The sequence below is a fragment of the Mycobacterium marinum genome, from assembly GCF_003391395.1.
Lineage (GTDB): Bacteria > Actinomycetota > Actinomycetes > Mycobacteriales > Mycobacteriaceae > Mycobacterium > Mycobacterium marinum.
In genome coordinates, this window is sequence record NZ_CP024190.1 from 2,474,383 (window position 1) to 2,532,053 (window position 57,671).

Sequence of the window (57,671 nt, forward strand, 5' to 3'; positions counted from 1 at the left end):
AGCTCATCCGCCAGCGCATCGTGGGGATCGCCGGCATCGACACCCGCGCAGTGGTGCGTCATCTACGCAGCCGCGGCTCGATGAAGGCCGGTGTGTTCTCCGGTGCGGCCCTGACCGCCGGCACGCAAGTAGCCGAGCTGGTCGAGCGGGTGGCTGCCCAACCCCCGATGCTGGGCGCCGATCTCGCCGGAGAGGTCAGCACGCCCGAGGCGTACATCGTCGAACCAGAAGGGCCGCAGCGTTTTACCGTGGTGGCCCTGGACCTCGGTATCAAGACCAACACGCCGCGCAACTTCGCCCGGCGCGGCGTTCGCAGCCATGTGCTGCCCTCGTCGGTGACCTTCGATCAGATCGCCGATATCAAGCCAGACGGCGTGTTCTTGTCCAACGGACCCGGCGATCCGGCGACCGCAGACCATGTCGTGTCGCTGACCCGTGAGGTGCTCGGTGCCGGAATCCCGCTGTTCGGTATCTGCTTCGGTAATCAGATCCTGGGCCGAGCGCTGGGATTGTCGACCTACAAGATGGTGTTCGGGCACCGGGGCATCAACATTCCGGTCATCGACCACGCCACCGGGAGAGTCGCGGTAACCGCGCAGAACCACGGTTTCGCGCTGGAAGGGGAGGCCGGGCAGTCTTTCGAGACGCCGTTCGGCCGGGCCGCTGTCAGCCACACCTGCGCCAATGACGGTGTGGTCGAGGGGGTCAGACTGGTTGACGGCCGCGCATTCTCGGTGCAGTACCACCCCGAGGCCGCGGCAGGCCCACACGATGCCGAGTACCTGTTCGATCAGTTTGTTGACCTGATGGCGGGGGACCGCTGATGCTCATCGCCGCGAGCGGGTGCCCCCAGCCGACACGCTGGGTTCGGCGCAAGACCGCGCACCTTCGCGTCCAAACCCTAGGGGGCTGCTAGTGCCGCGCCGCACCGATTTACACCACATTCTGGTCATCGGCTCGGGGCCGATCGTCATCGGCCAGGCTTGCGAGTTCGACTACTCCGGAACCCAGGCGTGCCGGGTACTGCGCGCCGAGGGCCTACAGGTCAGTCTGGTCAACTCCAATCCGGCGACGATCATGACCGACCCCGAGTATGCCGACTTCACCTACGTCGAGCCGATTACCCCAGAGTTCGTCGAGCGGGTCATCGCTCAGCAAGCCGAGCGCGGCAACAAGATTGACGCCGTGCTGGCCACCCTGGGTGGGCAGACCGCCCTGAACACCGCCGTCGCTCTATACGAGAACGGGGCGCTGGAACGCTACGGCGTGGAGCTGATCGGTGCCGATTTCGAAGCGATTCAGCGCGGCGAGGACCGGCAGCGGTTCAAGGACATCGTTGCCAAGGTCGGGGGTGAATCCGCCCGCAGCCGAGTGTGTTTCACCATGGATGAGGTTCGTGAGACCGTTGCCGAGCTGGGTCTTCCAGTGGTGGTGCGGCCCAGCTTCACCATGGGCGGGTTGGGCTCGGGTATGGCTTACTCCGCCGACGAGGTGGATCGGATGGCCGGCGCCGGGCTGGCCGCCTCGCCCAGCGCCAATGTGCTCATCGAGGAATCGATCTACGGCTGGAAAGAGTTCGAACTCGAGCTGATGCGCGATGGCCACGACAACGTGGTGGTGGTGTGCTCGATCGAGAACCTCGACCCGATGGGCGTGCACACCGGCGACTCGGTCACCGTTGCGCCGGCTATGACGCTGACCGATCGGGAATACCAGCGGCTGCGCGACTTGGGGATTGCGATCCTGCGCGAGGTCGGGGTGGACACCGGCGGCTGCAACATTCAGTTCGCGGTCAACCCCCGAGACGGCCGGCTGATCGTCATCGAGATGAACCCGCGAGTATCGCGGTCAAGTGCGTTGGCGTCCAAGGCAACCGGGTTTCCGATCGCCAAGATCGCCGCGAAACTGGCCATCGGATACACGCTCGACGAGATCGTCAACGACATCACCAAGGAAACGCCGGCCTGCTTCGAACCCACCCTGGACTACGTCGTGGTCAAGGCGCCGCGGTTCGCCTTCGAGAAGTTTCCGGGCGCCGATGCCACGCTGACCACCACCATGAAATCGGTGGGCGAGGCGATGTCGTTGGGCCGCAACTTCGTCGAGGCGCTCGGCAAGGTGATGCGTTCGCTGGAAACCAGCCGGGCCGGGTTCTGGACCGCCGCCGATCCCGAAGGCGGCCTCGACGACGTCCTGACCAGGCTGCAAACCCCGACCGAAGGCCGGCTCTACGACCTGGAACTGGCGCTGCGGCTGGGGGCCTCGGTCGATCGGGTGGCCGAGGCCAGCGGCGTGGACCCGTGGTTTGTCGCGCAGATCGACGAGCTGGTCGGTTTGCGTGCCGAATTGGTCGACGCGCCGGTGCTCGACGCGGATCTGCTGCGCCACGCCAAACACAGTGGGCTATCCGATCGGCAGATCGCCTCGCTGCGGCCAGAACTGGCCGGGGAAGATGGTGTGCGCTCACTGCGCGAGCGGCTGGGCATCCACCCGGTGTACAAGACGGTGGACACCTGTGCCGCCGAGTTCGAGGCCAAGACTCCGTACCACTACAGCAGCTATGAGCTGGATCCGGCGGCCGAGACCGAAGTGGCTCCACAGATCGACAAACCGAAGGTTCTGATCCTCGGGTCCGGACCTAACCGCATCGGCCAGGGGATCGAGTTCGACTACAGCTGCGTGCATGCGGCAACCACGCTGAGCCAGGCCGGTTTTGAGACGGTGATGGTCAACTGCAATCCGGAGACGGTGTCCACCGACTATGACACCGCGGATCGGCTGTACTTCGAGCCGCTGACGTTCGAGGACGTGCTCGAGGTATTTCATGCCGAGGAGCAGTCGGCCGCCGGCGGGGCCGGCGTGGTGGGAGTCATCGTGCAACTCGGCGGCCAGACGCCGCTCGGGCTGGCAGAACGGCTGGCCAACGCCGGGGTGCCGATCGTCGGCACCCCGCCCGCCGCCATCGACCTGGCCGAAGACCGCGGCGCGTTCGGCGATGTGCTGACCGCGGCGGGACTGCCCGCGCCACGCTATGGCACCGCGACCACCTTCGCGCAAGCCCGCCGTATCGCCGAAGACATCGGCTATCCGGTGCTGGTGCGGCCGTCGTACGTGCTGGGTGGGCGGGGGATGGAGATCGTCTACGACGAGGAGACGCTGCGCGGCTACATCACCCGCGCGACCGAACTCTCGCCGGCACATCCGGTGCTGGTCGACCGCTTTCTCGAAGACGCTGTCGAGATCGATGTCGACGCGTTGTGCGACGGTACCGAGGTCTACATCGGCGGGGTCATGGAGCACATCGAGGAGGCCGGAATCCACTCCGGTGATTCAGCGTGTGCCCTGCCGCCGGTGACCTTGGGCCGCAGCGACATCGAAAAGGTTCGCAAGGCCACGGAAGCCATCGCGCATGGCATCGGTGTGGTGGGTCTGCTCAATGTGCAGTATGCGCTCAAAGACGACATCTTGTATGTCTTGGAAGCCAATCCGCGCGCCAGCCGCACCGTGCCCTTCGTGTCCAAAGCCACCGCCGTCCCGCTGGCCAAGGCATGTGCCCGGGTCATGTTGGGCGCCAGTATTTCCCAGTTGCGCGCCGAAGGGATGCTGGCGCGTACCGGGGACGGCGCCAACGCCGACCCGCGTGCCCCGATAGCCGTCAAAGAGGCTGTGCTGCCTTTCCACCGCTTCCGGCGCGCGGACGGCGCGGCCATCGATTCGCTGCTTGGCCCGGAGATGAAGTCGACGGGCGAGGTGATGGGGATCGACCGGGACTTCGGCAGCGCCTTTGCCAAGAGCCAGACCGCCGCGTACGGTTCGTTGCCCACGGCGGGGACAGTGTTCGTTTCGGTCGCCAACCGGGACAAGCGCTCACTCGTGTTCCCCGTCAAGCGGCTCGCCGACCTGGGCTTTCGGGTGCTCGCTACCGAGGGCACGGCAGAGATGCTGCGACGCAATGGGATTCCCTGCGACGAGGTTCGCAAGCATTTCGAGGCGCCACAACCCGGACGCCCGGCGATATCTGCCGTCGACGCGATCCGGGCCGGCGAGGTCGACATGGTGATCAATACCCCATACGGGAACTCCGGCCCGCGTGTCGACGGTTACGAAATCCGCTCGGTTGCCGTGTCCGCCAACATCCCGTGCGTCACCACCGTGCAGGGCGCGTCGGCCGCGGTGCAGGGCATCGAAGCCGGGATCCGCGGCGATATCGGGGTCAGGTCGCTGCAGGAGCTGCACCGCGCCATCGAACAACAGAGCGCGGCCGACGGCGGGGCCCGGTGACCGGATTCGGCGCACGCTTGGCAGAGGCCAAGGCACACCGCGGGCCGCTGTGTTTGGGGATCGATCCCCACCCCGAGTTACTTCGGGCCTGGGATCTGCCGGCCACCGCCGACGGATTGGCCGCGTTCTGTGATATCTGCGTGGCGGCCTTCGCGGGATTTGCGGTGGTCAAGCCGCAGGTGGCGTTTTTCGAAGCGTACGGCGCCGCGGGATTTGCGGTGCTGGAAGGCACGATGGCCGCGCTACGGGCCAATGGTGTGCTGGTCCTGGCGGACGCCAAGCGTGGCGACATCGGGTCGACGATGGCGGCCTACGCGGCGGCCTGGGCGGGCGACTCGCCGCTGGCGGCCGATGCCGTGACTGTCTCGCCCTTTCTGGGGTTCGGCTCGCTGCGGCCCCTGCTCGAGGTTGCGACGGCCAATGATCGGGGTGTGTTCGTACTCGCGGCCACCTCCAATCCGGAGGGCGCCACCATTCAACGCGCCGACGCGGATGGCCGCACGGTGGCCCAACTGATCGTCGATCAAGTCGGACTCTTCAATAGTGAAGTTGGCGAAGCGACGGGGCCGGAGCCCGGATCGGTTGGTGTGGTCGTCGGCGCAACGGTGCTGAATCCGCCGGACGTGAGCGGGCTGGGCGGACCCGTATTGGTTCCCGGCGTCGGGGTGCAGGGCGGTCGGCCGGAGGCGCTGGGCGGCCTCGGCGGCGCGGCGCCACAACAGCTGTTGCCCGCGGTGTCGCGCGAGGTCCTGCGCGCCGGCCCCAGCATTTCTGAAGTCCGGGCGGCGGCCGAGCGGATGCTGGACTCCGTCGCGTACCTTTCAGCGGTCTAGGTCTTCGGGTCAAGCACGCTCGGCGCCCGTTGCTGTTGGAGTTTCTGTAGCCGCTGACGCCCGGGGACGATCTGCGTCTGAGCGCCGCCCGAATCCCAGCCCGCTTGCCACCTCACACGTCGGCGCTCGGCAACCGTGCGCGGCAGCCGGGCTCCATGCTTGCCGGAATCCACTCTGAAAAGGCTTGCAATAAAAGGAAAATCGTCAGACTTCCGTGGTCACCGGGGCTTCGTCGCGGCCCGCCAAACTGCCCGAGTCGGCGTCGGCACGTTCGCATTGGTGCCGGCGCGATCAACTGCGTGTGGCCGTTTGAGCGCCCGCGCCGCGCTGTTGCTCGGGAAACCCCGACGTTGCTGGCCGCATTCGGCTGGACATCCGTACCAGATTTGCTGGGCAGTCGAAATGGACCGATGTTCGTCCGTCGGTGAATGCGGCGCGACGCCCGCGTCGTGAGTCGGCCTGGTGGGGTCTCGGGTCCGCCCCGTTCCGGCAACGCGGACGGGCCCACCGCACGGTTCGAGCATGCGCTGGCCTGCTGATTCGCTCCATTTGCCCCGAACCGCCCGACACGCGCGACACGCCACCGAAATGCGTGATCCATGGCACGTTGGTCGCGGGGGGTTGCTCGGGGTGGCCCGGGGCGGCCCAAACCGGCCGGCGGGCGGTGCGATCGTCGTGCGGCGCCGCCCGCAGATTCCAGTCAAATCGCAAATAACCGCAGCTAGACGTCAATATCTGGGGGTGTGGCCGGACCATCCCGCTGGGCGCTCGACCCCGTGGTTTGTGGCCGCTCGGGCGTGGCGGCGGAGCGCTGATTCGTGTCGCGGCCGGGGCCCACGCTGGGGATTTGTCACCCAAACCAGGGGGTCGGGTTAGATTTCGTCAGGAACCGTGAGTACGGTCGTCTCCGCTGGCTGTAGTACCAGCCAAGACAAACAAATGATCGATTGATATCGATGAGAGACGGAGGAATCGTGGCCCTTCCCCAGTTGACCGACGAGCAGCGCGCGGCCGCGTTGGAGAAGGCTGCTGCCGCACGTCGAGCGCGAGCAGAGCTCAAGGACCGGCTGAAGCGCGGCGGCACCAACCTCACCCAGGTGCTCAAGGACGCCGAGACCGACGAAGTCTTGGGCAAGATGAAGGTGTCTGCGCTGCTCGAGGCTTTGCCGAAGGTGGGCAAGGTCAAGGCGCAGGAAATCATGACCGAGCTCGAAATCGCCCCGACCCGGCGGCTGCGTGGTCTTGGTGACCGTCAGCGCAAGGCCCTGCTGGAAAAGTTCGGCTCCGCCTAGCCCGCTGCCGACGATGCAGGCCGCTGGGCCTGAGGTGGGGTATCACCCGCTAGCAGGGGTGGTGCGGGCAATCAGCGCCCAAGGATCCAGGCTGCAGTGCCTGGTGGGGGTGCCGACTCAGGAGCGCCGATGAGCGCCGGCGGAGGACCGGGCACAGGACATGTGGTCGTGCTGTCCGGTCCTTCCGCTGTCGGCAAGTCGACGGTGGTCCGCTGCTTGCGTGAGCGGATCCCAAACCTGCACTTCAGCGTCTCGGCCACCACCCGGGCGCCGCGGCCGGGGGAGGTGGACGGCGTGGACTACCACTTCGTCACCCCGGAGAGCTTCCAGCAGATGATCGACCAGGGCGAGTTGCTGGAGTGGGCCGAGATTCACGGGGGACTGCACCGATCGGGCACCCCGGCTCAACCGGTGCGGGAGGCCACGGCCTCCGGAGTTCCGGTGCTGATCGAGGTCGATCTGGCCGGGGCCAGGGCTGTCAAGAAGGCGATGCCCGAGGCCATCAGCGTGTTTTTGGCGCCGCCCAGTTGGGAGGACCTCAAGGCCAGGCTGGTCGGTCGGGGCACTGAGACGCCGGACGTTATTCGTCGCCGGTTACAGACCGCGCAGACCGAACTGGCAGCCCAACCCGACTTCGACAAGGTCGTGGTAAACGGTCGATTGGAATCCGCATGCGCTGAATTGGTATCCTTGCTGGTGAGAACTGTGCCCGGCTCTGGGTGAGTCATCAGCCAGGCAAAGAGCCAGAATTCAGAATTGAGATCTTTACCGTCTTCGCAACGATTTACGCCGCCAGGAGAAAGTCTTAAGTGAGTATTCCGCAGTCCGATGCGCCGTTGGCCGCCGTTTCCGCCGTGGATCAATTCGATCCTTCCTCTGGCGGGGTCGGTGCCTACGACACCCCGCTGGGCATCACCAATCCGCCCATTGACGAGTTGCTGGATCGCGTCTCGAGCAAATACGCCCTGGTGATTTATGCGGCGAAGCGGGCTCGGCAGATCAACGACTACTACAACCAGCTCGGCGAGGGCATCCTGGAATACGTCGGGCCGTTGGTGGAGCCGGGCCTGCAGGAAAAGCCGCTATCGATCGCGATGCGTGAGATCCACGCCGATCTGCTCGAGCACACTGAGGGCGAGTAACAGGGCAGGCCCCGGATGGACCGTAAGCGGATCGTCGTCGGCGTCTCTGGGGGTATCGCCGCGTACAAGGCGTGCACGGTCGTCCGTCAACTGACTGAGGCCGGTCATCACGTCCGGGTCATCCCCACCGAATCTGCGCTCCGTTTTATCGGGGCGGCCACCTTCGAGGCGCTCTCCGGCCAGCCCGTGCACACCGGGGTGTTCGACGACGTGCCGGCGGTGCCTCATGTTCAAATCGGTCAGCAGGCTGACCTGGTCGTGGTCGCCCCGGCGACGGCTGATCTGCTGGCCCGGGCGGTAGCCGGGCGCGGAGACGACCTGCTGACAGCAACTCTGCTCACGGCCCGGTGTCCGGTGATGTTCGCTCCAGCGATGCACACCGAGATGTGGCTGCATCCGGCCACCGTCGACAATGTGGCCACGCTGCGCCGTCGCGGCGCGGTGGTGCTCGAACCCGCATCCGGGCGGCTGACCGGCAGTGACACCGGCGCCGGACGCTTGCCCGAGGCCGAGGAGATCACCACCCTGGCCCAGCTGCTGCTGGAACGCCATGATGCGTTGCCCTACGACCTGGCCGGCCGCAAGGTGTTGGTGACCGCCGGTGGCACCCGGGAGCCGATCGATCCGGTGCGCTTCGTGGGCAACCGCAGCTCCGGTAAGCAGGGTTACGCCGTCGCGCGCGTCGCTGCCCAGCGGGGCGCCGAGGTGACGTTGATCGCGGGGCACACCACCGGGTTGATCGACCCGGCCGGTGTCGAGGTGGTGCACGTCAGCACCGCGCAGCAACTCGATGACGCCGTCTCCAAGCACGCACCCACCGCGGACGTGCTGGTGATGGCCGCCGCCGTTGCCGACTTTCGGCCGGCGCAAGTTTCTACCGCCAAGATCAAAAAGACTGCCGACAGTCCACCGGTGATCGAACTCCTGCGCAACGACGATGTGTTGGCCGGTGCGGTGCGTGCGCGCGAGGATGGGCAGCTGCCCAAGATGCGTGCCATCGTTGGTTTTGCCGCCGAGACCGGTGACGCCAACGGGGATGTGCTGTTTCACGCCCGACAGAAGCTGCGGCGAAAAAGCTGCGACTTGCTGGTCGTCAACGCCGTGGGCGGTGACAGGGCCTTTGAGGTGGACAACAACGACGGCTGGCTATTGGCCGCCGATGGAACCGAGGCGGCGCTGCAGCACGGGTCGAAGACGCTGATGGCAAGCCGTATCGTTGACGCAATAGTTACGTTCCTGGATAGCTGTCGCGGGTAGTCGATCCACGGGCTCGGTGCTGTACAGCGGCTGGACAGGTCCTGAACGATGCCTTGCTCGAGTGGACGAGCGCAAATTGATGCCTGAGGATATAATTCGGCTAACTAATTATCGGAAGGATGCAGATAGTGAGTGAAAAGGGTCGCCTTTTTACCAGTGAGTCGGTGACGGAAGGACATCCCGACAAGATCTGTGACGCGGTCAGCGACTCGGTCCTCGACGCGCTTCTGGCGGCGGACCCCCGCTCGCGTGTTGCAGTTGAGACCCTGGTGACCACCGGGCAGGTGCACGTGGTGGGTGAGGTCACGACGACCGCCAAGGAGGCGTTCGCTGACATCACCAATATCGTTCGCGAACGCATCCTCGACATCGGCTACGACTCGTCGGACAAGGGCTTCGACGGGGCATCCTGCGGAGTGAACATCGGTATCGGAGCCCAGTCGCCCGACATCGCACAAGGTGTTGATACCGCCCATGAGGCCCGCGTCGAGGGCGCTGCGGATCCGTTGGACGCGCAAGGCGCCGGCGACCAGGGCCTGATGTTCGGTTACGCGATCAACGACACCCCAGAGCTGATGCCGCTGCCGATCGCGCTGGCTCACCGGTTGTCGCGGCGACTGACCGAGGTCCGCAAGAACGGTGTGCTGCCCTACTTGCGCCCGGATGGCAAGACTCAGGTCACCATCGCCTACGAGGACCGGGTGCCGGTGCGGCTGGACACGGTGGTCATTTCGACCCAGCATGCGGACGACATCGACCTGGTGAAGACGCTGGATCCCGACATCCGCGAGCAGGTGCTCAAGACCGTGCTCGACGACCTGGCCCACGACACCCTGGATGCCTCGGCGGTGCGGGTGCTGGTCAACCCGACCGGAAAGTTCGTCCTTGGCGGACCGATGGGCGATGCGGGCCTCACCGGCCGCAAGATCATCGTCGACACCTACGGCGGGTGGGCCCGGCACGGTGGTGGCGCATTCTCCGGCAAGGATCCGTCCAAGGTGGACCGCTCGGCGGCGTACGCGATGCGCTGGGTGGCCAAAAACGTGGTCGCAGCAGGGCTGGCCGAGCGGGTCGAGGTACAGGTGGCCTACGCCATCGGCAAAGCCGCCCCGGTCGGCCTGTTCGTGGAGACATTCGGCTCCGAGGCTGTCGACCCGGTCAAGATCGAGAAGGCCATCGGTGAGGTGTTCGACCTGCGGCCTGGCGCGATCATTCGCGACCTGAACCTGCTGCGGCCCATCTATGCGCCGACCGCCGCTTACGGGCACTTCGGTCGCACCGATGTCGACCTGCCGTGGGAGCGGCTCGACAAGGTCGACGACCTGAAGCGCGCCATCTAGGTTTCCGGCACGAGCAGACGCGGAATCGCGCGCGGGATCCCCGCGCAATGCGATTCCGCGTCTGCTCGCGCGTGTGGTGGCTCAGTTTTGCGCGCTGGGCGGCAGCGGATGGTCGGAGTCCAACGCCGGCAGGCCATCGATGCTGTGCTGGTTGCGATCGATGACACCAGAGAAGGTTTCCTCGGTCGCTTTGCGGAAGTGGGCGTCCAGCACCGGTCGTTCATCGACGAGGTCGTAATAGGGAACCGCGAATCCGCACGCATCCGCGATGCGATCGACGTCGATCACGACGGCGGAGCGCGTGCCCGGATGAAGAGTCTTGAAATGTTCTCTCAGGGTTTGGAATTCGCCGTCATCGGGGCGCACCACTCGTCCGGTCCCATAGAGCCGCAGGATCCGCGAGTTGCGAGTGAACGAGCAGAACATGATCGTGATCCGGCCGTTGTCGCGCAGGTGCGCAATGGTTTCGGCGCCGCTGCCGAATAGGTCGATGTAGGCGACCGTGTGGTCGTCCAGCACCGCGAAAGTGTCGCGATAACCCTTGGGGGAGAGGTTGACTCGGCCTCCATCGGACGGCGCGGTGGCGACGAAGAACATGGCCTGGTTGCCGATGAACTCGCGGATCGACTCATCGATGTGCGAGAACTCTTTGGCCACCGAAATCTCCTTTTGCTCATTCGAAGCCGCACGTTCGAGCCTAACGCTGGCCAGCGAGGTCGGCGACGTGAGTTTTGTCTCGGGGGAGCTCTCAGCGTCCGAAGCGGTAGTCGTCGAGATCGAAATGCCGGCCTCGCCAATAGGCTTCCACGGTAGTGGTGGGACGCAGCGGCACGTCGCCGTTCTTGTCGAAGTAGTAGCTGTTGGCCCGGCGGCAGCTGTCCTGCCAGAACACTTGGCGGTACCGGCGCCGCATCATCTCGGCGAAGTAGCGGGCGTTGGCTTCCTCGGTCACCTCGACCCGGGTGGCGCCGTCGCGTCGGGCCCGCTTCAGGCAGCGCAGGATGTGGTAGGTCTGCGTCTCGATGAGCGCGAAATACGACGAACCCACGTAGCCATACGGGCCGAACACGGCAAAGAAATTGGGGTATCCGGGAACGCTGACGCCTTGGTAGGCCTGCGCGCGATGCTCTTCCCAGAACTGGCTCAGTGATCGACCTGCGCGTCCGATGACCGGATAGGTCAGCACATCGTCGGTGTCGAGCACCTTGAAGCCGGTGGCCAGGATCAGCACGTCTATCTCGTGGTCGGTGCCGTCATCGGTGGCCACCGCTGTGGGGGTGATCTTCTCGATCGGCTCGGTGACCAGCTGCACGTTGTCGCGGTTGAAGGTGGACAGGTAGCCGTTGTGGAATCCGGGCCGCTTGCAGCCGACCGCATAGCGTGGGGTGAGTTGGTCGCGCACCACCGGATCGTTGACCCGCTGTCGCAAATAGCGCCGTCCCAGCACCGCGCTCCAGCGTGCCAACGGAAACACCGTGAAGTAGTGCGCCGAGATTGGGAAGGTCGCCTCCACATAGGCCTGGCTGAGTAGCCGCTGCAGCGCTTTTCCGCCCGGGATGCGCATTGCCCAGCGCAGCGCTGCCGGCAACGGAAAGTCGAATTTCGGAAAACACCAGATCGGAGTTCGCTGAAACACCGTGAGGTGTTTCACGATTGGTGCGATTTCCGGGATGACCTGGACCGCCGACGCGCCGGTGCCGATGATCCCGACGCGCTTGCCGGTCAGCTCCTGGCTGTGATCCCAGCGCGCGGTGTGCATGGTGACGCCGGCGAAGGAGTCGACGCCGGCAATGTCAGGAAGCTTCGGTACGGTCAAAACGCCGCTGGCATTGATGATGAATCGGGCGGTGAGTTCGCCGCCGGGATCCGTCTGCAGACGCCACAGGCTGCGCTCGTCATCGAATTCGGCGCCAAGGACCTTGGTGTTGAACCTGATTCGGGGCCTGATGCCGTACTTGTCGGCGCAGTGCTCGGCGTAGGCCCTGAGCTCGCGGCCGGGTGCGTAGCTGCGCGACCAGTCCGGGCTCTGCTCGAACGAGAACTGGTAGGAGAACGATGGAATATCCACGGCTATGCCGGGATAGGTATTCCAGAACCAGGTTCCGCCGACGCCGTCGCCGGCTTCGATCACGAGATAGTCGCCGAATCCCGCCTTGTCGAGGCTGATCGCGGCACCGATGCCGGAGAATCCGGCACCGACGATCACGATCTGGTAGTCCGGTTCGATGCTCACTAGCGTTCCCCTCCGATGCCGAGAACTCCGTGCTCGGGCCGCAGGATCAGCGCCGCCTCGAGGGCCATGGCACCACTGTATGGCTGACGGCGGTGGCCCGTAAGGGCCGGACTCCCGGGTCTTTCGAGTCCCTGCTAGTTCTTGCTAGTTCTTGTTAGTAATGCAGCACTTTGCGCAGCGCCGCCAAGCCGCGGCTGGTCGCTTCGGCGGCTGAGGGCACCACCACGGCGAAGCTGACGTAGCCATGCACCAGGTTGGGCTCGTTGCACCACTCGGCCGCTATCCCCGCGGCAGTGAGCAGCTCGGCATAACGGGCCCCGTCGTCACGCAGCGGGTCGTGTTCGGCGGTGCCGATGAAGGCCGGAGGTAGCCCGGTCAGGTCGCCGTTGCCCGGCGCGAGCGTGGCAGGCAGCGCCGTGTGGTCGCTGACGTCAAGGCCGGGCACATACCACGACAGGAACGCGTCGATGACCTCGAGATCCAGGATGGGCGCGGTGGCGTTTTCGCTGAAGGACGGCAGGGCCAGGTCGCCGACGCACGACGGGTACCACAGCAACTGGAAGACCAGGTTCGGAGCGCCATTACCGGCATGGTCACGGGCCAGCTGCGCCATGATCGCCGAGATGTTGCCGCCGGCGGAGTCGCCGGCTACGGCGATCCGGTTCGGGTCCCCGCCCAACTCGTGGGCGTGCGCACCGACCCAACGCAACGCCGCCCAGCTGTCTTCGATCCCGGCCGGGTAGGGATGTTCCGGAGCGAGCCGGTAGTCGACGGAGACCACGATGGCCTCCGCGCCCACCGCATGTGCCCGCGCGACGTGGTCGTGGGTATCCAAGCTGCCCAGCGCCCAGCCGCCGCCGTGGTAGTACACGACGACCGGAAGGACCCGGTCGGGCTCCACGGTGGGCCAATAGATTCGGACGGGGATGTCGGTAAGCTCGCCATAGCCGATCTTGCGGTCCTCGGTCCGCAGATCGGGGAGCAGTTCCGGTGGTGCTTTGAGCGCGGCGAGCCGCTCGCGGGCCAATTCGACGCCGTCTGCGGCGCAAAAGGTCATCGGAACCGCGTCGAGCAGCATCTTCAGGATGGGATCGATGCCGGGGCGGGTGCTGATCTGCTCCGTCATGGTCCTACACGGTACGCACTTGTGGCCTATCCGTGCAGCGCAACGCGCAATGCCGCCAGCCCGCGCTCCATGGCAGCGGTGGCCGCGGGCACCACGCCGGCGTAGCCGATGTAGCCGTGTACCAGGGATCCGGCGTTGTGAACTTCAACCGAGACGCCGGCAGCGGCCAGCAATTCGCCGTACCGGATGCCGTCGTCACGTAGCGGGTCGTGGCCGGCCACCGCGATGTAGGCAGCCGGTAGATTCGCCAGGTTCTCGGCGCGGCCCGGAGCCATGCCCGCGGGTGGGTTAGACAGGTCGGTATCGCCTGCATACCAGCGGGAAAAGTCCGCGATGGCCTTGACGTCGAGAACCTCGCCGGTGGCGTTTTCGGTGAACGACGGCAATGTCTGATCCCACATCGTGGACGGATACCACAGCAGTTGAAAGGCGATCGGCGGTATGGGGCCATCGGCATTGTCACGGGCCTGTTGTGCGATCACCGCAGCGATGGTTCCACCTGCTGAATCACCGGCCACGGCTACCCGGTTGAGGTCAGCGCCGATAGTGGATCCGTGGTCGGCGACCCATCGCGTTGCGGCCCAAGCATCTTGGATGGCCGCGGGGTAGGGGTGCTCTGGGGCCAAGCGGTAATCGACTGAAACGACCAGCGCGTCGGCCCCGACGGCATGCTGACGACAGGTTCCGTCGTGAGTGTCCAGGTCGCCCATGACAAAGCCGCCGCCGTGAAAGAACAGCACCACCGGTAGTGGATCGGTGGCATCGGGACTGATTGGTGGCCAATAGATCCGAATGGGGATGGATCCACCCGGTCCGTCGATGGCCCGGTCCTCGACGCGAAGCTCGGGGTGCACGGGCCGGCGTGGCAAGTCCCGCAGCCGCTGACGCACCGCATCGATTCCATCCTCGGTGGATAGCCGAAACGGAACCGCATCCAGTACCTTCTGCATGATGGGGTCGATAGCGGGTTTCTCGTCTGCGGTTTTGTCCAAACTGGGCATGGACGTACCGTACGCACCTCGGTTGGTGACCGGCGGCTGGGTGCTCGCCGGATGGGCCGGCCTCGGCTACGGCGTGTACCTGACCATCATCGCGATGCGCCGCCCGCAGGGTATGGAACTGACCGGGCATTGGATCCTGCAGCCGCCGTTCAAGGCATCGATGGCGGTGCTGCTCGCGCTAGCGGCGGCCGCCCACCCGATCGCGCGCGAGCGACGGTGGCTGATAGCGGCGTTGCTGTTTTCCGCCGCCGGTGACTGGTTGTTGGCAATCCCGTGGTGGACCCAGTCATTTGTGCTGGGGCTTGGTTCGTTCTTGTTGGCCCACTTGTGCTTTCTCGGAGCAATGCTGCCGATGGCCTGGGGGGCGGTTCCATCGCGTCCACGGATCGCTGCGGCGGCGTTGATGTGCGTGGTCTCAGTGGGGCTGTTGATTTGGTTTTGGCCGCACCTCGGTCAGGAAAAGCTGACGATTCCGGTGACGGTCTACATCCTGGTGCTGACCGCCATGGTGTGCACGGCATTCGTCACCCGGCTTCCGACGATATGGACAGCGGTGGGGGCGTTGAGTTTCGCGGTATCGGACTCGATGATCGCGATCAGCCGGTTCATCCTCGGTAACGAGGCCCTGGCGGTGCCGATCTGGTGGGCATATGCCGCCGCGGAGATCTTGATTACCGCCGGGTTCTTCTTCGGCCGGGATATTTCGGATAACGGGCCGGCTGCTGTCGACGGCTGAGGCGCCGCGTCCGCTGTTGCGAAAAAGCAAGAAAAAGATTGTCTAGCAAATCATCTCGAGGCTGCGAGCGCGTACCGATCGAGGTAGAGCCGATCGCGAGGGTACTACCGATGCTTTCGGTGCCCCACCTCGATCGTGAATTCGACTACTTGGTGTCCGCCGAGCAGTCCGACGATGCCCAGCCCGGGGTGCGGGTCCGGGTGCGGTTCCACGGCCGATTGGTCGACGGGTTTGTGCTCGAGCGCCGCAACGACACCGACCACCAGGGCAAGCTGGGCTGGCTGGATCGGGTGGTATCGGCAGAACAGGTGCTCACGCCGGAGATCCGCCGACTGGTCGACGCCGTGGCCGCTCGCTATGCAGGCACCCGGCCGGACGTCTTGCGGCTGGCGGTGCCGGCCCGGCATGCGCGGGTGGAGCGCGAAGTCGCAACGCGGCCGGACCTGCCGGAGGTGGCTCCGGTCGATGGGGCCGGCTGGGCGGGGTACGGCAGGGGCGGCCAGTTCTTGGACGCCCTCGGCGAGGCGCGGGCGGCGCGTGCCGTCTGGCAGGCGCTACCCGGCGAGCCGTGGGCCGATCGATTCGCCGAGGCCGCCGCGCAGACGGTGCGCGCCGGCCGGGCGGTGCTGGCGATCGTTCCCGACCAGCGGGACCTCGACGAGCTGTGGCGAGCGGCGACAACCCGCATCGATGAGCGCAGCGTGGCGGCATTGTCGGCCGGATTGGGTCCGGCCGCCCGCTACCGACGCTGGCTGGCCGCGCTGCGGGGTGGTGCACGACTGGTGATCGGTACCCGCAGCGCCGTGTTCGCGCCGCTGAGCGACCTGGGGTTGGTCATGGTCTGGGCGGACGGCGACGACACCCTGGCCGAGCCGCGGGCGCCCTACCCGCACGCCCGGGAGGTGGCGATGCTGCGGGCACATCAAGCCCGGTGCGCGGCGTTGATCGGCGGCTACGCCCGAACCGCCGAGGCCCACGCCCTGGTGCGAAGCGGGTGGGCGCATGACATCGTCGCGGCCCGGCAGGTGGTTCGGGCGCGCACCCCGCGCGTCATTGCCCTCGATGACAGCGGCTACGCCGACGAACGCGACCCGGCCGCACGGACCGCGCGTCTGCCATCGATCGCCCTGCACGCCGCCCGCTCGTCGTTGCAGGCGGGGGCGCCCGTACTGGTCCAGGTGCCACGGCGCGGGTACGTGCCCTCCCTGGCCTGTGGGCGCTGCCGGGCAATCGCGCGGTGCCGACATTGCACGGGGCCGCTGTCCCTGCCGGAACGCGGCGCGCCCGGCGCGGTCTGTCGATGGTGCGGGCATGGGGAACCGCTGCTGCGCTGCACGCGCTGTGGGTCGGACACCGTGCGGGCCGTCGTCGTTGGAGCCCGGCGCACCGCCGAAGAGCTGGGACGCGCCTTCCCCGGTACGTCGGTGATCACCTCGGCGGGCGATGCGATCGTGCCCGACGTCGATGCTCGCCCGGCGCTGGTGGTGGCCACCCCGGGCGCTGAGCCCCGGGCCGCCGGGGGATACGGGGCCGCCCTGTTGCTGGATACCTGGGCGTTGTTGGGCCGTCAGGATCTGCGCGCGGCCGAGGAAGCGCTCTGCCGTTGGATGACTGCCGCCGCCCTGGTGCGCTCGCGTGCCGACGGAGGCGTGGTGGCGGTGGTCGCCGAATCGGCTATCCCGACGGTGCAATCGCTGATCCGCTGGGACCCGGTGGGGCACGCCGAAGCCGAACTGGAGGCCCGTAGCGAAGTCGGGCTGCCGCCGAGCGTGCACATCGCCGCCATCGATGGCACCGCTGAGGCGGTCATGGCCTTGCTGGATCAAGCCCGGTTGCCCGAAGACGCAGACATGCTCGGCCCGGTCGACCTGCCGTCGGGGGTACGCCGCCCGGCAGGCACCCCCGACGGCGTGCCCGTGACCAGGATGCTGGTGCGGGTACGCCGGGAACAGGGTCTGGAGCTAGCCGGGTGTCTGCGCCGCGGAGTCGGCGTGCTCAGCGCACGCCAGACTCATGAACCGGTCCGGGTACAGATCGACCCGCTGCACATCGGCTAACCCGCATTGATCCGTCGTCAGCGCTTGCGCGCGGTGAAAATCAGGTACTCCCACTCCATCACGCCGTTGGTGAGGTATTCGCGGCTGAGTTCGATGAATTCGGCGTCGAGCTGGGCAACTCGTTGGGGGTCGTCGCTGATGTTGCGGTAGGCGTTGATCGTCGGTCCGTAGTAATCCTTGAAGTAATCGACGCATTCTTCGGGTTGCCCGAACCGCTCTACCCGCAACGAGCCCCGCTGCGTCCGGACATCGCACACGTGGTCGCTGAACAGGTCGCCGATGTAGTCTTCGCGCCCCCACCACACCTCATGGGGGGCTCCCATCGGCAGCATCGGCCGGTACGGCCGGAGGGTGGAGAGCAACTGGCCGTAGAACCCCTCCGGCGTCCAACTCAGCACACTGATCTTGCCGCCCCTGCGACACACCCGGGCCAGCTCGTCGGCCGTGCGCTGATGACGCGGAGCGAACATCGCCCCGATCGTCGAAAGCACCGCGTCGAACTCGTTGAACCCGAAGGGCAGGGTCTCGGCATTGGCTTCCCGCCAGCTGAGGTGTACTCCCGCTGCCGCGGCGCGTCGCTGAGCGCTGCGCAGCAGTTCCGGCGTGAGGTCACAGGCGACGACATGAGCACCCGCAACCGCCGCGGCGATCGACGCATTCCCCGAACCCGCGGCAACGTCGAGGACGCGATCGCCGGGGCGAATGCCGCTGGTGGAGACCAGGATTGGCCCCAGCGGGGCCAGTACTTCATCGGCCAGTACCGCATAGTCGCCCAACGCCCACATGGCCCGATGCGTGGTTGCCGGGGCCCGCCGATCGCTGATTGGTGTGTCAAGAGCCATTGCCCCTCCTGACCGAATTCGGGAAATTTGCTGCGACACCATCGTCGGCGTAAGGCAGGCGCAGGGAAACCAATTCCGATCGTTGCCCGGCGGCAATTGTATACGTGATCAATAATCGCTGTCTACGAATGTAGGGCGCTGCTAGACTCTTCCCTTGCTGCAGCCTGTTTTGTGCGACAACGAACTTGAAAAGCCCAGCGAAATCTGGGGAAGGGGGCCATTAATGTCCACCGAGAACGCGACGGCAGCTGAAGAGTCACTGGACATGATTACCGATGCGCTGCTAACGGCGTCTCGGCTGTTGGTAGGCATCTCGGCGCATTCGATCGCGCAGGTCGATGAGAACATCACCATCCCGCAATTTAGGACCCTGGTCATTCTGTCCAATCGGGGACCGGTCAATCTGGCCACGCTGGCGAACCTGCTTGGGGTGCAGCCGTCGGCGACCGGCCGGATGGTCGACCGTCTCGTCAGCGCCGGGATGATCGACCGACAGCCGCACCCGACCTCGCGTCGTGAACTACTCGCGGTGTTGACCAAGCGTGGTCGTGATCTCGTCCGCCGGGTCACCGCGCACCGGCGCGACGAAATCGCTCGTATCGTCGAGCAGATGCCGCCGGCCGAACGGCAGGGGTTGGTTCGCGCGCTGACCGCGTTCACCGCGGCCGGCGGTGAGCCGGACGCAAATGTCGAGATAGATCTATAGGCTCAGCCTTTTGGCGCCCATTTGGGCTTTGGGTCTCTGGGGTCCTCTCGAAGACGTCGGGATTCAGCCGTTCCGGGCCGCCCGCCGAATTGGCGGGCGGCCCGGCCCGGTTGCGGAGCGGCTTACTTCTTGGTGCCGGTCAGAACCAGGTACTCCCATTCCATGACGCCGTCGGTCAGGTATTGGTCGGCGAGTTCAACCAGCTGGGCGTCGAGTTCGGCCGCCAGCACCGCGTTGTCGCCGATGTTCGCGTAGGCCTCGATCGTCGGGCCGTAGTGATTCTTGAAGTAGTCGTGCACGGCCTGCGCCGTTTGGAAGCGCGTGACCTCCAACTGTCCGCGCTGCGTTTGGATGTCGGAGACGTGGTTCCCAAACAGGCCGCGGGCGTAGGCTTCCCGTCCCCACAGCGCAGACGGGGGCAGGGCCGCCGACAGGCTCGGGCGGTAGGGCCGGATGGTGGCCAGCATGCGGCCGAAGAAACCTTCTGGCGTCCAGCTGATCACGCCGATGGTTCCGCCGGTCTTGCAGACGCGGGCCAGTTCGTTGGCTGAGCACTGGTGATCCGGGGCGAACATCACGCCGATCGCCGAGATCACGGTGTCGAACTCGCTGTCGCCGAACGGCAGTGCCTGTGCGTTGGCCTCCTGGTAGTCAAGGGTCAATCCCTGGGCTGCGGCGCGGGCCTTGGACCGTTGCAGCAGTTCGGGTGTCAGGTCCGTCGATACCACCGTGGCGCCCGACTTGGCCGCCGGAAGCGAGATGTTGCCGGAGCCGGCCGCAACGTCGAGCACGCGCACGCCGGGCCCAATGCCGGCGGCAGCGACCAGGATCGGGCCGAGCGGAGCCATCACCTCTTCGGCCATCAATGCGTAGTCGCCCAGTGCCCACATCGCCCGGTGTGTAGCCGCGAGCGATACGTCCTCGCGGATGGGTGTGTCGATAGTCATTCAGAGCTCCTCAAAAGGAAAGGGAAAGGGCTGCGTTACTTCGACATCGTCGTCGCAGGCGCGGCGGGAAAACTTGACTGCATGCTCGCAGAACGTTTCCGCCGGACACAGTATGCAATAGCAAGTTTATAAACGGCTGAGAATCTGGCCATTGAAGATTGTGGTCCACGCCACTTCACAGGCACTTCCTAGACTGTCCCGGTGCGTCTCGTTTTTGCCGGTACCCCCGAAACTGCGCTGCCAGCGCTCCATCAGCTCATCGATTCGCCGCGACACGACGTGATCGCGGTGTTGACCAGGCCCGATGCCGCTTCGGGTCGGCGCGGTAAGCCAGAGCCGTCGCCCGTGGCGCGTGCGGCGCTGGAACGGGGCATCCCGGTGCTGCGGCCGTCACGGCCGAACTCGGCGGAGTTTGTCGCTGAACTATCCGAATTGGCGCCACAGTGCTGTGCGGTGGTCGCCTACGGCGCGCTCCTGGGTGACGCGCTGCTCGGGGTGCCGCCACAGGGCTGGGTCAACCTGCACTTTTCGCTGCTGCCGGCATGGCGTGGTGCGGCGCCGGTGCAAGCCGCCATTGCCGCGGGTGACGCGGTCACTGGGGCCACGACCTTCCAGATCGAGCCCAGTCTGGACTCCGGACCGGTGTACGGGGTGGTCACCGAGACCATCCGGCCCACCGATACCGCTGGCGATCTGCTTGGGCGACTTGCGGTTTCGGGTGCCGAGCTGCTCTCGGCCACCCTGGACGGGATCGCCGAGGGGGCTTTGACAGCGCGCCCGCAACCTGCGGACGGCGTCACGCTGGCGCCGAAAATCTCCGTCGAGCAGGCCAGGGTGCGGTGGGAGTTGCCGGCGCCCATCATCGAGCGTCGGATCCGGGCCGTTACTCCCAATCCGGGCGCCTGGACGCTCATCGGTGACCTGCGGGTCAAGTTGGGGCCGGTGTATCGCGATGCCGCGGTCGAACCTCCCGGCCCCTTGCCCCCAGGTGCGATTCAGGTGGATCGCAAGCACGTGTGGGTCGGCACTGGCTCGGAACCTTTGCGATTGGGCCAGGTCCAGCCGCCGGGCAAGAAGCTGATGAACGCCGCCGACTGGGCACGCGGTGCCCGCCTGGACCCCAGCGTGCGTGCATCATGAGCCCCGGCCAGGACAAACGACAGCGAAACCGACCGGACCGAAAGCCGCGACGCTCGGAGGGCACGGGCGTGCCGAACCAGCGCAGGGGCCCGCGCCGGCGGCCGCTGGACCCGGCGCGCGGCGCCGCGTTCAACGCCTTGCGGGCGGTGAGTGAGCGCAACGCCTACGCCAACCTGGTGCTGCCCGCGCTGCTGAGGGAGCGCGGCATCACCGGCCGCGACGCCGCCTTCGCCACCGAGTTGACCTATGGCGCCTGCCGGGCCAGAGGACTGCTCGACGCCATCATCGGAGCGGCGGCCGGACGTTCGCCCGAGGCGATCGACCCCGTCCTGCTGGACTTGTTGCGGCTAGGTGCCTATCAGCTGTTGCGCACCCGGGTGGACGCCCACGCCGCGGTGTCCACCACGGTCGAACAAGCCGGCATCGAATTCGATTCGGCGCGGGCGGGTTTTGTCAACGCAGTGCTGCGCACGATCGCTGATCGCGATGAGCAATCGTGGGTCCAGGAGCTGGCGCCAGACCCGCGCCGCGACCCCGTCGGGCACGCGGCCTTCGTCCATGCTCACCCACGCTGGATCGCGCAGGCCTTCGCTGACGCGCTGGGCCCGTCGGCGGCGGAACTCGATGCGGTGCTGGCCAGCGATGACGAGCGTCCACAAGTGCACCTGGCGGCTCGTCCGGGGGTGCTGACGGCCGCCGCATTGGCCGATGAGGTGCGCGGCACCGTGGGCAGGTACTCGCCGTACGCCGTGTACCTGCTCGGTGGTGACCCGGGGCTGCTGGCGCCCGTGCGCGACGGTCAGGCGCTGGTGCAGGACGAGGGCAGTCAGTTGGTGGCGCGGGCGTTGACGCTGGCCCCGGTTGAGGGCGACTCGGGCCGGTGGCTGGACCTGTGCGCGGGGCCGGGCGGCAAGACGGCGCTGCTGGCCGCGCTGGGCGTGGCAACGGGGGCCCGGGTGACCGCCGTGGAGCCGTCGTCGCATCGCGCCGACCTGGTGGCGGACAACACCGGCGGGCTGCCGGTGGATCTCGTCCGTGGTGACGGGCGCTACACCGACCTGGAACCGGTTTTCGACCGGGTACTCGTCGATGCGCCCTGCACCGGCCTGGGCGCCTTGCGCCGGCGGCCGGAAGCCCGCTGGCGCCGGCAACCGTCGGACGTGCCCACCCTGGTCAAGCTGCAGCGTGAGCTGCTGGCCGCGGCGATCAACCTGACTCGTCCGGGCGGGGTGGTGCTCTATGCCACCTGTTCGCCGCACCTGGCCGAAACCGTCGGGGTCGTCGCCGACGCGCTGCGCCGGCACCCGGTGGATGCGCTGGATACCCGAGTACTCTTCGAGCCCATCACCGAGGGCCTGGGGGAGGGGCCGTACGTGCAGCTGTGGCCGCACCGGCACGGCACCGACGCCATGTTCGCCGCGGCGCTGCGCAGGCGGGCATGAGGCAGCGGGAGCGAATCGCCGACGTGCGTCGCGCGTCGCGCCGCGCGGCTCAGTAATGTGTCGCTCATGCCTAACAGCATCGGGGGTCCCATGATCGCGCCGTCGATCCTGTCAGCTGACTTTGCCCGGCTAGCCGACGAAGCCGCTGCGGTGCGCGGTGCCGATTGGTTGCACGTCGACGTGATGGATGGTCACTTCGTGCCCAATCTGACGCTCGGGCTGCCCGTGGTGGAGAGTCTGCTGGCGGCCAGCGACATTCCAATGGATTGCCATCTCATGATCGACAACCCGGATCGGTGGGCTCCGCCCTACGCCGAGGCCGGGGCTTACAACGTCACGTTTCACGCCGAGGCCACCGACAACCCGATCGCGGTGGCCCGCGACATTCGCGCGGCCGGTGCGAAAGCCGGGTTCAGTGTGAAACCGGGAACCCCGCTGGATCCCTACCTCGAGATCCTGCCGCACTTCGACACCCTGCTGGTGATGTCGGTGGAGCCCGGCTTCGGCGGACAGAGTTTCATTCCCGAGGTGCTCAGCAAGGTGCGGACGGTACGCAAGCTGGTCGATTCGGGTGAGTTGACGATCCTGATCGAGATCGACGGCGGCATCAACGCAGACACCATCGAGCAAGCGGCGGAGGCCGGCGTGGACTGCTTCGTCGCCGGGTCGGCGGTGTATGGAGCCCAGGATCCCGCTGCCGCGGTGGAGGCACTTCGGCGACAGGCCGGGGCCGTTTCCAGCCATCACGGCCGGTGAGCGCCAGATGACAGTCGAACAGGTCAAGAGCCTCGAAGAGGCGATGCGTCTGGCGATCGAGCAGTCGATGCTGGTCAAAGGCACGACGTACCCGAACCCGCCGGTCGGCGCTGTCATTGTCGACCAGGAAGGCCGGGTCGTCGGCATCGGCGGCACCCAGCCCTCCGGTGGTGATCATGCCGAGGTGGTGGCGCTGCGCAAGGCGGGTGGTTTGGCGGCCGGCGCCATAGCGGTGGTCACCATGGAGCCCTGTAACCACTTCGGCAAGACTCCGCCATGTGTGAACGCGTTGATCGAAGCCAGGGTCGGAACGGTGATATACGGCGTCGCCGACCCCAATGGGATCGCAGGTGGGGGCGCGGGGCGGCTGTCGGCCGCCGGCCTGCAGGTGCGATCCGGCGTGCTGGCCGATCATGTGGCGGCCGGACCGTTGCGGGAGTGGCTGCACAAGCAGCGCACCGGGTTGCCGCATGTGACCTGGAAGTACGCCACGAGTATCGATGGCCGTAGCGCTGCCGCCGACGGTTCCAGCCAGTGGATTTCCAGCGAGGCGGCCCGTGCGGATCTGCATCGGCGCCGCGCCATTTCCGATGCGATCGTGGTCGGTACCGGCACCGTGCTGGTTGACGATCCAACCCTGACCGCCCGGCTGTCGGATGGTTCCTTGGCGGCCGAGCAGCCGCTGCGCGTGGTGGTGGGCAAGCGTGACATTCCGCCTGAAGCCAAGGTGCTCAACGACGATGCGCGAACGATGATGATCAAGACCCACGAGCCGGTGGAGGTCCTGCGAGCCCTCTCCGACCGCACCGACGTGTTGCTAGAAGGGGGTCCGACCCTGGCCGGGGCCTTCTTACGGGCCGGAGCCATCAACCGCATCCTGGCCTACGTGGCGCCGATCCTGCTCGGCGGCCCGGTCACCGCCGTTGACGACGTGGGCGTGTCCAGCATCGCGCACGCATTGCGCTGGCAGTTCGACGGCGTCGAGCGGTGCGGCCCCGACCTGTTGCTCAGCCTGGTGTCGCGCTAGCGACTCACGGCCGGGGTGCTACGGCCGGTTCCTCCGAGATCTCCGGTTCTTCCGCGTGCTCCTTGCGTCCGCTGACCAGCAGACCCAGCACCGCACCAAAGACGCACACAAACGCGGTGATCGTGAAGATTTCGCCGTACATCAAGGCGAATGCCTGTTGGTATTGGGCTCCGATCGCGGCCGCGCGCTCGAGCAAGGTCGCGTCGGGCGGTACGGCCGCCGACAATCCCGCCAGGATCTGGTTGAACCGGTACAGACCCCAGGCGCTCAGCGCGGCCACACCGATCAACATGCCGGTCATCCGCGCGACCACCACCGCCGCCGAGGCGATGCCATGTTGGGCGGCCGGTACAACTCGCAGCGTGGCCGACGACAGCGGCCCAATCACCAGGCCAAGCCCTAGGCCGGCCACCAGCAGGTCGGCGTGCATGGCGGGCACGGTGAACAAGCCGAAGATGCTGTGCCGATAATCCGGCAGATCGACGGGCCAATGCGAAATCAGCAAATAGCCGCCGGCGGCGATCAGTAGCCCGACAAACGTCACCGCCCGGTCGCCGACTCTGGTGGCAATCCACCCGCCGGTCACCGCGCCGATCGGAAGGGCGATCAGGAACCACAGCAGCATCCCCGCCGCCTGGGTCTGGTCCATGCTCAGCACGCCCTGGCCGAACAACTCCACGTTCACCAGAGTCACCATCAGCGCGGCACCCGCGGCCACCGATGAACCCAGGGCGGCCAAGAACGGCCGGAAATGCACCCCATTCGGGTCGATCAGCCGGGTTCGAGCGAACCGCTCCCAGGCGAAGAACGCCACCGCGGCCACGATCGCGCCGGTCAGCACCGGTAGTCCGTAGCTCGGCAACACCTCTTTGCCGTCCGGGTTGGGGTTGTACAGCCCGATGACGGCGAGCCCCAACGCGATTGCCAGCAGCGCACCGCCAACCAGGTCGATCTTCTCCGGCTCTGCGTTCTTGTCGTGCGCCGGCAGGCTGAATTGGATCATCAGCATGGCGATCGCGGTCAGGGGGACGTTGATCCAGAAGACGTCTCGCCAGTCATGGAACAACCAGACGATGAAAATCCCGTAGAGCGGCCCCAGCACGCTGCCGAGTTCCTGGGCGGCTCCGATACCGCCGAGGACGCCGGCGCGGTTTCGTTGTGCCCACAGATCCGCACCCAGCGCCAAGGTGATCGGCAGCAGCGCACCGCTGGCCACACCTTGAAGTGCCCGGCCGGCGAGCAGCATATGGAAATCGCCGAAATGCCCCGCCAGCGCGGTGACCACCGAGCCGGCGGCGAATCCGAGCAAGCTGACCTGCAGCATCAGCTTGCGGCCGAACCGGTCGGAAGCCCGTCCCAGCAGCGGCATCGCGGCGATGTAGCCGAGCAGATACCAGGTGACGATCCAGGTGATCCGCTGCAATTGGTTAACCGGGATGCCGACGCTGCCCATGATGTCGCGCATGATGGTGACCACGACGTAGGTGTCGAGGGCGCCCAGCAATACCGCCAGGCTTCCGGCGCTGATGGCGACGCGGCGCCCTGTCTGCGTGCTCATCAGCTCACCGGGGGCTTGCTGACGCTGACCTGCTCGCCCCACTTGGACAAGGTCATCTGGACGGAATTGCCCGACCCGCGGTCCAGTTTGGCTTGCACCAGCTGATGGTCACCGTTCTCCTGAATCCACACGGTGCCCGGCACGGGTTCTGTTGCATTGAACGGGGGCGCGATCTGGTTCACCGCCTCGGCAGTGACCTTTCCGGTGATCCGGATCGTGGTCTGTCCGTCGATGGTGTCGCGACCGTCGGCCTTGGCGTCCTGGAGATTGGCCAGCACATTGGCCAGGCCAACTTGCGGGTTCAGGATCTGCGACGGGTCGTAGATGTCGGCAGCCGGGCCGAAATCACTCCACTTGTTCGGAGTGAGGGTGGCATACAGGGTTCCGTCCACCACCACGAAATCGGCGTCGATCGCAGATCCGCCGAGCGTGAGCTCGACGTTTCCCTTCGCGGCGGTCGGGTTGGTGGTCAGATCGCCGGAGAGCGTCTTCATCGACAGGCCGGGGATCTTGCCGTTCACGGTGAGGACCAAGTGCGCGCTCTTGAGGTTCCTGGTGAGCTCGGTTGCTTGCTTCACCAACGGTGTCGCATCGGGTAGTGGTCCGCCGCTGTCCTTCGTGCCCGACGAGCAGCCGGCAACCAGGGCGGTGGCGGTGCCGAGGGCGGCGAGGACAGCGAATAGACGGCGGCGGGTCTGCATACCCTGCATCGTAGAGGGTGCCGCCGACCGGGTCGGGCAACGCGGGGTGTGCAGCGCGCTACACAACGGCGTTTGTCGCGGCCCGCCGAGGGCCAATTAGCCTGGTGCAATGTTCACCGGAATAGTCGAGGAACTCGGCGAAATCACCGACCGGAGCACCCTCACCGATGCGGCACGCTTGACCATTCGTGGCCCGATCGTTACCGCCGACGCCGGTCATGGTGATTCGATCGCAGTCAACGGTGTCTGCCTGACGGTGGTGGAGGTGCTCGCCGACGGCCAGTTCACCGCCGATGTGATGGCCGAGACGCTGAACCGGTCCAACCTGGGGGAACTACAGGTCGGTAGCCAGGTCAATTTGGAGCGTGCCGCGGCCGTCAACAGCCGCCTCGGTGGGCACATCGTCCAGGGCCATGTCGACGGGACCGGCGAGATCATCGCCCGGAGCCCGTCGGAGCACTGGGAAGTGGTGCGCATTCAGGTCCCAGCGACGGTGGCCCGCTATGTCGTGGAGAAGGGATCGATCACCGTCGACGGAATTTCCCTGACCGTCTCCGATCTAGGTGCGCAGCCTCGGGACTGGTTCGAGGTTTCGCTGATTCCGACCACCAGAGAGCTCACCACGCTGGGACAAGCGCCGGTGGGTACGCAGGTAAACCTGGAGGTGGACGTGATCGCCAAATATGTCGAACGACTGATGCAATCCGGACCGACAGCCGACCCGGCGCACTAGCGCGGTAGGAAACCGGTCAGAATCAGCGGGCAGGGACCTCAAAGCCGCAAGACAGTAACTGTGGCGGTGCGGTAGTCCATACTGATTGCAGCACGTGAAACATCTCGTGTGAGTAGGTCTGACAGCAAGGTAGCAAAGATGACGAGGTTGGACTCCGTCGAGCGAGCGGTTGCCGACATTGGTGCGGGCAAGGCTGTCATCGTCATCGATGACGAGGACCGCGAGAACGAGGGCGACCTGATCTTCGCTGCCGAGAAGGCAACACCGGAGTTGGTGGCGTTCATGGTGCGCTACACCTCTGGGTACCTGTGCGTCCCGCTGGATGGAGCGGTGTGTGACCGGCTGGGACTGCTGCCGATGTACGCGGTCAACCAGGACAAGCACGGTACCGCCTACACCGTTACGGTGGATGCGAAAAATGGCGTGGGAACTGGTATTTCAGCTTCCGACCGAGCGACCACGATGCGGCTGCTTGCCGATCCGGCGAGTGTGGCCGAAGACTTCACCCGTCCCGGTCACGTCGTTCCATTGCGCGCCAAGGACGGCGGGGTGTTACGCCGCCCCGGCCATACCGAGGCAGCGGTGGACCTGGCCAGGATGGCTGGCCTGCAGCCCGCGGGCGCGATCTGTGAGATCGTCAGCCAAAAAGATGAAGGGTCGATGGCCCAGACCGACGAGCTGCGGGTCTTCGCCGACGAACACGGGCTGGCACTGATTACCATCGCCGACCTGATCGAATGGCGGCGTAAGCACGAGAAACACATCGAGCGCGTTGCCGAGGCCCGGATTCCGACCCGGCACGGGGAGTTTCGCGCCATCGGATACACCAGCATCTATGAAGACGTCGAGCACGTTGCACTGGTGCGCGGCGAGATCGCCGGGCCGAACAGCGACGGCGACGACGTATTGGTGCGGGTGCACTCGGAGTGTCTGACCGGCGACGTTTTCGGGTCACGTCGTTGTGACTGCGGGCCCCAGCTCGACGCAGCCATGGCCATGGTCGCCAGGGAGGGGCGTGGGGTGGTGCTGTACATGCGCGGACACGAGGGCCGCGGCATCGGGTTGTTGCACAAGCTGCAGGCCTATCAACTCCAGGACGCCGGGGATGACACCGTCGACGCCAACCTCAAGCTCGGTCTGCCCGCTGATGCACGCGACTATGGGATCGGGGCCCAGATTCTGGTTGATCTGGGGGTCCGTTCGATGCGGCTGCTGACCAACAACCCGGCAAAGCGGGTAGGGCTGGACGGTTACGGTTTGCACATCATCGAGCGGGTCCCGTTGCCGGTGCGGGCCAATGCGGAGAACATCCGCTATCTGATGACCAAGCGCGACCGGATGGGACATGACTTGACCGGACTAGACGACTTTCACGAATCGGTGCACCTGCCAGGGGAATTCGGTGGTGCTTTGTGAGCGGTGGCGCCGGCATTCCGGACGTGCCGGCGTTCGACGCTTCCGGCGTTCGGCTGGCTATCGTCGCCAGCACCTGGCACACCAAGATTTGTGATGCCCTGCTCGCCGGTGCGCGCAACACGGCTGCCGATTCCGGAATCGACAACCCGACGGTGGTGCGCGTCCTGGGGGCGATCGAAATTCCGGTGGTGGCACAGGAACTGACTCGAAATCACGACGCTGTGGTCGCGTTGGGTGTGGTAATACGTGGTGAGACACCGCATTTCGACTACGTTTGTGATGCGGTGACCCAGGGTCTGACCCGGGTCTCGCTGGACTCCTCCACGCCGGTGGCCAATGGGGTTTTGACCACCAACTCCGAGGAACAGGCGCTCAACCGGGCTGGCCTGCCAACCTCAGATGAGGACAAGGGCGCGCAGGCGACCGCGGCGGCGTTGACCACCGCGTTGACCCTGCGCGAGCTGCGTGCTGAGGCATGACCGACGAAGCGCAACGCGCCGAGTGGGACGTCGTCTTGCGTCCCTACTGGACACCGGTTGTCGCGTACACCGCGGCGATCCTGATCGTGGCGGCGCATGTAGCCGGTGGATTGTTCCTCAAGGTGGGCTCGAGCGGGATGATATTTCAGGCCGGTGATCAAGTGGCGATGGGCGCCCTCGGGCTCATTCTCGCCGGTGCTGTGCTGCTGTTCACCCGACCGCGGCTAAGGATCGGTGCTGCGGGCATCTCGGTGCGTAATCTGTTGGGCTATAAGCTGATTCCTTGGAAAGACGTGGTCGGTGTGTCGTTTCCTGGGGGCAGTCGCTGGGCGCGAGTCGACTTGCCCGATGACGAGTACATCCCGGTGATGGCGATTCAGGCCGTGGACAAGGAGCGTGCGGTTGCGTCAATGGACGCGGTGCGCTCACTGCTGACCCAATATCGCCCGGACCTGCCCGCCCGCTGAGTCGCGCTACGATCGGCCGATGACGCGTCTTGGGCGTAGCTGCGCGGCGGTGGTGTTGCTCGTCGTGGTGGTGGCGATGACCGCGTGCACCAATTCCGTTGCCGGTCGCGCGATTCGGGCCTCCGGTCAGCCGCGTGCCCACATCTCGGCTCGTGACTTGTTGTTGCAGGATGGGGACAACACGCCGCTGGGGCCGGCGTCTTCGACTCGGGTGGGCGAAACCTATTTCACCAGCGCCCGGCCACCCGAATGCACGGCCGCGGTGTTGTTCAAAGGTTCGCCGCTACGGCCACCGGGCTCGGCGGACTTCGCCGAGTCCGCATACCGAGTGCAGGCTACGGCGATGTATGCCGAGTCGGTCGATGTCTACAACAGCCCGTTGAATCCTCACGACGTGGTGCAGAACGGATTCCGCGCGGTGTCGCAATGCCATGGCGACGCATTTGCCGGGTATCCGGCGGGGGAGTTCGGGCCGATCACGCTCAAGTCCTTCGGCACCCCGGCCGAGGGTGTGCTGGTGTGGAGCATGGGCCGTTCGGATTGGAACTGCGACTACGGCCTGGCGGTGGTGCCGCGGGCCGCTCTGGTCATATCCGCGTGTGACCAAAATTCCGGATTTCCGATGGCGGAGTGGGCGGTCACCCGACGGGCGCAGCTCGACGACCGGGTCTGACACGAGTCGGGGGAAGTGTCGCCATCGGCTGCTAGTGTCGAATGTATGTTCGAGTATTGGTATGCCTCCCGTCCCACGGCGGAGTCGAATGCGCTGTTGGAGAGGGCGCGAGAGGCATCTCGCCGGGAGGCTGCGGCCGCGGCCGAACGGCTGGACGTGGTCGGTGCATTGTTCGTGCTGCGGTGCCGGGAGTCCGGCGACCGTGCCGAATGGGCGACGGATACTTGGGAGGCGGTCGCCGCGCAGGTGGCTGCCGCATTGCGAACCAGCGTGGCGATGGGCTCGAGCTATTTGCGTTATGCGATGGCGATGCGCAACCGATTGCCGAAGGTGGGGCAGGCCTTCCGCGCCGGAGATATCGATTACCGGGCATTCCAGACGATCGTGTTTCGCACCGACCTCATCACCGACGCCGAGGTGCTGGCGAAGGTGGACGCACAGCTCGCCGCGCTGTTGGCGCGATGTCCTGCGGTAACTCGAGGTCGGCTGTCCGTTGCGGTCGATCAAGTGGTGGCCGATGTCGATCGCGATGCCGTGCGCCGCGCTGCCGAGGCGGCCGACGGTCGATTCGTCGATGTGGATGTGATCGCCGACGGTTCGGGCTTGGCCGCGCTGACCGGAAGCGTGCTCGCGACCGCGGGGCGAGCCTTTGACCGGCGCCTCGACGAGCTTGCGAACACGGTGTGCGCCGCCGACCCGCGCACCCGTGAGCAGCGCCGCGCCGACGCGGTGGGGGCGCTGGTGGCGGGCAGTGATCGGTTGGCGTGCGGCTGCACGTCCGCCGCTTGCACTGCCGCGGCGCGGTCAGCTCCGAGCAACGTGGTGATTCACGTCGTTGCCGATCAATCGACTGTCGACGGAACCGGTCACACGCCCGCTGTGTTGCCCGGCGCCGAAGGGCTGATCCCGGCCTCATTGATCGCCGAGCTGGCCAAGGTCGCCACACTGCGGCCGCTGATGCGACCGTCAGGGCACCCCGAGTCCGGATACGCGCCATCGGCGGGGCTCGCCGACTTCGTGCGGTGTCGTGATCTGACGTGTCGAGCACCCGGCTGCGACCAGCCGGCAGTTTCCTGTGATCTGGACCATACCGTTGCATACGGTGACGGCGGGCACACGCACGCGTCGAACCTGAAGTGCCTGTGCCGCAGACACCATCTGCTGAAAACGTTCTGGGGCTGGCGCGACCTGCAGCTACCCGACGGTACGGTGATCTGGCTGCTGCCCGACGGGCACACCTACGTGACCACCCCGGGGAGCGCGCTGCTGTTTCCGAACCTATGCGTGCCGACCGAGGAGCTACCGCCAATCGTGGGCACGGCCGGCAGCCCCCGCGCTGGCCGAGCGGCGAGGATGCCGACCCGTGCCCGAACCCGCGCACAAAACCGGGCGAATCGAATCGACACCGAGCGCCGATGCAATCGCAGGGCGCTGGAAGCCGTCGGCGGCGTCCACGCCGACCGGTACGACACCCCGGAGCCGACAATCGGTCCCGACGAGCCGCCGCCCTTCTAGCGGCTACTAGCCTGGGTACGTGCCAGATCCCGCGACGTATCGCCCCGCGCCCGGGTCCATCCCGGTCGAGCCGGGGGTGTACCGATTCCGGGACCCGCATGGGCGAGTCATCTATGTCGGCAAGGCCAAGAGCCTGCGCAGCAGGCTGACGTCGTATTTTGCCGACATCGCGCACTTGCAGCCGAGGACCCGCCAGATGGTGACCACCGCCGCAAAGGTCGAGTGGACGGTGGTCAACACAGAGGTCGAGGCGCTGCAGCTCGAGTACAACTGGATCAAGGAATTCGATCCTCGCTTCAACGTTCGCTACCGCGATGACAAGTCATATCCGGTGCTGGCCGTCACGCTCAACGAAGATTTTCCCCGGCTCATGGTCTATCGCGGTCCACGGCGCAAAGGGGTCCGCTATTTCGGGCCCTACTCGCACGCGTGGGCGATCCGCGAGACAGTGGATCTGCTTACCCGGGTGTTTCCGGCGCGCACCTGCTCGATGGGAGTGTTCAAGCGGCACAAGCAGATAGACAGGCCATGCCTGCTCGGCTATATCGACAAGTGCTCGGCTCCCTGTATCGGCAGGGTCAGCAAAGAGCAGCATCGCCAGATTGTCGATGATTTCTGCGACTTTCTCTCCGGTAAGACCGACCGATACGCCCGCGAGCTGGAACAGCAGATGAACGCCGCTGCGGAGAACCTCGACTTCGAGCGCGCCGCACGGCTGCGAGATGACCGGTCTGCATTGAAGCGCGCGATGGAAAAGCAAGCCGTGGTGCTGGGGGACGGCACCGACGCGGACGTGGTGGCATTTGCCGACGACGAACTCGAGGCGGCGGTGCAGGTGTTCCATGTCCGCGGCGGTCGGGTTCGCGGTCAGCGCGGCTGGGTGGTCGAAAAGCCCAGTGCACCAGATGTTTCCGTTGAGGAACAGTTGGTGGAGCAATTCCTGGCTCAGTTCTATGGCGACCAGGCGGAGTTGGGCGGTGCCGCCGATGAGTCGGTCAACCCGGTTCCCCGCGAGGTACTGGTGCCGTGCCTGCCCTCCAACGCCGACCAACTGTCCAGCTGGTTGTCCGGCTTGCGCGGCTCGCGGGTCACGCTGCGCGTGCCGCGCCGCGGAGACAAGCGCGCGCTGGCCGAAACCGTGCAGCGAAATGCGAAAGAGGCGCTGCAGCAGCACAAGCTGAAGCGGGCCGGTGACTTCAACGCCAGATCTGCTGCACTGCAGAATATTCAGGAGGCGCTTGGGCTGGCCGATGCGCCGTTGCGCATCGAGTGCGTCGACATCAGCCACGTGCAGGGCACCGATGTGGTCGCCTCGCTGGTGGTCTTTGAGGACGGCCTACCGCGCAAGTCCGACTACCGCCACTTCGCCATCCGGGAAGCGGCTGGGCAGGGCCGCTCCGACGACGTCGCATCCATTGCCGAAGTGACTCGACGCCGGTTCCAGCGCCACCTGAGCGAACAGAACGATCCGAATCTGCTTTCCCCGGAAGGAAAATCTCGCCGATTCGCCTATCCGCCCAATCTCTATGTCGTTGACGGCGGTGCGCCGCAGGTCAACGCCGCCAGCGCCGTTCTCGAGGAGCTGGGTATCGTCGACGTCGCGGTGATCGGCCTGGCCAAGCGGCTGGAAGAAGTATGGGTGCCCTCCGAGCCGGATCCGATCATCATGCCGCGTAACAGCGAGGGCCTTTACTTGCTGCAGCGGGTGCGCGACGAGGCGCACCGATTCGCCATCACCTACCATCGGAGCAAGCGATCCAAGCGGATGACGGCGTCGGCGCTGGATGCGGTGCCCGGATTGGGAGAGCACCGTCGCAAGGCGCTCGTCACCCATTTCGGATCGATAGCCCGCCTCAAGGAGGCCACCGTCGACCAGATCACCGCGGTACCGGGTATTGGCGTAGCAACGGCAACTGCCGTGCTCGAGGCGTTGTGTCCCGACCAGCCGGGGGGTGCCCAATGACCAACCATATTGCGGGTGGCGGGAATCCGCCTGGTCCAGAAGTCGACGCCTCGGCCGGTATCGACGTGGTGCTGGTGACCGGGCTGTCCGGGGCGGGCCGCGGCACGGCGGCCAAGGTACTGGAGGACTTGGGCTGGTATGTCGCGGATAACCTGCCTCCGCAGCTAATCACCCGAATGGTGGATTTCGGGCTGGCGGCCGGATCACGCATCACCCAACTCGCCGTGGTGATGGACGTTCGGTCACGGGGCTTCACCGGCGACCTGGATTCGGTGCGCAACGAACTGGCCACCCGCAACATCACCCCCCGAGTGGTGTTCATGGAGGCATCGGACGACATGTTGGTGCGCCGCTACGAACAGAATCGCCGTAGCCACCCGCTGCAGGGCGGGCACACACTTGCCGAGGGGATCGCCGCCGAGCGCAAGATGCTCGAGCCGGTGCGCGCCACCGCCGACCTCATCATCGACACGTCCACGCTCTCGGTGCGCGGGCTGCGGGAGAACATCGAACGAGCTTTCGGCGGCGACGCCGCGGCGATCACCAGCGTCACCGTAGAGTCCTTCGGCTTCAAGTACGGACTGCCGATGGACGCGGACATGGTCATGGACGTGCGGTTTTTGCCCAACCCGCACTGGGTCGACGAGCTGCGGCCACTGACCGGCCAACATCAGGCGGTCAGCGACTACGTCCTGGGCCGGCCGGGCGCGTCCGAGTTTCTGCAGACCTACCATGAGCTGCTATCCCTGGTCGTGGAGGGCTATCGCCGGGAGGGCAAGCGCTACATGACGGTCGCGATCGGCTGCACCGGTGGCAAGCATCGCAGCGTCGCCATCGCCGAAGCACTGGTGGGGCTGCTGCGGTCGAATTCGCGACTTTCGGTGCGGGTGCTGCACCGGGATCTGGGCCGCGAATGAATTCACCGGCGAGCCATAGCATCGTTGCTTTGGGTGGCGGACACGGGCTATACGCGACGCTGTCGGCGGCTCGTCGGCTCACTCCCTACGTCACCGCGATCGTGACCGTTGCCGACGACGGTGGATCCTCGGGTCGGCTACGTAGCGAACTCGACGTGATACCGCCGGGTGATTTGCGAATGGCGCTGGCGGCCTTGGCATCCGACAGTCCGTACGGCCGGCTTTGGGCGACCATTCTGCAGCATCGGTTCGGTGGCAGCGGCGCGCTGGCCGGGCATCCGATCGGCAACCTGTTGCTGGCCGGCCTGTCCGAGGTGCTGGCCGATCCGGTAGCGGCGCTCGACGAACTCGGGCGCATTCTCGGCGTCAAGGGCCGGGTGCTGCCGATGTGTCCGATTGCGCTGCAGATCGAAGCCGACGTTTCCGGGCTGGAGTCTGATCCGCGGATGTTCCGGCTGATCCGCGGCCAGGTGGCGGTGGCCACCACCCCGGGAAAGGTGAGACGGGTGCGGTTGCGGCCGGCCGACCCACCGGCGACCCGCCAGGCCGTCGACGCCATCATGGCCGCCGATCTCATCGTCTTAGGTCCCGGGTCGTGGTTCACCAGTGTGATTCCGCATGTGCTGGTGCCAGGGCTGTTCGCGGCGTTGCAGGCCACGTCGGCGCGTCGCGCGCTGGTGCTCAACCTGGTGGCCGAGCCGGGGGAGACGGCCGGTTTCTCGGTTGAGCGTCACCTGCACGTCCTGGCCCAGCATGCCCCGGGGTTCACGGTCCACGACATAATCATCGACGCGGACCGGGTGCCTAGCGATCGAGAGAAGGAGCAACTTCGCCGCACGGCAACAATGCTTCAGGCCGAGGTCCACTTCGCCGACGTTGCCCGACCTGGTACACCTTTACATGACCCGGGCAAGCTAGCGGCCGTCCTGGATGCAGTGCGGGTCCGTGACAGGGACCTCACGACGCCTCCGGTGACGAGTCCGCAGGAGATACCGATCGAGGGCGGACGTCAACAGACCGGCGGGCCCGGGGCGGGTGGCAACAGACCGAAGGGTGACGACGCGTGGCGATGACGACTGAAGTCAAGGACGAACTGAGTCGCCTAGTAGTCAAATCGGTCAGCGCCCGGCGCGCTGAGGTCACTTCGCTGCTCAGATTCGCCGGGGGCCTGCACATAGTGGCTGGGCGCGTCGTCGTCGAGGCCGAGGTGGATCTGGGCAGCATCGCGCGGCGGCTGCGCAAAGACATCTTCGACCTCTATGGCTACAGCGCGGTGGTGCACGTGCTGTCGGCCAGCGGGATCCGCAAGAACACCCGGTACGTGCTGCGGGTCGCCAACGACGGCGAAGCGCTGGCGCGTCAGACCGGACTGCTCGACATGCGGGGCCGTCCGGTGCGTGGCCTGCCGGCCCAGGTGGTCGGCGGCAGTATCGGCGACGCGGAAGCCGCGTGGCGGGGCGCCTTTCTGGCGCATGGGTCACTGACCGAACCCGGGCGCTCGTCGGCACTCGAGGTCAGCTGCCCGGGCCCGGAAGCTGCCCTGGCGCTGGTGGGGGCCGCCCGCAGGCTCGGGGTGGGTGCCAAGGCCCGTGAGGTCCGCGGAGCCGATCGCGTGGTGGTGCGCGACGGCGAGGCGATCGGTGCCCTGCTGACCCGAATGGGGGCACAGGACACCAGGCTGGTCTGGGAAGAGCGCCGGATGCGTCGCGAGGTGCGCGCGACGGCCAACCGGCTGGCCAATTTCGATGATGCCAATCTGCGCCGCTCGGCGCGCGCGGCGGTGGCGGCGGCCGCCAGGGTGGAACGAGCGCTGGAGATCCTCGGTGACACGGTGCCCGATCATCTGGCCTCGGCCGGCAAACTGCGTGTCGAGCATCGCCAGGCATCGCTGGAGGAGCTGGGCCGCCTTGCCGATCCACCGATGACGAAAGATGCTGTGGCGGGCCGGATTCGGCGGCTGCTGTCGATGGCCGATCGCAAGGCGAAGGTGGAAGGAATTCCCGACACCGAATCGGCGGTGACGCCCGACTTGCTCGAGGATGCGTAGTCCGCGCAAGCACTGCTTGCGGGGCCGTCGCACGACGACGGCGCGTTGTGAGATTTCTGGGAGTGCTGGCCCTAGCAGCTCACGGGAGGTTATGGTCGCCCAATGAGGCGGCTCTCGAGTGTTGATGCGGCGTTCTGGTCTGCGGAGACCGCAGGCTGGCACATGCATGTTGGTGCGCTGGCGATTTGCGATCCGACCGATGCGCCCGACTACAGCTTTCAGCGGTTGCGCGAACTACTCATCGAACGGCTCCCGGAGATCCCACAGCTGCGCTGGAGAGTCACCGGGGCCCCGCTGGGGCTGGACCGGCCCTGGTTCGTCGAAGACCAGGATCTGGACGTCGACTTTCACGTGCGGCGAATCGGAGTCCCCGCGCCGGGCGGCCGGCGCGAGCTCGAGGAGCTCGTCGGTCGGCTCATGTCCTACAAGCTTGATCGCTCTCGACCGCTATGGGAACTCTGGGTCATCGAGGGCGTCGAAGGCGGGCGCATCGCCACCCTGACCAAGATGCACCACGCCATTGTCGACGGTGTCTCGGGTGCCGGGTTAGGTGAGATTCTGCTGGATGTCACGCCCGAACCGCGGCCACCACAAGAGGAAACAGTTGGATTCGTCGGATTCCAGATCCCCAGGCTGGAGCGCCGCGCGGTGGGTGCCCTGATCAACGTGGGAATTATGACCCCGTTCCGCATCGCACGGCTGGTGGAGCAAACCGTGCGCCAGCAGATCGCGGCGCTGGGCGTGAGCGCCAGGCCACCCCGCTACTTCGATGCACCCAAGACCCGGTTCAACGCACATGTGTCGCCGCACCGGCGGGTCAGTGGGTGCCGCATTGAACTGGCAAGGGCCAAGGCGGTCAAGGATGCCTTCGGCGTCAAACTCAACGACGTTGTGCTGGCGACGGTGGCCGGGGCGGCGCGGGAATACCTGAAGAAGCGCGACGAGCTGCCCGCCAAGCCGCTCATCGCGCAGATTCCGGTGTCCACCCGCACCGATCAAACCAAGGAGGACGTCGGCAACCAGATCAGCTCGATGACGGCGTCGCTGGCGACCCACATCAATGATCCGGCCGAGCGTCTCAAGGCCATTCACGAGAGCACCCAGAACGCCAAAGAGATGGCCAAGGCGCTCTCGGCGCATCAGATCATGGGGCTTACCGAGACCACCCCGCCCGGTCTGCTCCATCTGGCCGCCCGTGCGTACACCGCTACCGGGCTTTCCCATAACCTGGCCCCGATCAACCTCGTCGTCTCCAACGTCCCCGGCCCGCAGTTCCCCCTCTATATGGCGGGTGCGCGGCTGGACTCCTTGGTGCCGCTAGGGCCGCCGGTGATGGACGTGGCGTTGAACATCACCTGCTTCTCGTATCAGGAGCATCTGGACTTCGGGTTCGTGACGACACCCGAGGTAGCCAATGACATCGACGAGATGGCCGACCTCATCGAACCGGCGCTGGCCGAGCTCGAACGCGCGGCTGGTCTCTAGCTAGCGTGGGCCCGGGCCGTTGGTGACGTATACCCAGGACAGGAACCGGGCCACGGCTTCGGAAGCCTTATGCGCGCGTGGGGAACCGAAGACGTCGAAGGCATGCTGGGCGTTGGGCAATTCGGCGTAGGCGACCGGGGACTTCGACACCGCCCGTAATTCTTCGACGAACTCTCGAGCTTCGACCACCGGGATGAGGGAGTCGTCTTGGCCGTGTAGCACGAAGAACGGTGGTGCGTCGGCCCGTACATGGTGGATTGGCGAAGCATCGACGAAGACCTCGCGGTGGTCGCGGAATTTCCGTTTCACCACGAAACGCGCTAGCAATTCGACGAATTCAGGTCGCCCCTCGGCCTCGGTCGAATACCAGTCGTAGCGGCCATAGATGGGAACCGCCGCCGCCACAGAGGTGTCGGCTTCCTCGAAGCCGGGTTGAAACCTGGGTTCGTTGGGGGTCAGAGCCGCCAGCGCGGACAGGTGGCCGCCCGCTGACCCGCCGCTGATCGCCACGAAGTCCGGGTCGCCGCCGTAGTCGGCGATGTTTTCTTTCACCCAGGCCAGGGCGCGCTTGACGTCGACGATATGCGCCGGCCAGGTGTGTAGGGGAGAGACCCGATAGTTCAGCGACACACAGACCCAGCCACGCGAAACCAGGTGGCTCATCAGGGGATACGCCTGGGGGCGGCGCCATCCGAGGACCCAGGCGCCACCGGGCACCTGCACCAGCACCGGGGCCTTGCCGTCGCGCGGCAGATCGCGTCGCCGCCAGATGTCGGCCAGGTTGGCACGGCGGTGTGGGCCGTAGGCCACGATGTTGGTCTTCTCCACATAGAGTCGGCGTGCCACGGTCGTGCGCAGGGGGAGGTTGCGTCGTCCCCGCCGCGTCGGCTCGGTCGGCAGGGTGGCCAACTCCTGGGCGTAGTCAGCCCCCAGTCCTTCGGTCAACCCCGCCTCGAGGACCGGCCCGGGGGTGGTGATGCCGCGGTAGCGGATCACGCCCAGCGTTGCCCAGGCCGCGGCGGTAAGGGCCAACGCGGCTTTGCCCTTCGGCCCGGCGAAATCACCGCGTCGTCCGCGGCGCAGCGCGTCCACCACTGACGCGGCCAGGTAAAGACCAGGCACCTCCGAGGTCGGCCAGCCAAGCCAGAACACGAAAAAGGCGGCATAGGGGTTGCGGCTGATGGGCCGTAATCCGTTGGCGGCGTTGACGAGTTCGGCCGTCGCCCGGGTCAGGGGCCGGGGCCGGCGGGCCAGCTTGCGCAGTCGATCGCCCCTCATGAGCCGCAGACCTTTGCCTGCAGTTCGGCGCGCAATATCTTGCCGGTGCTGCCGCGGGGCAACTCGTCGAGAACCGCGATTTCGCGGGGCACCTTGTAGTTGGCCAGGTTGTCGCGCACATGTTGTTTGAGGGTTTCGGGGGCGGCATTCTCATCAAGATCAGCGTCGGGTTCGAGCACCACGAATGCGGCCAGCCGCTGTCCGTACTGTTCATCGTCGACGCCGATCACCGCGGCCTCCGCGACTTCGGGATGGGTAGCAAGGGTCTTTTCCACCTCGATCGGGTAGACGTTCTCTCCTCCGGAGACGATCATTTCGTCGTCGCGCCCGACCACGAACAGCCGTCCGTTGCGGTCCAGGTAGCCCACGTCGCCCGACGACATGAAGCCGGCGTGGAAATCCTTGGTGGTGCCCGATGTGTATCCGTCGAACTGGCTGTCGTTGCAGACAAAGATGCTGCCGACCTCGCCCACCGGCACTTCGTTGAATTCCGGGTCCAGGATCCGGATTTCGGTTCCTTCGGCGGGGCGGCCCGCGGTGTCGGGTGCGGCACGCAGGTCTGCCGGTGTCGCGGTGGCGATCATCCCGGCCTCGGTCGCGTTGTAGTTGTTGTAGATCACGTCGCCGAATCGGTTCATGAACGCGATGACGACGTCGGGGCGCATCCGGGAACCGGACGCCGCGGCAAACCGCAGTGTGCGGCCGCTGTAGCGGTTGAGCACCTTGGTGGGCAGTTCCATGATGCGGTCGAACATCACCGGCACCACCACCAGGCCGGTCGCCCGATGGCGGTCGATGAGATCCAGCGTCGCTTCCGGGTCGAACTTGCGGCGGGTGACGATCGTGCATGCCAGTGATGCGGCCAGCACCAGCTGTGAGAAGCCCCAGGCGTGGAACATCGGCGCCACGATCACGATGGGCTGTTCGGCTCGCCACGGTGTGCGGTCCAGAATCGCTTTCAGGGTGCCGATTCCGCCGCTACCTCCAGAATGCTTGGCGCCCTTAGGCGTTCCGGTGGTGCCCGAGGTCAGCAGGATCAGCCGGCCGGTGCGGTCGGTGCGCTCGGGCTGGTCGCGCAGGTGGGCGTTGACGAGCTGTTCGACGGTCAGGTCGTGCTGTCCATCAGACCACGCGACGATCCGAGTGGCCTGTGGCCGGCCATCAAATGCGCGGTCGACCGTGGCGGTGAATTCTTCGTCGTAGATGACGGTGTCGACGCCTTCGCGGGCCACCACATCGGCCAGCGCCGGACCCGCGAATGCGGTATTGAGCAGCAGAATGTCGGCACCGATCCGGTTGGCCGCCACCAGCGCTTCGACGAACCCGCGATGGTTGCGGCACATGATTCCGACGACCTTGGGCGAGCCGGCCGGCAGTGCCTGCAGCGCGGCGGCCAGGGCGTTGCTGCGCTCGTCGAGCTGCCGCCAGGTCAGCGTGCCCAACTCGTCGACCAGGCCCGGCCGATCTGGGCAGCGCTGGGCGGCTCCCGCGAATCCCGCAGTGAATCCCATCCCCTCGCGACGCATGGCGGCGGCGATCTTCAGGTATCGGTCCGGTCGCATCGGGGCGATCAGACCGGACCGCGCCAACGTGGTGATCAGACCCAGGATCTGGTCGATGCGAGGCGCCATGGCTCAGCCCAGAATCGGGAATCGACGAGTGGCGGCCAGCCTGGTGAGAGCATCCTGCATCACCGAACGAACATGTTGGTCGACCTGGTCCACGTCGGGATCCTCGCCGAATTGGGCGATGACGTCGATCGGATCCAGCACCTCGGTGACGATCTTGGTCGGCAGCGGCAGGTTGGGCGGGATAGCCGCGCTGAATCCGAACGGGAAGCCGAACGAGAGGGGCAGAATATCACTGCGCAGCAACCGCTTTAGCCCAAGCCGTTCGGCGAGCCAGGTGCCCCGGGACAGGTAGAGCTGGGTTTCCTGTCCGCCGATGGACACCGCGGGCACGATGGGGACGCCGGCTTCGATCGCGGTGCTGACGTACCCCTTGCGGCCGTTGAAGTCGATGACGTTTTCCGAAAGCGTGGGCCGGTACGCGTCGTAGTCGCCACCGGGAAACACGATCACCACCCCGCCGGAGCGCAATGCCTTTGCCGCATTGTCTCGGCTGGCCCGGATGTAGCCGGTGCGCCGGAAGAACGAACCGGTCGCGCCCATGAACAGGATGTCGTGGCTGAGCGTGTAGACCGGCCGGTCATAACCGAACTTGTCGTAGAAGTCGACGCTGAAGATCGGGACGTCCATCGGGAACATGCCACCGGAGTGGTTGCCCACCACCAGCGCCCCGCCCGGCGGAAACGAGTCCAAGCCGTGGACCTCGGAGCGGAAGTACGTCTTCACCACCGGCCGCATCACACCGATCATGCGCCGGGTCAGGCCCGGGTCGAACTTTTCGATGTCGTTGTCGTTGTCGGTATCGCTCACGAAGATCCCCTGACCATGGGCGCTGTGGGTCAACCGATGGTACCGATGGCCAATTGGTCCCGCGGCCGGCGGCCCCACCGGGTGGGCGGCAGTGATCTCGGCGAATCACCCACCAGAGTTCGCCGGATCGCGATAGCATCCGCCCTGCTAGATGTGCTGGGCGGCTGACCTTGCCAGAGCTGCCTGGGTCAGGCGGCGGAGGGGGGTGGGATGTCGTTCGTGGTCACCGCGCCGGAGACGGTGGTCGCCGCGGCGTCCCAATTAACGGGCATCGGATCGGCAATCGAGGCGGCCAACGCGGCGGCCGCGGCCCTGACCACGCGGCTTCTTCCTGCGGCGGCTGACGAGGTATCGGCGGGGATCGCGGCGTTGATGAGCACCCACGCCCAGGAATATCAGCTCCTGGGCGGCCAGCTGGCCACCTACCACGACCAATTGGTGCAGGCCCTCGATCGGACCGCGGGTTGGTACGCGGACGCGGAAACCGGCAACGCGGCGCTGTTGCGCAACGTGCAGCAAGACTTACTCACCGGGTTGACGGCGCCGGGCAGGGCATGGTCTGGGGCCGGCGCCGCCTCCGCGGGAGCGTCCGGCGTTGACGCGCTGATGAGTTGGGCCTTGCTGTCCGGGGGGCGCTCGGTCTTGGTCGTGGGCTCCACCGGAACCCCGCGACCGTCGTATCGCTTCATGCGGGAGGTCTACGACCTGTTCGTCACACCGCACTATTTTGGCGATTCGCTTTTCGGCGTACAGACACCCGCGCAGTTCCAGCCGTTTACCGGGATTCCCAACCTGACCTTCGATGAATCGGCCGCTACGGGAGCCGGCTACCTGCACGCCGCGATCACGCAACAACTCGCCGACGGGAATCGCGTTGTCGTTGCCGGCTTTTCGCAGGGCGCTTCGGTGGCGACCCTGGAGATGCGGCATCTGCAGAGCCTGCCCATCGACAGCAGGCCGAGCCCCGAGGACCTCTCGTTCGTATTGCTCGGCAATCCGAACAACCCGAACGGCGGGATCCTGGCGCGTTTTCCAGGTCTGTATATCCAATCAGTGGGTCTGACATTCAATGGCGCGACGCCGGTCACCGAGTACCCGACGACGGTCTACACGACCCAATATGACGGCTTTGCCGATTTCCCGCAGTACCCGCTCAATGTCGTCGCGGACGTCAATGCGCTGTTGGGTATCTCCTATTCGCACAGCCTCTACTACGGGCTCACGCCTGATCAAGTGGCGGCGGGCGTGGTGCTGCCGGTGTCCTCGCCGGACGTCAACACCACCTATATCTTGATCCCGAACGAGCACTTGCCTTTGCTGCAACCGCTGCGCGGCATTGTGCCCGATTCGGTGCTCGATGGCATTGAGCCCGGTCTGCGCGACGTCGTTGAGTTGGGCTACGACCGAACCGGATACGCGGATGTACCCACCCCCGCGTCGTTGTTCCCCGCCAATGTCAATCCCAACGTGGTCGCGGGCGCGTTCGTCGAGAGCGCGGTGCGGGGGATCGATAATGGCCTGGCCGGCATGGGGCTACCGCCGCTACCGGATCTGCCGGCCGCGCCGTTGCTGCCGGAAATATGGAGCAATGCGCCGCCCATCCCCGGCTGGCCGGCGAGTGTTCCTAGCACCATTGCGGTTCCACCGCAGCTCGGCGGTGCGATAGCCGGGCCGCTCGATCATCTGTATCGCACACTCGACAGCGTCATCAACGGGCAGATAAATCCCGCCATCACATCGGGCATCTACCAATATGGTGCCGACCTCTCCGCCGAGGCCGCCAGGCCCGGCGCTTCTTCCGAACTGCTCAACGCGATCTACGTTGGCCGGCAGGTGTTGCCGATCTTGATCGAAGGGCCGGGGGTCATTCTGACCGCCGATACCTACTATTCGATCAACGCGATCAAGGATCTGGCGGCCGGCAACCTCAGCGGCTTCAATCAAAACCTGCAACTCATCCCTGCCACCAACGCCATGCTGCTGACTTTCGGTGCGACAATTCCGATCGCGGCCGGGGTCTCCGCATACATAGGTCGTGACTTTCCCTGATAGTTGCCGCGTCGGTGCAGCAACCTGAAGGCGTGAAGGCCGTGAAGGCATTGTGTGCTAGTGCTTTTGGTCGCGGCCGGACGGGGAAAGCACGGCGGGATTCAAAAGCATCTATTCGTCGGCCGCGTGGTGCCGATAGATTGGAACCGCAAGGGACACACCAGCAGGGTTTCGCACCGAGAATGAGGCCGCTATGGGATTCATGTCACCGGACTTGCCAGACGTCGATCACGAAACCTGGCATACCCTGCCACGTGCAACGCGACTGCAGGTTGTTACTCGGCACTGGGCCGAACATGGCTTCGGGACCCCGTATGCGGTTTACCTGCTCTATTTGCTCAAGATCGGGATCTACGTCGCCGCCCCCGCGGCGATCATCTCGCTGACGCCGGGTTTGGGTGGGCTGGGGCATATCGCCGACTGGTGGACGCAACCAATCGTGTATCAGAAGGTCATCATCTTCACGCTGCTGTTCGAGGTCCTCGGATTTGGCTGCGGCTCCGGACCGTTGACCGGGCGGTTCATGCCGCCGGTTGGCGGGTTCCTTTATTGGCTGCGACCCAAGACAATTCGCCTGCCCCCCTGGCCGGCAAAGGTGCCCTTCACCGATGGGGACACTCGCACCGTGGTGGATGTGACGCTCTACGCCATCGTCCTGATCAGCGGGGGATGGGCACTGCTTTCTCCCGGCCATGCCGGGCCGGTGACAGCCAGCGGTGACGTCGGCCTGATCGACCCGATCCTGGTGGTACCGACGATCATCGCGCTGGCGTTACTGGGTCTGCGTGACAAGACGGTCTTTTTGGCCGCGCGCGGGGAACACTATTGGCTGAAGCTGTTCGTGTTCTTCTTCCCGTTCACCGATCAGATTGCGGCGTTCAAGATCATCATGCTCTGCCTGTGGTGGGGAGCGGCCACATCCAAGCTCAACCACCATTTCCCGTACGTCGTCGCGGTGATGACCAGCAATAACGCGCTACTGCGCGGCAGGCTGTTCAATCCGATCAAGCATCTGCTCTACCGCGACTACGTCAACGACCTGCGCCCGTCCTGGCTGCCGAAACTCATGGCCCACGTGGGTGGGACCACGGCGGAGTTCCTGGTTCCGGCGGTTCTGGTGCTCGTCGCCGGTGACCAGCCGTGGCGCTGGTTCCTGATCGGGTTCATGGTGATCTTCCACCTCAACATCCTTTCCAACCTCCCCATGGGAGTCCCGCTGGAGTGGAATGTGTTCTTCATCTTTTCGCTGTTCTATCTGTTCGGGCACTACGGTTCGATCCGCGCCATAGATCTTCGATCCCCGCTGCTGCTGGTGATCGTGCTCGCCGCTTTCGCCGTGGTGGTAGCGGGAAACCTTTTCCCGGAAAAGATTTCGTTCTTGCCGGCGATGCGCTACTACGCGGGTAACTGGGCCACCAGCGTGTGGTGTTTCCGTGCCGGGGCCGAGGAAAAGATCGAGGCCAGCGTCGTCAAGAGCTCCGCGCTGGTGGTCAACCAGTTGGCCAAGCTCTACGACGCGAACACGGCCGAAATCATGGCCGACAAGACGGCCGCGTTCCGGGCCATGCATACCCACGGCAGGGCGCTCAACGGGTTGTTGCCCCGGGCGATCGGCAACGAAGCCGAGTACAAGGTCCGTGAGGGCGAAATCGTGGCCGGGCCGCTGGTCGGCTGGAACTTCGGCGAGGGCCACCTGCACAATGAGCAGCTGGTACAGGCCGTGCAGCGGCGTTGCAATTTCGCCGACGGCGACCTGCGCGTCATCATCCTTGAAGGTCAACCGATCCACATCCAAAAGCAGTGGTACCGCATCGTCGACGCCAAGACCGGATTGATCGAAGCCGGGTACGTCACAGTCGAGGACATGCTTGCCCGGCAGCCGTGGCCCGAGCCCGGCGACGAATTTCCGGTACACGTGACGACTCAACGCGCCGCCCAATGACCAAGGCAGTCGTTGTCGGGGCCGGGCCCAACGGCCTGGCCGCCGCGATCCAGTTGGCCAGGCACGGGGTCGAGGTGCAGGTGCTTGAAGCGCACGACACCATCGGTGGGGGAGCGCGTTCGGGTGAGCTGACCGTGCCCGGGGTGATCCACGATCACTGCTCAGCGTTTCACCCACTGGGTGTCGGCTCACCGTTCTGGAATGAGATCGACCTTCAAAGCTACGGGTTGACGTGGAATTGGCCCGAAGTCGACTGCGCACATCCGCTCGACGACGGCACGGCCGGGGTGCTGCACCAGTCGATTGAACACACGGCGGCGGGCATGGGGCCCGACGGCAAACGGTGGCGCCGTGCGGTGGGGGACCTGGCGGCCGGTTTCGATGAACTGGCGGGCGACCTGCTCCGCCCGGTGCTCGGCGTTCCCCGTCACCCGCTTCGGCTGGCCGCCTTCGGGCCTCGGGCGGCGCTGCCCGCCACCATGATGGCGCGCTGGTTCCGTACCGAGCAGGCGCGCGCACTGTTCGGAGGCGCTGCCGCGCACGTCTACACCCGGCTGGACCGGCCGCTGACCGCGTCGCTGGGGTTGATGATCTTGGCCAGCGGCCACCGCTACGGCTGGCCCGTCGCACAAGGCGGTTCCGGGTCGATAACCGCGGCACTGGGAGCCGCCCTGAACGCGCTCGGCGGTGTCGTGGCCACGGGGATAACCGTCACCAGCCGCCGTGACATCCCCGATGCCGACATCGTCATGCTCGACCTCAGCCCGGCCAACGTTCTGACGCTGTACGGCGATGCGATGCCCGCGCGGATCAGGCGGTCCTACCGGCGTTATCGGGAAGGATCGTCGGCGTTCAAGGTCGACTTCGCCATCGAAGGCGACATTCCATGGACCAATCCTGACTGCCGGCGGGCCGGGACCGTCCACCTCGGGGGCACGTTCGCCGAGATCGCGGACACCGAACGCCAACGCGCACAAGGTCGAATGGTGCAACGACCGTTCGTCTTGATCGGGCAGCAATACCTGGCCGACCCGTCGCGTTCGGCGGGCAACATCAACCCGATCTGGGCCTACGCACACGTACCGTTCGGCTATACCGGCGACGCCACTGCCGCCGTCATCGACCAGATAGAACGATTCGCGCCCGGATTCCGCGATCGCATCACCGCGACCGTCAGCAAGTCGACCGCCGAACTACAGGCCTACAACCGCAACTTCATCGGCGGTGACATCATCGGCGGGGCCAATGACGGGCTCCAGGTCATTTTCCGGCCGCGGATAGCCCTCGATCCGTATGCGATCGGGGTACCCGGTGTCTATCTGTGTTCCCAATCCGCCCCGCCGGGCGCCGGAATCCACGGACTGTGTGGCTACCACGCCGCGGAATCGGCGTTGCAGGGGTTGCGTAAGCGGCGCTGAGGCTGTCTCAGCCGGCTCCCGCACCCGACGGGCCGGGCTGAACCGGCTGACCCGCCACAGGTCCGCCGGCCGGCGCCGGACCGATTGGCCCGTCCTTGCCGGTTCCCGACATATCGATGATGGGAGCTCCGGCCGCCGGAACGCCCGCGGGCACCGGCCCGAGCGCGATCAGCGGAACGCCGGCCGGGATGGGTACCGGTGCGCCGGCCGCGATGGGGATGGGTGCGCCGGCCGGGATGGGTACCGGTGCGCCGGCCGGGATGGGGATGGGTGCGCCGGCCGGGATGGGGATGGGTGCGCCGGCCGGGATGGGGATGGGTGCGCCGGCCGGGATGGGGATGGGTGCGCCGGCCGGGATGGGCACGGGTGCGCCGGCCGGGATGGGTACCGGTGCGGCCGCCGCGGCCCCACCGAGATCGATCAGTGGCGCACCAGCCGGAAGCACCGGAATGGGACCTGGCACCGCCATCGGAACACCAGCCATGTCATTGATGGGAGCGCTGGCCGCGCATGTCGCGCCGGCCGCTGCCGGACCGCCGGCCGCAGCTGGACCGCCCGCCGCAGCCGGACCGCCCGCCGCCGGTGCTCCGCCTTCGCCCGCCATCCCTTGGATGCACGCGTAGCCGTCGGTTTTCAGCGGGACAGCTGCCGCTTGTGGGCTCAACGCAATAGCGGCTCCGCACAGCCCAGCGCAGGCAACTACCTTGAAGTTGAACCGATCAAAGATCGTCATCAACGCCGACTCCTCTTTATTCGCGCCCGGTACTTCTGCAATCAATTGGTGCAGTAACACCGCATGGTCCTACTGCACTCGTGTCTAGCCGACCGGCACAATTGTTAGCGGCCGCCGCGATACACGCGCCGCGCCGCACCGCGCCGTTTCCAAATGGTGACGTTTCCCCTCGAATCCCCTTCCGGCCCTGTCCGCCGGGGCCGGCGAACCCGCCGCGCCGCGCCTGGGTTTTCGCGGCCGCAGAGTTCTGGCATTTGTTACCGGCAGGGCGGTGACGCGTGTCACTGATCTAGGCTGACGGGCAAGGCGCTTTTAGGCGGACATGGAAGGCAGGGAGAGGCAAGTGACGGTCCGGGTAGGTATCAACGGCTTTGGTCGAATCGGCCGCAACTTTTACCGGGCCTTATTGGCTCAACAACAGCAGGGCAGCGCGGACATCGAGGTGATCGCCGTCAATGACATCACCGACAATCAGACGCTGGCCCACCTGCTCAAATTCGACTCGATTCTGGGCCGGTTGCCCCAGGACGTGAGTCTCGAGGGCGAGGACACCATCGTCGTCGGCGGTGTGAAGATCAAGGCCCTCGAGGTGCGGGAGGGCCCGGCGGCGATGCCCTGGGGCGACCTGGGGGTCGATGTCGTCGTCGAGTCCACCGGTCTTTTCACCAACGCTGCCAAGGCCAAGGGCCACCTGGACGCGGGTGCGAAGAAGGTGATCATCTCGGCGCCTGCGACCGACCCGGACCTCACCATCGTGCTGGGGGTCAACGACGACAAGTACGACGGCAGCCAGAACATCATCTCCAACGCGTCGTGCACGACGAACTGCCTGGCGCCGTTGGCCAAGGTGCTGCACGACGAGTTCGGCATCGTCAAGGGCCTGATGACCACCATCCACGCCTACACCCAGGACCAGAACCTGCAGGATGGGCCGCACAAGGACTTGCGTCGTGCCCGGGCCGCCGCGCTCAACATCGTGCCGACTTCTACCGGCGCCGCCAAAGCCATCGGTCTGGTGATGCCCGAGCTCAAGGGCAAGCTCGACGGTTACGCGCTGCGGGTGCCGATCCCGACCGGTTCGGTGACCGACCTGACCGCGGAATTGGCCAAGGCCGCGACCGCCGAAGAGATCAACGCGGCGTTCAAAGCCGCGGCCGAAGGCAGACTCAAGGGCATTCTGAAGTACTACGACGCCCCGATCGTGTCCAGCGACATCGTCACCGACCCGCACAGCTCGATCTTCGATTCCGGGCTGACCAAGGTGATCGATGACCAGGCCAAGGTGGTGTCTTGGTACGACAACGAATGGGGTTACTCCAACCGGCTCATCGACCTGGTCGCGCTGGTCGGCAAGTCCCTCTAGGTTCCGGCAGCCGTGACCATCCATTCCCTTGAAGACCTTCTCGCTGAAGGTGTTTCGGGTCGCGGGGTGCTGGTGCGCTCCGATCTGAATGTGCCGCTCGACGAGAACGGTGTCATTACCGATGCGGGCCGCATCACCGCGTCGGTACCGACGTTGAAAGCGCTGCTCGACGCCGGCGCCAAGGTCGTCATCGCAGCGCATTTGGGTCGTCCCAAGGATGGGCCCGACCCGAAGCTGTCTCTGGAGCCGGTTGCCGCGGCTCTTGGCGAGCAACTGGGCCGGCACGTGCAGTTGGCCGGAGACATCGTCGGCACCGATGCGCTCGCTCGCGCCGAAGGACTGACCGACGGCGACGTCCTGCTGCTGGAGAACATCCGCTTCGACAAGCGCGAAACCAGCAAGGACGACGGCGAGCGCCTCGCTTTGGCCAAGCAGCTCGCCGAACTGGTCAGCCCGGGAGGTGCTTTCGTCTCGGATGGCTTTGGCGTGGTGCACCGCAAGCAAGCTTCGGTGTATGACGTCGCCACATTGCTGCCGCACTACGCCGGCAGGTTGGTGGCTGATGAAATCCGCGTGCTCGAGCAGTTGACCAGTTCGACCGAGCGGCCGTACGCGGTGGTGCTGGGCGGGTCGAAGGTATCCGACAAGCTCGGTGTCATCGAGTCGCTGGCAACCAAGGCCGACAGCATCGTGATCGGCGGCGGAATGTGTTTCACATTCCTTGCCGCCCAAGGCTACTCGGTCGGCACGTCGCTGCTGGAGAAAGAGATGATCGACACCTGTCGAAGGCTGCTCGACACCTACCACGATGTGCTGCGGCTACCCGTCGACGTGGTGGTGACCGAGAAGTTCGCCGCCGATTCACCACCTCAAACCGTTGCCGCGGATGCGATCCCGGCCGACACGATGGGCTTGGATATCGGGCCGGGATCGGTCAAGAGGTTCGCCGCGCTGCTGTCCAACGCCAAAACCATCTTCTGGAATGGCCCGATGGGCGTATTCGAATTCCCGGCGTACGCGACGGGCACCAGGGGCATCGCCGAGGCGATTGTCGCGGCGACCGGCAAAGGTGCGTTCAGCGTGGTCGGCGGCGGTGACTCCGCTGCCGCGGTTCGCGCGCTTGGCATTTCGGAGGGATCGTTCTCGCACATTTCCACCGGCGGCGGCGCGTCGCTGGAATACCTGGAGGGCAAGACGCTGCCCGGCATCGAGGTGCTCGGTAGACCCCAGCCCGGCCAAACCGAGGGCGGAGGACCCGCGTGAGCCGCAAGCCGTTGATCGCCGGCAACTGGAAGATGAACCTCAATCACTTCGAGGCGATCGCTCTGGTGCAGAAGATCGCATTCTCGTTGCCGGACAAGTACTACGACAAAGTCGATGTGACGGTCATTCCGCCGTTCACCGACTTGCGCAGTGTGCAGACCTTGGTCGACGGTGACAAGCTGCGCCTGACCTATGGCGGTCAAGACCTGTCCCAGCACGACTCCGGTGCCTATACCGGTGACATCAGTGGGGCATTTCTGGCCAAACTGGGCTGCAGCTTCGTCGTCGTGGGGCACTCCGAACGGCGCACCTACCACAACGAGGACGACGCTCTAGTGGCCGCCAAGGCTGCCGCGGCGCTCAAGCACGACCTGACTCCGATCGTCTGCATCGGCGAGCACCTCGATGTGCGTGAGGCGGGAAATCACGTGGCGCACAACGTCGAACAGCTGCGCGGTTCGCTGTCCGGGCTGTCAGCAGAGCAGATCAGCAAGGTGGTCATCGCCTACGAGCCGGTCTGGGCGATCGGCACCGGGCGGGTAGCTGGCGCAGCCGACGCCCAGGAAGTCTGTGCGGCAATCCGCAGCGAGCTTGGTTCGCTGGCCTCGCCGCAGATCGCCGACGCGGTTCGGGTGCTCTACGGCGGCTCGGTCAACGCGAAGAACATCGGCGAACTGATCGCGCAGGCGGACGTCGACGGTGGCCTGGTGGGTGGCGCGTCGTTGGATGGTGAACAGTTTGCGACGCTGGCGGCCATCGCCGCCGGGGGACCGCTGCCGTAACCGGGCAGTCACGGCGAGCGGTCCCGCGAGTGCTCACCGAGTAGCTCACCAACCCTCGGTGAGCACTCGGTCCAGCGTATCGGCGAAGTAGTCCGCCGCGGTCATGTCGATGCACAGCGGTGGCTTGGTCTTCAGAATGTTCATCCGCTCGCCGGTTGGTTGGATGATGACTCCGAGTTCGAGCATCCGGTCGCAGATGGCAGCGGTCTCTTCGGGCGCTGGCTCCAGTGTCTTGCGGTCGCGGACCATCTCGACGCCGATGTAGAGGCCGAAACCGTGGACGGTACCGATCAGCGGGTGTTTGGTGGCCAGCTTGCGTATCCGGGCGATCAGGTGACTGCCGACGGCCAGGGCATAGTGTTGTAGCCGTTCGCTTTTCAGGGCGTCGAGCACCGCGATCCCGATTGCGCTCGACAGCGGGCTGCCACCCGTGGACGAGAAGAAGTAGCCCTGCGAACGGAACCGCTGCGCGACGGCCTTGCTGGTGATGACGGCGCCGACGGGATGACCGTTGCCCGTCGCCTTGGCGATCGCCACGATATCGGGCACAACGCCTTGTTGCTCGAATCCCCAGAACCACTTGCCGAGCCTGCCGTACCCGACCTGGACCTCATCGGCGATGGTCAGGCCGCCCGCGGCACGAATGGCGGTGTATACCGCGTCCAGATATCCATCGGGAAGTGCCATCCCTCCGGCGCTGCCATAGACGGTTTCGGCGATAAATGCCGCGGGCGCACGGCCCGACTGCACCAGGTCCTCGATGGCGGCGACGGCGTCGTGGGCGTACTGGGACGCCCCGGCACCGCGGTACTTTCCGCGGAAACTGTTCGGGGACTCCACGGTGTGCACCCAGTCCGGGCGGGTGTTCAACGCGTTGGGGTTGTCCGCGGTCGACGTGGATACCGCGTCGGTGGCGTAGGTCCAGCCGTGATATGCCTCGCCGACCGCGACGACATCGCGCCGGCCGGTGGCCGCCATCGCCAGCCGCAATGCGAGGTCGCCGGCCTCCGAACCGGAGTTGACCAGGAATACGGTGTCGAGGGGATCCGGCAGCAGCTGGGTAAGTCGTTCGCAGAACTCGACCACCACCGCGTAGTTGAATCGCGAGTTGGTGTTGAGCCGCTCTAGTTGGCGCGCCGCCGCCGCGGCCACACCTGGGTGGGCATGTCCCAGAACGGTGACGTTGTTGACCATGTCCAGATAGCTTCGCCCCGCCGTGGACAGCAAGTAGTGCCGCCAGCCTCGTTCGATCTGAGGCGGGTCGTCGTAATAGTGCTCCTGCACTTCGGCGAATGTGGCGGCGCGCCGTTCCAGCACGTCGAGCCCATCAGAGGGGGCTGGCTCCAAGCCCAGCAGCGCGGCCGGATCTTCGGTGACGGCCAACCAGCCAGGTGCGTACTCGGGACGTACCGTGTGGGGCGCGGTGGGCGCGTCGGTCGGGCGTAGCGCGAGGTGGATGCGTTGGCCAAAGGGGGCTTTGGCCCAGGGCTGGCCCGCTTGGACCCGCTGGCCGCTAGTCGGCACCGGCTGTGCGCCGGTGAGCTGCAGCTCATGGGAGTCGGTGCGTAGGGTGATGGCCCCGGTGCTGGCGACGACGTCCCCGGCCCACGGGGCAACGAGCTCCGTGTCTTCGCGTAGCCAGAAATCGATGCCGGTGGCGATGGTGGGGCTGCTTCGTGGGTGCAACGGTGCGATGTAATCCGCGCGGGTGGCCGCGTAGCGCGTCGCTGCGGCGAGTGCGTTGGACGAAAGTGCGGAGTCTGCCAGCTCGTGGGCGAGGGCGCCATCGAGCCAGGCGCCCCGGTTCGCGTCGTCGGACTCCACGGAAAAGTCCAATCTCACAATGGACTTTGGGTCGATATCGATGATCGGTCGGTGCGGTTTGGGGAGCGGGTGGTGCTGCGGTTGCGCGATGCCGAGCCGGTCGTGGATGAGGCCGGTCAGCACCGGGGCCGGCACCAGCAGAGCCTGGTCGAGGATGACCCGTTCGCGTTGGACGGTGTTGGCGGCGTATTCGTTGCCGGGGTCGATGGCGATCTGTTGCAGGTCGCTGACCAGTAGCACGGCAGCCCGCGCGATCACCATGGGCCACAGCGCTTCGATCTCGTCGCCGCTGAGGGGACGAATGGCGTGGAAGGCGGCGACGACCGGAAGAATGGTGGCCGGCTCGGCGCCCGCGTGGTACAGGCAGGAGGCCACGGTGGTGGCAAGCTCGGCGATCGCCCAGGTCTTGGTCAGGTCGCCGAAGTCGATGACGCCATCGGGGTGGCGGCGACCGTCGCTGCCCGGGGACCCCACCATGTTGGTGTCGGCGATATCGAGATGAACGGCCTGTCGCGGCAGTTGTGGGTCAAGGCGCTGCAGGCTGTTGACCGCCGTGGCGGTGGCGACCGCTAGGCGGTGAGCCTCCGCGGGTTCGGCTACATGCCCGATGAGGGCATCGACGGACTCGCTCGCGAAGCGTGGATCCCACTGCAGCACGCGATCCAACCCAGGATGCTCGAATGAGGCAAGCGCCCGGCTGACACGACCCGTCACATTGCCCATCCCGGCGAGAATCTTCGGTGCGAGGTATCCGGACTGCGACATGGCGCCGCCCGGTAGGAAGGTCAGCAGGCGGGCCACTCCCAGCATTTCCTGCCCGATCGACATGGGAGCGTGGCGCTGGCCCCGGCGGTCCGGGATGGCGCGGGGGAGTCGTAGTGCGCTGTCGCGTTCGGCCACCCATTCAACGGCTTCGACCTGGGCGTCGATCTCTTCGGTGCTGAACACCGCGTTGGCCACCTTGAGCACCCCGACGGTGTTGCCGTGGGGATCTGTCATCAAGAAGTTGGCGTCCTGCTGGCTTCCCAGACTCCTGGCGCGAGCGCTGATTCCGTAGTTCTCGACGACAAACTTCTCGGCATCGCGTTCGCTGACCGGCGGCCCCGGCAGTTCCGGGTGCGCGAAGAAGTCGAAGCCCGTCGGGGCTTTCACGGGTTTCACTGCAGGGTCCCTTCTTTGGTGAGAGCAATTTCGGTCTGGATGGGCGCGGCGTCGGCGTCGAAATCCACCGCCGGTGCTGGCTCGCGAAATCCGCGCGTCAGTACGGCCAGGTAGGTGGTTCCGATCCCGAGCCAGGCAAACCCGATGGCAAAGGCACCGACGGACAGGCTGGTCCAAAGCCAGCCCGTGAGGACCACACCGACGGCAGGCATCGCCGCGTACAGCGCCCAGCTCCGCCAGCCGCGCCGGCGCTGATCGATCAGGAAGTGCTTGGTGACCGCGAGATGCACCAGGGTGAAGGCGGCCAATGCGCCGAAACTAACGATCGACGCCATCGTCTCGAGGTCCGCGATCAGCGCCAGCGTGGAGACTGCCGAGACGACCAGCGCCGCTCCGATCGGGGTGCGGAATCGTCGGCTGATCCGGCCAAACACCGCACGGGGCAACACACCGTCGCGTCCCATGGCGTAGAGGATGCGGGTGACGCTGACTTGCGATGACAGCGCGGCGGCGCTGCAGGCGCACATGTAGGCGATGATAAAAAATGTTTGTAGCGAATGGCCGCCGGCGGAAACGACTATCTGCAATGCGGCCGAGTTTGGCGTGGTGATTGCGCGGTAGTCCGGCTCGACCAGGGTGGCACAGTAGGAGACTGACAAGAAGGTCGCACCGCCGATGAGCACCGTGAGGATGATCGCCAGCGGAACCGTGCGGCGCGGGTTGCGCGCCTCCTCAGCCATCGTCGACACCGCGTCGAACCCGACGAAGCTCAAGGCGACGACGGCCGCCCCGCCGAGGATGTCTCCGCCGCGGAATCCGGCGCTGTAGAGCGGCTGTAGCAGCGACGCGTCCGGGTGGTCGCGCAGGTACAGCAGCGACACCGTGATGAAAACGAGGACGCACGCCAGCTGCAAACCGACGAGCGCGAAGTTGAGGCGGTTCATGATGACGACGCCGACAATGTTGACGGTGGTGACCAAGGCGATTGCGGCCAAGCAGAAGACGGGCGCCGGGACGGCGGGGAACTGCGCGTTGAGGTAGATCCCGATCAATAGGTAGTTGACCAGGGGCAACAGCAGGTAGTCGAGCATCAATGCCCAGCCGGTCAGAAAGCCGACGTTGCCGCCGAAGGAGCGGCGCGCGAAAGTGTAGGCGCTCCCGGCGCTGGGGTAGGCGTGGACGAGCACGGCGTAGCTTGCGGCGGTGAACAGCATCGCAACAAATGTCACGACGTAGGCGGTCGGCACGTGGCCGTGCGTCGTTTGGCTGACGACGCCGAATGTGTCGAACATGGCGAGCGGGTCGATGTAGGCCAAGCCGAATGCAACCAGCCCGGCCACGCCCAACGCCCGGCGCAGCCGTGGTTCGCCTGTGGGCTGACTCACGATGGCACCGGTCTGATCAACTGCGTCGAACCGTCTTGCATGCTTGGCCTCCCACCTAGAGGTGTGTAGATTTGCGAGGAAAGATTGATCACCAATGTCACAATGACACGATTCGTCGGTAGACGATACGCGCCGATCTCGGTAAGCGCGAACCGAAGACTTCGGCCGGCCGCCGGGCGCGTGCTCATTGGCGGTGTAAACCGTCGTGGTAACAATGTTTTGAAACGACGAATGCTCGAGGAAGAAGCGGTGGTGATCCCAAGGGCGGATAGTCCAGATCAGACGTGCGGGCGGTTACCGGCGCGCGGCACCATCGGCGAACAGGTCGCGGATCTGATCCAGGAGTCGATCCTGTCCGGCGAGGCAAAGCGCGGTGCGCCGCTGCGCGAAGAATTGATTGCCGACCGGTATCAGGTGTCTCGTCGCACGGTTCGAGATGCGCTTCGGGTATTGGAGTCCAACGGGCTGGTTCGCCATCAGCGGCACAAGGGCTCGACCGTGGTCGACTTCAGTGCTGAAGACATCACCGATATGTACCGGTCGCGCGAGGTCCTCGAACTCGATGCCGCAAAACGGTGGTGTAGGGCAGGCGCGGTGGATTCCGGGTACCGGTTCCACCGCCTGACCGAGGCGCTCGGCCGGCTGGAGCAGGCCTCGCGGGGGACCGATTCCGGGCTGATCGTCAAGTCTGACCTTGACTTCCACGCGGCAATCATCGGCCTCCTCGACAGCCCGCGCGTGGATCGCTTTTTTGCGGCGATCGAGGCCGAGATGCTCTATGCGCTGGCCATTCTCGAGGCCAGCGAGGGCGAGTACAAGACCGATGCGGCAAAGGCATTCGGCGAGCACAAGGCAATGTATGAGGCGCTTCGCGACCGCGACGAGCAACGATCGACGCAGCTCATCTCCGAACATCTTCGGATCAACCGCGACGTCCTGATCCGGATCGTCGCCAGCTGACTGCAGCGGCTGCAGTGCTGCGGGTCCGCTGAGTCAGGCCAGAAACAACGCCACGATGATCGGCAGTACGAACACCAAGGCCGCGACGATCGTGAGCACGGCGATGGTGATTCCGACGCCGTTGTAGCTTTGCGGCGGGGTGCCCAGCGACCCGGCGCTGTACCCCCAAACCGGCGCCTTGTACTCCAATTCGGCCAGCTGCCCAGGGTAGACATCCACCAGGGTGTCCGCCGGCCCGATCTGCGACGGCAACCAGTAGGGCACATGCACGTGCACCCGGTGCCGTCCCGGTTGCACGGGCACCACCGTGCGACCCCAACCGGCAACCGGTACCTGGAAGCCATTGATGAAAATCTTGGGCTTGAACAGCGCCAACATGAACCCCAGCGGGAAGTACTGAGTCGTTACCGCGATTCCGCCGGAACCCGGGCTCGGCTGGACGTAGCCGTGCGGTGCGGGCGGATAAGCCTGATGTGGGGGGCGATCATGCGGGTACGGCGCCGGTTGGTGGGGATAGCTCACCGAGGTGTGCCGCGTCAGCGGTACTTGATCAGCAATGCCACGCCGACGATCGATACCAGCCAGATCCCGGTGATGAACAGGGTCAACCGGTCGAGATTCTTCTCCACCACGGTGGACCCGGACAGCGAGGACTGCACACCGCCGCCGAACAGCGTTGACAGGCCGCCACCCTTCGCGCGGTGCAGCAGCACCAGCAACACCACCAGCACACTGGTGATCACCAAGGTGATCTGCAGGGCCAACTCCATGACCAGCAGCCTACCGAACAACCGATCGACAACAGGCGCCGGGCGAGTTGGTCCTTGATACTGGGACACATGGTTGAGGTGTCCGATACCGCACTCGAGCCCATTGGCGACGTCCACCGGACCCGGATTGGCCGCGAGGCTACCGAACCAATGCGAGCCGACATCAGACTGCTGGGCGCCATCCTCGGGGATA

General features: G+C 65.8%; 50 protein-coding genes (2 of these 50 only partly in view). 34 read left to right on the forward strand and 16 right to left on the reverse strand.

The window, feature by feature from the left end; translation table 11 throughout:
• From carA to metK, 8 genes are all read left to right on the forward strand, one after another.
• Positions 1–824 carry the 3' portion of a glutamine-hydrolyzing carbamoyl-phosphate synthase small subunit gene (gene carA, locus CCUG20998_RS10515; protein WP_012393962.1) on the forward strand. It extends 304 nt beyond the left edge of the window, so 824 of the gene's 1,128 nt are visible here — the last part of the coding sequence; its start codon lies beyond the left edge, outside the window; it ends in the stop codon at positions 822–824.
• 91 nt (positions 825–915) lie between these two features.
• Positions 916–4,281: a carbamoyl-phosphate synthase large subunit gene (gene carB / locus CCUG20998_RS10520; RefSeq protein ID WP_020728548.1), complete on the forward strand. Its 3,366-nt coding sequence runs from the start codon at positions 916–918 to the stop codon at positions 4,279–4,281.
• The gene (pyrF, locus tag CCUG20998_RS10525; protein ID WP_020728549.1) at positions 4,278–5,114 is read left to right on the forward strand and encodes an orotidine-5'-phosphate decarboxylase; all 837 of its coding nucleotides are present in this window, start codon (positions 4,278–4,280) and stop codon (positions 5,112–5,114) included. Before carB ends, pyrF begins: the two co-directional genes overlap by 4 nt.
• Before the next feature lie 974 nt (positions 5,115–6,088).
• Positions 6,089–6,406 (forward strand): integration host factor, actinobacterial type, encoded by a 318-nt coding sequence (mihF, locus tag CCUG20998_RS10530; protein WP_015355818.1) that lies wholly within the window; start codon positions 6,089–6,091, stop codon positions 6,404–6,406.
• A gap of 129 nt (positions 6,407–6,535) precedes the next feature.
• Positions 6,536–7,129 (forward strand): guanylate kinase, encoded by a 594-nt coding sequence (gene gmk, locus CCUG20998_RS10535; RefSeq protein ID WP_012393966.1) that lies wholly within the window; start codon positions 6,536–6,538, stop codon positions 7,127–7,129.
• An 86-nt stretch (positions 7,130–7,215) separates the two neighbouring features.
• Positions 7,216–7,548: a DNA-directed RNA polymerase subunit omega gene (rpoZ, locus tag CCUG20998_RS10540; RefSeq protein ID WP_012393967.1), complete on the forward strand. Its 333-nt coding sequence runs from the start codon at positions 7,216–7,218 to the stop codon at positions 7,546–7,548.
• A 15-nt stretch (positions 7,549–7,563) separates the two neighbouring features.
• Complete coding sequence (coaBC, locus tag CCUG20998_RS10545) at positions 7,564–8,805, forward strand: bifunctional phosphopantothenoylcysteine decarboxylase/phosphopantothenate--cysteine ligase CoaBC (RefSeq protein ID WP_012393968.1); 1,242 nt, start codon at positions 7,564–7,566, stop codon at positions 8,803–8,805.
• A 128-nt stretch (positions 8,806–8,933) separates the two neighbouring features.
• Positions 8,934–10,145: a methionine adenosyltransferase gene (metK, locus tag CCUG20998_RS10550; protein WP_012393969.1), complete on the forward strand. Its 1,212-nt coding sequence runs from the start codon at positions 8,934–8,936 to the stop codon at positions 10,143–10,145.
• An 81-nt stretch (positions 10,146–10,226) separates the two neighbouring features.
• On the opposite strand, the gene CCUG20998_RS10555 is transcribed toward metK, so the two are convergent.
• From CCUG20998_RS10555 to CCUG20998_RS10570, 4 genes are all read right to left on the reverse strand, one after another.
• Entirely contained in the window at positions 10,227–10,802 is a 576-nt protein-coding gene (locus CCUG20998_RS10555) for a pyridoxamine 5'-phosphate oxidase family protein (protein ID WP_020724947.1), read from the reverse strand.
• A 91-nt stretch (positions 10,803–10,893) separates the two neighbouring features.
• Entirely contained in the window at positions 10,894–12,372 is a 1,479-nt protein-coding gene (locus CCUG20998_RS10560; RefSeq protein ID WP_099052707.1) for a flavin-containing monooxygenase, read from the reverse strand.
• A 160-nt stretch (positions 12,373–12,532) separates the two neighbouring features.
• Positions 12,533–13,504 carry an alpha/beta hydrolase gene (locus CCUG20998_RS10565; RefSeq protein ID WP_020728553.1) on the reverse strand — a complete coding sequence of 324 codons (972 nt, stop codon included), beginning with the start codon at positions 13,502–13,504 and terminating at the stop codon, positions 12,533–12,535.
• A gap of 26 nt (positions 13,505–13,530) precedes the next feature.
• Positions 13,531–14,505 carry an alpha/beta hydrolase gene (locus CCUG20998_RS10570; protein WP_020728554.1) on the reverse strand — a complete coding sequence of 325 codons (975 nt, stop codon included), beginning with the start codon at positions 14,503–14,505 and terminating at the stop codon, positions 13,531–13,533.
• Between CCUG20998_RS10570 and CCUG20998_RS10575 the strand changes: the two genes are divergently transcribed.
• Entirely contained in the window at positions 14,504–15,241 is a 738-nt protein-coding gene (locus CCUG20998_RS10575) for a lysoplasmalogenase (protein WP_036455538.1), read from the forward strand. The genes CCUG20998_RS10570 and CCUG20998_RS10575 overlap by 2 nt on opposite strands.
• Positions 15,242–15,351: 110 nt before the next feature.
• Positions 15,352–17,298, forward strand: coding sequence for a primosomal protein N' (locus tag CCUG20998_RS10580; RefSeq protein ID WP_020728556.1), 1,947 nt, complete (start codon positions 15,352–15,354; stop codon positions 17,296–17,298).
• Positions 17,299–17,315: 17 nt separating this feature from the next.
• Here the strand turns inward: CCUG20998_RS10580 and CCUG20998_RS10585 are convergent, their stop codons facing one another.
• A complete protein-coding gene (locus CCUG20998_RS10585; protein ID WP_020728557.1) occupies positions 17,316–18,140 on the reverse strand; it encodes a class I SAM-dependent methyltransferase in 825 nt (274 codons plus the stop codon).
• A gap of 223 nt (positions 18,141–18,363) precedes the next feature.
• On the opposite strand from CCUG20998_RS10585, the gene CCUG20998_RS10590 reads away from it, so the two are divergent.
• Positions 18,364–18,846 (forward strand): MarR family winged helix-turn-helix transcriptional regulator, encoded by a 483-nt coding sequence (locus CCUG20998_RS10590; protein ID WP_020728558.1) that lies wholly within the window; start codon positions 18,364–18,366, stop codon positions 18,844–18,846.
• A gap of 122 nt (positions 18,847–18,968) precedes the next feature.
• On the opposite strand, the gene CCUG20998_RS10595 is transcribed toward CCUG20998_RS10590, so the two are convergent.
• Positions 18,969–19,793, reverse strand: coding sequence for a class I SAM-dependent methyltransferase (locus tag CCUG20998_RS10595; protein ID WP_012393978.1), 825 nt, complete (start codon positions 19,791–19,793; stop codon positions 18,969–18,971).
• A 201-nt stretch (positions 19,794–19,994) separates the two neighbouring features.
• On the opposite strand from CCUG20998_RS10595, the gene fmt reads away from it, so the two are divergent.
• From fmt to ribD, 4 genes are read left to right on the forward strand one after another with little or no spacing between them, the layout of a single operon-like run.
• Positions 19,995–20,933, forward strand: coding sequence for a methionyl-tRNA formyltransferase (gene fmt, locus CCUG20998_RS10600; RefSeq protein ID WP_036455541.1), 939 nt, complete (start codon positions 19,995–19,997; stop codon positions 20,931–20,933).
• Positions 20,930–22,375, forward strand: a complete 1,446-nt coding sequence (locus CCUG20998_RS10605) for an RsmB/NOP family class I SAM-dependent RNA methyltransferase (protein WP_373145395.1) — start codon at positions 20,930–20,932, stop codon at positions 22,373–22,375. The genes fmt and CCUG20998_RS10605 overlap by 4 nt, the downstream gene beginning before the upstream one ends.
• A gap of 57 nt (positions 22,376–22,432) precedes the next feature.
• Positions 22,433–23,131: a ribulose-phosphate 3-epimerase gene (gene rpe / locus CCUG20998_RS10610; protein WP_085979811.1), complete on the forward strand. Its 699-nt coding sequence runs from the start codon at positions 22,433–22,435 to the stop codon at positions 23,129–23,131.
• Between the two features lie 7 nt (positions 23,132–23,138).
• Positions 23,139–24,158 carry a bifunctional diaminohydroxyphosphoribosylaminopyrimidine deaminase/5-amino-6-(5-phosphoribosylamino)uracil reductase RibD gene (gene ribD, locus CCUG20998_RS10615; protein WP_012393982.1) on the forward strand — a complete coding sequence of 340 codons (1,020 nt, stop codon included), beginning with the start codon at positions 23,139–23,141 and terminating at the stop codon, positions 24,156–24,158.
• 4 nt (positions 24,159–24,162) lie between these two features.
• Here ribD and CCUG20998_RS10620 read toward each other — a convergent pair whose 3' ends face one another.
• Positions 24,163–25,716 carry an MFS transporter gene (locus CCUG20998_RS10620; protein ID WP_012393983.1) on the reverse strand — a complete coding sequence of 518 codons (1,554 nt, stop codon included), beginning with the start codon at positions 25,714–25,716 and terminating at the stop codon, positions 24,163–24,165.
• Positions 25,716–26,417 (reverse strand): LppX_LprAFG lipoprotein, encoded by a 702-nt coding sequence (locus tag CCUG20998_RS10625; protein WP_036455546.1) that lies wholly within the window; start codon positions 26,415–26,417, stop codon positions 25,716–25,718. The genes CCUG20998_RS10620 and CCUG20998_RS10625 overlap by 1 nt, the downstream gene beginning before the upstream one ends.
• A 109-nt stretch (positions 26,418–26,526) precedes the next feature.
• Here CCUG20998_RS10625 and CCUG20998_RS10630 point away from each other — a divergent pair, with 109 nt between their 5' ends.
• From CCUG20998_RS10630 to CCUG20998_RS10680, 11 genes are all read left to right on the forward strand, one after another.
• A complete protein-coding gene (locus CCUG20998_RS10630; protein WP_011739904.1) occupies positions 26,527–27,150 on the forward strand; it encodes a riboflavin synthase in 624 nt (207 codons plus the stop codon).
• A 138-nt stretch (positions 27,151–27,288) separates the two neighbouring features.
• The gene (locus CCUG20998_RS10635) at positions 27,289–28,566 is read left to right on the forward strand and encodes a bifunctional 3,4-dihydroxy-2-butanone-4-phosphate synthase/GTP cyclohydrolase II (protein ID WP_012393985.1); all 1,278 of its coding nucleotides are present in this window, start codon (positions 27,289–27,291) and stop codon (positions 28,564–28,566) included.
• Positions 28,563–29,045: a 6,7-dimethyl-8-ribityllumazine synthase gene (gene ribH / locus CCUG20998_RS10640; protein WP_020728563.1), complete on the forward strand. Its 483-nt coding sequence runs from the start codon at positions 28,563–28,565 to the stop codon at positions 29,043–29,045. The genes CCUG20998_RS10635 and ribH overlap by 4 nt, the downstream gene beginning before the upstream one ends.
• Positions 29,042–29,512: a PH domain-containing protein gene (locus CCUG20998_RS10645; protein WP_020728564.1), complete on the forward strand. Its 471-nt coding sequence runs from the start codon at positions 29,042–29,044 to the stop codon at positions 29,510–29,512. The genes ribH and CCUG20998_RS10645 overlap by 4 nt, the downstream gene beginning before the upstream one ends.
• Before the next feature lie 19 nt (positions 29,513–29,531).
• On the forward strand, positions 29,532–30,185 hold the full coding sequence (locus CCUG20998_RS10650) for a sensor domain-containing protein (protein WP_036455549.1): 654 nt from the start codon (positions 29,532–29,534) through the stop codon (positions 30,183–30,185).
• Positions 30,186–30,230: 45 nt separating this feature from the next.
• Complete coding sequence (locus CCUG20998_RS10655; protein WP_020728566.1) at positions 30,231–31,700, forward strand: HNH endonuclease signature motif containing protein; 1,470 nt, start codon at positions 30,231–30,233, stop codon at positions 31,698–31,700.
• A gap of 19 nt (positions 31,701–31,719) precedes the next feature.
• Positions 31,720–33,663: an excinuclease ABC subunit UvrC gene (gene uvrC / locus CCUG20998_RS10660; RefSeq protein ID WP_036455551.1), complete on the forward strand. Its 1,944-nt coding sequence runs from the start codon at positions 31,720–31,722 to the stop codon at positions 33,661–33,663.
• On the forward strand, positions 33,660–34,580 hold the full coding sequence (gene rapZ / locus CCUG20998_RS10665) for an RNase adapter RapZ (protein ID WP_020728568.1): 921 nt from the start codon (positions 33,660–33,662) through the stop codon (positions 34,578–34,580). The genes uvrC and rapZ overlap by 4 nt, the downstream gene beginning before the upstream one ends.
• Complete coding sequence (locus CCUG20998_RS10670; RefSeq protein ID WP_020728569.1) at positions 34,577–35,653, forward strand: YvcK family protein; 1,077 nt, start codon at positions 34,577–34,579, stop codon at positions 35,651–35,653. The genes rapZ and CCUG20998_RS10670 overlap by 4 nt, the downstream gene beginning before the upstream one ends.
• Positions 35,650–36,627 (forward strand): DNA-binding protein WhiA, encoded by a 978-nt coding sequence (whiA, locus tag CCUG20998_RS10675; protein WP_012393992.1) that lies wholly within the window; start codon positions 35,650–35,652, stop codon positions 36,625–36,627. Before CCUG20998_RS10670 ends, whiA begins: the two co-directional genes overlap by 4 nt.
• A gap of 102 nt (positions 36,628–36,729) precedes the next feature.
• Complete coding sequence (locus CCUG20998_RS10680) at positions 36,730–38,112, forward strand: WS/DGAT/MGAT family O-acyltransferase (protein ID WP_011739914.1); 1,383 nt, start codon at positions 36,730–36,732, stop codon at positions 38,110–38,112.
• On the opposite strand, the gene CCUG20998_RS10685 is transcribed toward CCUG20998_RS10680, so the two are convergent.
• Genes CCUG20998_RS10685 through CCUG20998_RS10695 form a run of 3 tightly spaced genes read right to left on the reverse strand, consistent with a single transcriptional unit; the run spans position 38,113 to position 41,768 of the window.
• Positions 38,113–39,390, reverse strand: a complete 1,278-nt coding sequence (locus CCUG20998_RS10685; RefSeq protein WP_020728570.1) for an alpha/beta hydrolase — start codon at positions 39,388–39,390, stop codon at positions 38,113–38,115.
• Positions 39,387–41,021, reverse strand: a complete 1,635-nt coding sequence (gene fadD12, locus CCUG20998_RS10690; protein ID WP_020728571.1) for an acyl-CoA ligase FadD12 — start codon at positions 41,019–41,021, stop codon at positions 39,387–39,389. Before fadD12 ends, CCUG20998_RS10685 begins: the two co-directional genes overlap by 4 nt.
• A 3-nt stretch (positions 41,022–41,024) precedes the next feature.
• A complete protein-coding gene (locus tag CCUG20998_RS10695; RefSeq protein ID WP_231389699.1) occupies positions 41,025–41,768 on the reverse strand; it encodes a lysophospholipid acyltransferase family protein in 744 nt (247 codons plus the stop codon).
• Positions 41,769–42,038: 270 nt separating this feature from the next.
• Here CCUG20998_RS10695 and CCUG20998_RS10700 point away from each other — a divergent pair, with 270 nt between their 5' ends.
• From CCUG20998_RS10700 to CCUG20998_RS10710, 3 genes are all read left to right on the forward strand, one after another.
• A complete protein-coding gene (locus tag CCUG20998_RS10700; protein ID WP_020728574.1) occupies positions 42,039–43,877 on the forward strand; it encodes a PE family protein in 1,839 nt (612 codons plus the stop codon).
• 193 nt (positions 43,878–44,070) lie between these two features.
• Positions 44,071–45,819 carry a DUF3556 domain-containing protein gene (locus CCUG20998_RS10705; RefSeq protein ID WP_020728575.1) on the forward strand — a complete coding sequence of 583 codons (1,749 nt, stop codon included), beginning with the start codon at positions 44,071–44,073 and terminating at the stop codon, positions 45,817–45,819.
• Positions 45,816–47,237 carry a phytoene desaturase family protein gene (locus tag CCUG20998_RS10710; RefSeq protein ID WP_020728576.1) on the forward strand — a complete coding sequence of 474 codons (1,422 nt, stop codon included), beginning with the start codon at positions 45,816–45,818 and terminating at the stop codon, positions 47,235–47,237. Before CCUG20998_RS10705 ends, CCUG20998_RS10710 begins: the two co-directional genes overlap by 4 nt.
• A gap of 7 nt (positions 47,238–47,244) precedes the next feature.
• On the opposite strand, the gene CCUG20998_RS27830 is transcribed toward CCUG20998_RS10710, so the two are convergent.
• On the reverse strand, positions 47,245–47,970 hold the full coding sequence (locus tag CCUG20998_RS27830) for a beta-xylosidase (protein ID WP_164498343.1): 726 nt from the start codon (positions 47,968–47,970) through the stop codon (positions 47,245–47,247).
• Between the two features lie 343 nt (positions 47,971–48,313).
• Here CCUG20998_RS27830 and gap point away from each other — a divergent pair, with 343 nt between their 5' ends.
• Genes gap through tpiA form a run of 3 tightly spaced genes read left to right on the forward strand, consistent with a single transcriptional unit; the run spans position 48,314 to position 51,378 of the window.
• Complete coding sequence (gene gap / locus CCUG20998_RS10720; RefSeq protein ID WP_011739921.1) at positions 48,314–49,333, forward strand: type I glyceraldehyde-3-phosphate dehydrogenase; 1,020 nt, start codon at positions 48,314–48,316, stop codon at positions 49,331–49,333.
• A 12-nt stretch (positions 49,334–49,345) separates the two neighbouring features.
• Positions 49,346–50,596, forward strand: coding sequence for a phosphoglycerate kinase (locus CCUG20998_RS10725; protein ID WP_020728578.1), 1,251 nt, complete (start codon positions 49,346–49,348; stop codon positions 50,594–50,596).
• The gene (gene tpiA / locus CCUG20998_RS10730) at positions 50,593–51,378 is read left to right on the forward strand and encodes a triose-phosphate isomerase (RefSeq protein ID WP_011739923.1); all 786 of its coding nucleotides are present in this window, start codon (positions 50,593–50,595) and stop codon (positions 51,376–51,378) included. The genes CCUG20998_RS10725 and tpiA overlap by 4 nt, the downstream gene beginning before the upstream one ends.
• Before the next feature lie 45 nt (positions 51,379–51,423).
• Here tpiA and CCUG20998_RS10735 read toward each other — a convergent pair whose 3' ends face one another.
• Both CCUG20998_RS10735 and CCUG20998_RS10740 read right to left on the reverse strand, forming a co-directional pair.
• On the reverse strand, positions 51,424–54,363 hold the full coding sequence (locus CCUG20998_RS10735) for an aminotransferase (protein ID WP_036455554.1): 2,940 nt from the start codon (positions 54,361–54,363) through the stop codon (positions 51,424–51,426).
• Positions 54,360–55,748: an APC family permease gene (locus tag CCUG20998_RS10740; RefSeq protein WP_036455556.1), complete on the reverse strand. Its 1,389-nt coding sequence runs from the start codon at positions 55,746–55,748 to the stop codon at positions 54,360–54,362. Before CCUG20998_RS10740 ends, CCUG20998_RS10735 begins: the two co-directional genes overlap by 4 nt.
• 84 nt (positions 55,749–55,832) lie before the next feature.
• Here CCUG20998_RS10740 and CCUG20998_RS10745 point away from each other — a divergent pair, with 84 nt between their 5' ends.
• The gene (locus CCUG20998_RS10745) at positions 55,833–56,708 is read left to right on the forward strand and encodes a GntR family transcriptional regulator (protein WP_240642844.1); all 876 of its coding nucleotides are present in this window, start codon (positions 55,833–55,835) and stop codon (positions 56,706–56,708) included.
• A 33-nt stretch (positions 56,709–56,741) separates the two neighbouring features.
• Here the strand turns inward: CCUG20998_RS10745 and CCUG20998_RS10750 are convergent, their stop codons facing one another.
• Together CCUG20998_RS10750 and secG are read right to left on the reverse strand one after the other, a co-directional pair.
• Positions 56,742–57,230, reverse strand: a complete 489-nt coding sequence (locus tag CCUG20998_RS10750) for a hypothetical protein (protein ID WP_020728582.1) — start codon at positions 57,228–57,230, stop codon at positions 56,742–56,744.
• A 14-nt stretch (positions 57,231–57,244) separates the two neighbouring features.
• Positions 57,245–57,478: a preprotein translocase subunit SecG gene (secG, locus tag CCUG20998_RS10755; RefSeq protein ID WP_011739926.1), complete on the reverse strand. Its 234-nt coding sequence runs from the start codon at positions 57,476–57,478 to the stop codon at positions 57,245–57,247.
• Between the two features lie 69 nt (positions 57,479–57,547).
• On the opposite strand from secG, the gene ppc reads away from it, so the two are divergent.
• A protein-coding gene (gene ppc / locus CCUG20998_RS10760; RefSeq protein ID WP_036455557.1) for a phosphoenolpyruvate carboxylase crosses the window boundary here: on the forward strand, positions 57,548–57,671 show its 5' portion. It continues 2,684 nt past the right edge of the window; the window shows 124 of its 2,808 coding nt (coding positions 1–124); its start codon is at positions 57,548–57,550; its stop codon lies beyond the right edge, outside the window.

Coding starts and splice junctions, on each gene's coding strand:
- gmk (WP_012393966.1), top strand. CDS start 6,536: ATGAGCGCCGGCGGAGGACCGGGCACAGGACATGTGGTCGTGCTGTCC.
- coaBC (WP_012393968.1), top strand. CDS start 7,564: ATGGACCGTAAGCGGATCGTCGTCGGCGTCTCTGGGGGTATCGCCGCG.
- CCUG20998_RS10565 (WP_020728553.1), bottom strand. CDS start 13,504: ATGACGGAGCAGATCAGCACCCGCCCCGGCATCGATCCCATCCTGAAG.
- CCUG20998_RS10575 (WP_036455538.1), top strand. CDS start 14,504: ATGGACGTACCGTACGCACCTCGGTTGGTGACCGGCGGCTGGGTGCTC.
- CCUG20998_RS10570 (WP_020728554.1), bottom strand. CDS start 14,505: ATGCCCAGTTTGGACAAAACCGCAGACGAGAAACCCGCTATCGACCCC.
- CCUG20998_RS10580 (WP_020728556.1), top strand. CDS start 15,352: ATGCTTTCGGTGCCCCACCTCGATCGTGAATTCGACTACTTGGTGTCC.
- CCUG20998_RS10585 (WP_020728557.1), bottom strand. CDS start 18,140: ATGGCTCTTGACACACCAATCAGCGATCGGCGGGCCCCGGCAACCACG.
- CCUG20998_RS10590 (WP_020728558.1), top strand. CDS start 18,364: ATGTCCACCGAGAACGCGACGGCAGCTGAAGAGTCACTGGACATGATT.
- CCUG20998_RS10595 (WP_012393978.1), bottom strand. CDS start 19,793: ATGACTATCGACACACCCATCCGCGAGGACGTATCGCTCGCGGCTACA.
- CCUG20998_RS10605 (WP_373145395.1), top strand. CDS start 20,930: ATGAGCCCCGGCCAGGACAAACGACAGCGAAACCGACCGGACCGAAAG.
- ribD (WP_012393982.1), top strand. CDS start 23,139: ATGACAGTCGAACAGGTCAAGAGCCTCGAAGAGGCGATGCGTCTGGCG.
- CCUG20998_RS10620 (WP_012393983.1), bottom strand. CDS start 25,716: ATGAGCACGCAGACAGGGCGCCGCGTCGCCATCAGCGCCGGAAGCCTG.
- CCUG20998_RS10625 (WP_036455546.1), bottom strand. CDS start 26,417: ATGCAGACCCGCCGCCGTCTATTCGCTGTCCTCGCCGCCCTCGGCACC.
- CCUG20998_RS10630 (WP_011739904.1), top strand. CDS start 26,527: ATGTTCACCGGAATAGTCGAGGAACTCGGCGAAATCACCGACCGGAGC.
- CCUG20998_RS10635 (WP_012393985.1), top strand. CDS start 27,289: ATGACGAGGTTGGACTCCGTCGAGCGAGCGGTTGCCGACATTGGTGCG.
- CCUG20998_RS10645 (WP_020728564.1), top strand. CDS start 29,042: ATGACCGACGAAGCGCAACGCGCCGAGTGGGACGTCGTCTTGCGTCCC.
- CCUG20998_RS10650 (WP_036455549.1), top strand. CDS start 29,532: ATGACGCGTCTTGGGCGTAGCTGCGCGGCGGTGGTGTTGCTCGTCGTG.
- CCUG20998_RS10655 (WP_020728566.1), top strand. CDS start 30,231: ATGTTCGAGTATTGGTATGCCTCCCGTCCCACGGCGGAGTCGAATGCG.
- rapZ (WP_020728568.1), top strand. CDS start 33,660: ATGACCAACCATATTGCGGGTGGCGGGAATCCGCCTGGTCCAGAAGTC.
- CCUG20998_RS10670 (WP_020728569.1), top strand. CDS start 34,577: ATGAATTCACCGGCGAGCCATAGCATCGTTGCTTTGGGTGGCGGACAC.
- whiA (WP_012393992.1), top strand. CDS start 35,650: ATGACGACTGAAGTCAAGGACGAACTGAGTCGCCTAGTAGTCAAATCG.
- CCUG20998_RS10680 (WP_011739914.1), top strand. CDS start 36,730: ATGAGGCGGCTCTCGAGTGTTGATGCGGCGTTCTGGTCTGCGGAGACC.
- CCUG20998_RS10685 (WP_020728570.1), bottom strand. CDS start 39,390: ATGAGGGGCGATCGACTGCGCAAGCTGGCCCGCCGGCCCCGGCCCCTG.
- fadD12 (WP_020728571.1), bottom strand. CDS start 41,021: ATGGCGCCTCGCATCGACCAGATCCTGGGTCTGATCACCACGTTGGCG.
- CCUG20998_RS10695 (WP_231389699.1), bottom strand. CDS start 41,768: ATGATCGGTGTGATGCGGCCGGTGGTGAAGACGTACTTCCGCTCCGAG.
- CCUG20998_RS10700 (WP_020728574.1), top strand. CDS start 42,039: ATGTCGTTCGTGGTCACCGCGCCGGAGACGGTGGTCGCCGCGGCGTCC.
- CCUG20998_RS10705 (WP_020728575.1), top strand. CDS start 44,071: ATGGGATTCATGTCACCGGACTTGCCAGACGTCGATCACGAAACCTGG.
- CCUG20998_RS10710 (WP_020728576.1), top strand. CDS start 45,816: ATGACCAAGGCAGTCGTTGTCGGGGCCGGGCCCAACGGCCTGGCCGCC.
- CCUG20998_RS27830 (WP_164498343.1), bottom strand. CDS start 47,970: ATGACGATCTTTGATCGGTTCAACTTCAAGGTAGTTGCCTGCGCTGGG.
- secG (WP_011739926.1), bottom strand. CDS start 57,478: ATGGAGTTGGCCCTGCAGATCACCTTGGTGATCACCAGTGTGCTGGTG.